Origin of the sequence: Mycobacterium sp. (assembly GCF_040509115.1) — a bacterium.
In the GTDB taxonomy this organism is placed as follows: Bacteria; Actinomycetota; Actinomycetes; order Mycobacteriales; family Mycobacteriaceae; genus Mycobacterium.
The window spans coordinates 1-45,330 of record NZ_JBEVLO010000010.1 but is presented as its reverse complement, the minus strand read 5'-3'; the positions used below and the strand labels follow the sequence as shown (position 1 = coordinate 45,330).

42 protein-coding genes are annotated in these 45,330 nt (G+C 63.9%); 20 read left to right on the top strand and 22 right to left on the bottom strand.

All coding sequences use genetic code 11. The features are described from left to right. Nucleotides 1-14: 14 nt before the first annotated feature. Together ABW137_RS01110 and ABW137_RS01105 are read left to right on the top strand one after the other, a co-directional pair. Nucleotides 15-158: an amidohydrolase family protein gene (locus tag ABW137_RS01110; RefSeq protein ID WP_526396007.1), complete on the top strand. Its 144-nt coding sequence runs from the start codon at nucleotides 15-17 to the stop codon at nucleotides 156-158. Nucleotides 159-333: 175 nt separating this feature from the next. Further along, nucleotides 334-1,080: an SDR family NAD(P)-dependent oxidoreductase gene (locus tag ABW137_RS01105; protein WP_526395997.1), complete on the top strand. Its 747-nt coding sequence runs from the start codon at nucleotides 334-336 to the stop codon at nucleotides 1,078-1,080. Nucleotides 1,081-1,372: 292 nt separating this feature from the next. Here ABW137_RS01105 and ABW137_RS01100 read toward each other — a convergent pair whose 3' ends face one another. Beyond that, nucleotides 1,373-2,236: an EamA family transporter gene (locus ABW137_RS01100; RefSeq protein WP_526395995.1), complete on the bottom strand. Its 864-nt coding sequence runs from the start codon at nucleotides 2,234-2,236 to the stop codon at nucleotides 1,373-1,375. 160 nt (nucleotides 2,237-2,396) lie between these two features. Here ABW137_RS01100 and ABW137_RS01095 point away from each other — a divergent pair, with 160 nt between their 5' ends. Continuing rightward, on the top strand, nucleotides 2,397-2,930 hold the full coding sequence (locus ABW137_RS01095) for a MarR family winged helix-turn-helix transcriptional regulator (RefSeq protein ID WP_526395993.1): 534 nt from the start codon (nucleotides 2,397-2,399) through the stop codon (nucleotides 2,928-2,930). A 156-nt stretch (nucleotides 2,931-3,086) separates the two neighbouring features. Here the strand turns inward: ABW137_RS01095 and ABW137_RS01090 are convergent, their stop codons facing one another. From ABW137_RS01090 to ABW137_RS01065, 6 genes are all read right to left on the bottom strand, one after another. Further along, the gene (locus tag ABW137_RS01090) at nucleotides 3,087-3,917 is read right to left on the bottom strand and encodes an enoyl-CoA hydratase/isomerase family protein (protein ID WP_526396005.1); all 831 of its coding nucleotides are present in this window, start codon (nucleotides 3,915-3,917) and stop codon (nucleotides 3,087-3,089) included. A gap of 44 nt (nucleotides 3,918-3,961) precedes the next feature. Further along, complete coding sequence (locus ABW137_RS01085) at nucleotides 3,962-5,140, bottom strand: thiolase family protein (RefSeq protein WP_526395991.1); 1,179 nt, start codon at nucleotides 5,138-5,140, stop codon at nucleotides 3,962-3,964. Nucleotides 5,141-5,162: 22 nt separating this feature from the next. Then, on the bottom strand, nucleotides 5,163-5,954 hold the full coding sequence (locus ABW137_RS01080) for an SDR family NAD(P)-dependent oxidoreductase (RefSeq protein WP_526395989.1): 792 nt from the start codon (nucleotides 5,952-5,954) through the stop codon (nucleotides 5,163-5,165). 15 nt (nucleotides 5,955-5,969) lie between these two features. After that, complete coding sequence (locus ABW137_RS01075) at nucleotides 5,970-6,791, bottom strand: enoyl-CoA hydratase/isomerase family protein (protein ID WP_526395987.1); 822 nt, start codon at nucleotides 6,789-6,791, stop codon at nucleotides 5,970-5,972. Between the two features lie 47 nt (nucleotides 6,792-6,838). Then, nucleotides 6,839-8,119: a lipase family protein gene (locus ABW137_RS01070; protein ID WP_526396003.1), complete on the bottom strand. Its 1,281-nt coding sequence runs from the start codon at nucleotides 8,117-8,119 to the stop codon at nucleotides 6,839-6,841. Nucleotides 8,120-8,250: 131 nt separating this feature from the next. Beyond that, a complete protein-coding gene (locus ABW137_RS01065; RefSeq protein ID WP_526395985.1) occupies nucleotides 8,251-9,219 on the bottom strand; it encodes an NAD(P)H-dependent flavin oxidoreductase in 969 nt (322 codons plus the stop codon). 109 nt (nucleotides 9,220-9,328) lie between these two features. Between ABW137_RS01065 and ABW137_RS01060 the strand changes: the two genes are divergently transcribed. From ABW137_RS01060 to ABW137_RS01030, 7 genes are all read left to right on the top strand, one after another. Next, a complete protein-coding gene (locus tag ABW137_RS01060; protein WP_526395983.1) occupies nucleotides 9,329-10,897 on the top strand; it encodes an AMP-binding protein in 1,569 nt (522 codons plus the stop codon). 12 nt (nucleotides 10,898-10,909) lie between these two features. Beyond that, entirely contained in the window at nucleotides 10,910-11,077 is a 168-nt protein-coding gene (locus ABW137_RS01055; protein ID WP_526395981.1) for a hypothetical protein, read from the top strand. After that, on the top strand, nucleotides 11,074-12,228 hold the full coding sequence (locus ABW137_RS01050; RefSeq protein ID WP_526395979.1) for an acyl-CoA dehydrogenase: 1,155 nt from the start codon (nucleotides 11,074-11,076) through the stop codon (nucleotides 12,226-12,228). Before ABW137_RS01055 ends, ABW137_RS01050 begins: the two co-directional genes overlap by 4 nt. Before the next feature lie 87 nt (nucleotides 12,229-12,315). After that, nucleotides 12,316-13,908 carry an aldehyde dehydrogenase family protein gene (locus tag ABW137_RS01045; protein WP_526395977.1) on the top strand — a complete coding sequence of 531 codons (1,593 nt, stop codon included), beginning with the start codon at nucleotides 12,316-12,318 and terminating at the stop codon, nucleotides 13,906-13,908. A gap of 46 nt (nucleotides 13,909-13,954) precedes the next feature. Then, the gene (locus ABW137_RS01040; protein WP_526395975.1) at nucleotides 13,955-15,001 is read left to right on the top strand and encodes an LLM class flavin-dependent oxidoreductase; all 1,047 of its coding nucleotides are present in this window, start codon (nucleotides 13,955-13,957) and stop codon (nucleotides 14,999-15,001) included. 123 nt (nucleotides 15,002-15,124) lie between these two features. After that, nucleotides 15,125-15,772, top strand: coding sequence for a TetR/AcrR family transcriptional regulator (locus tag ABW137_RS01035; protein ID WP_526395973.1), 648 nt, complete (start codon nucleotides 15,125-15,127; stop codon nucleotides 15,770-15,772). A 279-nt stretch (nucleotides 15,773-16,051) separates the two neighbouring features. Further along, the gene (locus ABW137_RS01030) at nucleotides 16,052-17,686 is read left to right on the top strand and encodes a GMC family oxidoreductase (protein WP_526395972.1); all 1,635 of its coding nucleotides are present in this window, start codon (nucleotides 16,052-16,054) and stop codon (nucleotides 17,684-17,686) included. Nucleotides 17,687-17,708: 22 nt separating this feature from the next. On the opposite strand, the gene ABW137_RS01025 is transcribed toward ABW137_RS01030, so the two are convergent. The 3 genes from ABW137_RS01025 to ABW137_RS01015 are packed head-to-tail and all read right to left on the bottom strand — an operon-like array spanning nucleotide 17,709 to nucleotide 20,665. Next, nucleotides 17,709-17,888, bottom strand: a complete 180-nt coding sequence (locus tag ABW137_RS01025; RefSeq protein ID WP_526395970.1) for a hypothetical protein — start codon at nucleotides 17,886-17,888, stop codon at nucleotides 17,709-17,711. Then, nucleotides 17,885-18,646: an SDR family NAD(P)-dependent oxidoreductase gene (locus tag ABW137_RS01020; RefSeq protein WP_526395968.1), complete on the bottom strand. Its 762-nt coding sequence runs from the start codon at nucleotides 18,644-18,646 to the stop codon at nucleotides 17,885-17,887. The genes ABW137_RS01025 and ABW137_RS01020 overlap by 4 nt, the downstream gene beginning before the upstream one ends. Nucleotides 18,647-18,667: 21 nt before the next feature. Continuing rightward, nucleotides 18,668-20,665, bottom strand: a complete 1,998-nt coding sequence (locus ABW137_RS01015) for an alpha-ketoacid dehydrogenase subunit alpha/beta (protein WP_526395966.1) — start codon at nucleotides 20,663-20,665, stop codon at nucleotides 18,668-18,670. A gap of 284 nt (nucleotides 20,666-20,949) precedes the next feature. Between ABW137_RS01015 and ABW137_RS01010 the strand changes: the two genes are divergently transcribed. From ABW137_RS01010 to ABW137_RS00985, 6 genes are read left to right on the top strand one after another with little or no spacing between them, the layout of a single operon-like run. After that, nucleotides 20,950-22,134, top strand: a complete 1,185-nt coding sequence (locus tag ABW137_RS01010; RefSeq protein ID WP_526395964.1) for a thiolase family protein — start codon at nucleotides 20,950-20,952, stop codon at nucleotides 22,132-22,134. 44 nt (nucleotides 22,135-22,178) lie between these two features. Further along, nucleotides 22,179-22,583 (top strand): VOC family protein, encoded by a 405-nt coding sequence (locus ABW137_RS01005; protein ID WP_526395962.1) that lies wholly within the window; start codon nucleotides 22,179-22,181, stop codon nucleotides 22,581-22,583. A gap of 2 nt (nucleotides 22,584-22,585) precedes the next feature. Continuing rightward, the gene (locus ABW137_RS01000) at nucleotides 22,586-23,464 is read left to right on the top strand and encodes an NAD(P)-dependent oxidoreductase (RefSeq protein WP_526396001.1); all 879 of its coding nucleotides are present in this window, start codon (nucleotides 22,586-22,588) and stop codon (nucleotides 23,462-23,464) included. A gap of 34 nt (nucleotides 23,465-23,498) precedes the next feature. Continuing rightward, nucleotides 23,499-24,605, top strand: coding sequence for an NADH:flavin oxidoreductase/NADH oxidase (locus ABW137_RS00995; protein ID WP_526395960.1), 1,107 nt, complete (start codon nucleotides 23,499-23,501; stop codon nucleotides 24,603-24,605). Between the two features lie 15 nt (nucleotides 24,606-24,620). Continuing rightward, on the top strand, nucleotides 24,621-25,793 hold the full coding sequence (locus tag ABW137_RS00990) for an acyl-CoA dehydrogenase family protein (RefSeq protein ID WP_526395958.1): 1,173 nt from the start codon (nucleotides 24,621-24,623) through the stop codon (nucleotides 25,791-25,793). Between the two features lie 5 nt (nucleotides 25,794-25,798). After that, complete coding sequence (locus ABW137_RS00985; protein WP_526395956.1) at nucleotides 25,799-26,836, top strand: phosphotransferase family protein; 1,038 nt, start codon at nucleotides 25,799-25,801, stop codon at nucleotides 26,834-26,836. A gap of 78 nt (nucleotides 26,837-26,914) precedes the next feature. Here the strand turns inward: ABW137_RS00985 and ABW137_RS00980 are convergent, their stop codons facing one another. Then, on the bottom strand, nucleotides 26,915-28,222 hold the full coding sequence (locus ABW137_RS00980) for an MFS transporter (RefSeq protein WP_526395955.1): 1,308 nt from the start codon (nucleotides 28,220-28,222) through the stop codon (nucleotides 26,915-26,917). 60 nt (nucleotides 28,223-28,282) lie between these two features. Further along, on the bottom strand, nucleotides 28,283-29,707 hold the full coding sequence (locus ABW137_RS00975) for a phenylacetate--CoA ligase family protein (protein ID WP_526395953.1): 1,425 nt from the start codon (nucleotides 29,705-29,707) through the stop codon (nucleotides 28,283-28,285). Between the two features lie 246 nt (nucleotides 29,708-29,953). On the opposite strand from ABW137_RS00975, the gene ABW137_RS00970 reads away from it, so the two are divergent. Then, nucleotides 29,954-30,670 (top strand): TetR/AcrR family transcriptional regulator, encoded by a 717-nt coding sequence (locus ABW137_RS00970; protein WP_526395951.1) that lies wholly within the window; start codon nucleotides 29,954-29,956, stop codon nucleotides 30,668-30,670. A gap of 180 nt (nucleotides 30,671-30,850) precedes the next feature. On the opposite strand, the gene ABW137_RS00965 is transcribed toward ABW137_RS00970, so the two are convergent. Next, nucleotides 30,851-32,008, bottom strand: a complete 1,158-nt coding sequence (locus ABW137_RS00965; RefSeq protein WP_526395999.1) for an acyl-CoA dehydrogenase — start codon at nucleotides 32,006-32,008, stop codon at nucleotides 30,851-30,853. Nucleotides 32,009-32,156: 148 nt separating this feature from the next. On the opposite strand from ABW137_RS00965, the gene ABW137_RS00960 reads away from it, so the two are divergent. Beyond that, on the top strand, nucleotides 32,157-32,831 hold the full coding sequence (locus ABW137_RS00960) for a TetR/AcrR family transcriptional regulator (RefSeq protein ID WP_526395949.1): 675 nt from the start codon (nucleotides 32,157-32,159) through the stop codon (nucleotides 32,829-32,831). A 321-nt stretch (nucleotides 32,832-33,152) separates the two neighbouring features. Here ABW137_RS00960 and ABW137_RS00955 read toward each other — a convergent pair whose 3' ends face one another. From ABW137_RS00955 to ABW137_RS00920, 8 genes are all read right to left on the bottom strand, one after another. Further along, nucleotides 33,153-34,151 (bottom strand): hypothetical protein, encoded by a 999-nt coding sequence (locus ABW137_RS00955; protein ID WP_526395947.1) that lies wholly within the window; start codon nucleotides 34,149-34,151, stop codon nucleotides 33,153-33,155. A 4-nt stretch (nucleotides 34,152-34,155) separates the two neighbouring features. Further along, complete coding sequence (locus ABW137_RS00950; RefSeq protein ID WP_526395945.1) at nucleotides 34,156-35,571, bottom strand: glutamine synthetase family protein; 1,416 nt, start codon at nucleotides 35,569-35,571, stop codon at nucleotides 34,156-34,158. Nucleotides 35,572-35,819: 248 nt separating this feature from the next. Continuing rightward, on the bottom strand, nucleotides 35,820-37,268 hold the full coding sequence (locus tag ABW137_RS00945; RefSeq protein ID WP_526395943.1) for a flavin-containing monooxygenase: 1,449 nt from the start codon (nucleotides 37,266-37,268) through the stop codon (nucleotides 35,820-35,822). Nucleotides 37,269-37,362: 94 nt separating this feature from the next. Next, a complete protein-coding gene (locus ABW137_RS00940; protein ID WP_526395941.1) occupies nucleotides 37,363-38,103 on the bottom strand; it encodes an SDR family NAD(P)-dependent oxidoreductase in 741 nt (246 codons plus the stop codon). Beyond that, nucleotides 38,100-39,044 (bottom strand): alpha/beta hydrolase, encoded by a 945-nt coding sequence (locus tag ABW137_RS00935; protein ID WP_526395939.1) that lies wholly within the window; start codon nucleotides 39,042-39,044, stop codon nucleotides 38,100-38,102. The genes ABW137_RS00940 and ABW137_RS00935 overlap by 4 nt, the downstream gene beginning before the upstream one ends. Nucleotides 39,045-39,059: 15 nt before the next feature. After that, entirely contained in the window at nucleotides 39,060-39,830 is a 771-nt protein-coding gene (locus ABW137_RS00930) for an SDR family NAD(P)-dependent oxidoreductase (protein WP_526395937.1), read from the bottom strand. Beyond that, nucleotides 39,827-41,101: an oxamate carbamoyltransferase subunit AllG family protein gene (locus ABW137_RS00925; protein ID WP_526395935.1), complete on the bottom strand. Its 1,275-nt coding sequence runs from the start codon at nucleotides 41,099-41,101 to the stop codon at nucleotides 39,827-39,829. Before ABW137_RS00925 ends, ABW137_RS00930 begins: the two co-directional genes overlap by 4 nt. Then, nucleotides 41,095-41,817, bottom strand: coding sequence for an SDR family NAD(P)-dependent oxidoreductase (locus tag ABW137_RS00920; protein ID WP_526395933.1), 723 nt, complete (start codon nucleotides 41,815-41,817; stop codon nucleotides 41,095-41,097). The genes ABW137_RS00925 and ABW137_RS00920 overlap by 7 nt, the downstream gene beginning before the upstream one ends. A gap of 210 nt (nucleotides 41,818-42,027) precedes the next feature. Between ABW137_RS00920 and ABW137_RS00915 the strand changes: the two genes are divergently transcribed. After that, nucleotides 42,028-42,771 (top strand): FadR/GntR family transcriptional regulator, encoded by a 744-nt coding sequence (locus ABW137_RS00915; protein ID WP_526395931.1) that lies wholly within the window; start codon nucleotides 42,028-42,030, stop codon nucleotides 42,769-42,771. Nucleotides 42,772-42,799: 28 nt separating this feature from the next. Here the strand turns inward: ABW137_RS00915 and ABW137_RS00910 are convergent, their stop codons facing one another. Further along, nucleotides 42,800-44,365 carry an amino acid permease gene (locus ABW137_RS00910; RefSeq protein WP_526395929.1) on the bottom strand — a complete coding sequence of 522 codons (1,566 nt, stop codon included), beginning with the start codon at nucleotides 44,363-44,365 and terminating at the stop codon, nucleotides 42,800-42,802. A gap of 144 nt (nucleotides 44,366-44,509) precedes the next feature. Here ABW137_RS00910 and ABW137_RS00905 point away from each other — a divergent pair, with 144 nt between their 5' ends. Continuing rightward, nucleotides 44,510-45,292 (top strand): gamma-glutamyl-gamma-aminobutyrate hydrolase family protein, encoded by a 783-nt coding sequence (locus ABW137_RS00905; protein WP_526395927.1) that lies wholly within the window; start codon nucleotides 44,510-44,512, stop codon nucleotides 45,290-45,292. Nucleotides 45,293-45,330 lie beyond the last annotated feature (38 nt).

Sequence of the window (45,330 nt, the reverse complement as noted above, 5' to 3'; positions counted from 1 at the left end):
GCCTACACGACACCATCGGTGCGATCACACCAGGACGATCCGCGGACCTCATCATGCTCGACCACAACCTATTCGACATCGACACCAGCGCAATCCACCAAACAACGGTCCACCAAACCTACTTTCAAGGACAAAGGGTCCACGGACCAAAACTGTGACTACTTCTGGCCAGTGGGGAGGTGTGGTCGAGACCGAATTCTCGCGGGCTTCCGACGGTCATCCGCGCCGCCCCTCTTGGTGGGATGTCGGTCACATCCGTGGCGGATCCTTTTGCGACACGACCTGACCTCGGTGTATTAAGTAACATATCGGTTCGAAACTAAAGGAGGCTTCATGACGAACGCAGCACTGACCGGGCGGCACGCGCTAGTTACTGGTGGATCGCGGGGTATCGGTGCGGGGATCGTCCGACGGCTGACCGCGGACGGCGCCGCTGTCGCTTTCACCTATTCGGCGTCGAAGGCCGAGGCCGACGACCTCGTCGCCGAGGTAACCGCGAACGGCGCTAAGGCAGTAGCGATCCAGGCCGACGCGGGAGACCCAGCGCAGACTGCGGCCGCCGTCGACACGGCCGCGGCCGAACTCGGCGGCCTGAACGTCGTGGTGAACAATGCCGCCATCATTTACAAGATTCCTGTCGGCGAGTTCACTCAAGAGCAATACGACCGACTGGTGGCGATCAACATCAGTGGCCCGTTCTGGACGGTTCACAGCGCGCTCAAGCATTTGGGCCAGGGCGCGCGCATCATCAACATTGGCAGCATCAACGCCGACCGCGTCCCGGTTTCCGAATTGTCGGCATACGCGATGACGAAGGGGGCGTTGTCGTCCTTCAGCCGAGGGCTCGCACGCGATCTCGGCCCGCGCGGCATCACCGTGAACAACGTGCAACCGGGTCCGATCAGCACTGACATGAACCCCGACGGAGGGGATTTCGCCGAGGAGCTCAAGAAGGTCACCGCGCTCGGGCGGTACGGGCAGACGAGTGAAGTGGCCGCCTTGGTGAGCTTTCTGGCGGGCTCAGAATCTAGCTACATAACCGGGGCGAACCTGAACGTCGACGGCGGCCACAACGTCTGACGGTCGCAAGTACAGCCCTCAGCTGGGCCAATACTGATCACCGCGGTCCTGGCGTTCAGCGCGAGGCGTAGCTGCCGACCAGCTGAGATCACGCAGCACACCGGCACGGCCTCTACCAGGTCGAAGACCTGGCGCGCAAGAGCCGACGAACATCGCAACGGTGGAAGCTGTTCGCAATCAATACAACTCGTCGCCATCAGCGACTGGCAAGAGCTGCTCCCCCACAGCCTCGAAGAGGCGGCCAAATCGTCCCAATCGGTTGGCAACGCGGACGCAGAAATGAGCGATCTCACTAGGACCCGGCGGCGATCATAGCGACTCCGGTGATGGCTCCCAGGACACCGGCATTCTGCAATCGAGACAACTTTTCGTGGTCGATTATTCTTGCCAGTAGCACTGTTGCAGCCGGGTACAGCGATCCCAGGACCGCCACGACAGAAAGAGCGCCCGCGACACTGGCCTGTGCGAACAGCAGGTTGGCGCTGACGTCGAAGAATCCGATGACGACGACCAGGGCGGTCACCTTCATTGAAAAGCGCTGTGCGGGTTGGTGATGTTGGCGTCGTGAGCGCAGGGCTAGAACGGTCCCCACGACTAGCAAGGGTACGGACGTACACCGCATGACGACCATCGTCATCACTGTCGAGTACGCCGCCCCCCCAGCGATTGCATACTGCAGAAGCCCGAATCCCGCGGCGGCGCCAATCGCCAGCAGAATCGACAGAACGTGCCGCTGCGTGCGGACCGCGGCATCAGCGGGTCGCGCCGTCACGACCACTCCTCCGATCGCGACCACTATGCCCACCAGACACAGCGGCGAGGGCACAACGCCGCTGAACACGCCGATCACGACCGGGATGATGACGCCGAGCGCAGATATCGGCGCCACGATTCCCATGGTTCCGATCGCCAATGCCTGATAGAAGAGCAGAACGGCCGACGCACCGGCGAGGCCGGCGCCGATGGCCCACGGCACGTATCCGGTCGGCGCGACGAAGGATCCCGACATGCTCGCGACGATGGCCGCTACCAGTAACCCCGCCAGCTGTGAGATCAAGACCACCACCACCGTGGAGCGGCCGCGTGAGATCTTCCCGCCGAAGTAGTCGGCCACTCCCCACATCAGCGAGGAACTCAGCGCAAGCAGAATCGTCATCGCCAAGTACCCATTACGCGGGCCCTCGTGAGGGTTGAACCCGCAACACTGCGACCGACGTCTGATCGTGAAGGCGTCGACGAAACGTGCCCCGGGCTCACGAGCTGGGTCACGACGGCCAGACGGCGTGGTGCGGCACGGGTTCATTGTAATATGAGTCATGCATATTGATCAGGGTAGCCGTGATCGCAACGTGCTCGCAGCGTGGGCCATCGCACTCTCCGACGTCGTGCGTATCGCAGTCGAGAACGCCACCGGCATGGCCGGCAGCGGCCCCGCAGCCCTAGTCGCCATCGTTGCCGATCCGGGAATGAACATTGACGAGTTGCGTCGAGTCCTAGACCTCACCCACCCCGGGACCGTGCGGCTGGTGGATCGCCTCGTCGACAAAGCCTGGGTTCAGCGTCAGCACGGCACCGGTCGCGCAGTTCTTCTGGCGCCCACACCGTTGGGAATCAGAGCCGAGCGCCGGCTGGCCGCGGCAAGGGAGCGCGCAATCGCCGACCTGCTGACCACCATGCCCGAACGCGACGTGCGTATCGTGGCCAGTCTCGTCGAGCCTGTCCTAGGGACCACCATCAATGACGTCGATGCCATGCGCCGCCTCTGCAGACTCTGCGACCGCAACATCTGCACAGACTGTCCAGCCGAAGTCCCAACGCAGGCGGAGCCGCTGGGACCGGCGACCTCGTGAGACAAGCCGGGTACATCTATCGATAGAACGACACAGGATAAATGTAGGCAAGGGAACGTACTTCAAGAAAAGTCCGCTTCTAGGCACACCATGAATCGTCGAAGCATCCTGACCAATATGTAGACGGCAGAGTCGCCACCGCCCCGCCATCGACATTCAACGCACCTGTTCGACATTCTCGTCGTTTGTCACCGTACGTGTGCGCTGAGCCTGCGTTCTGGTGGGTTGTGGAACAGCGGTCGACGGGACGAGTCCTTCTTGACTGCTTCGAGGCAATCGGTTCGTGCCCGCAACCAGTCCAGCCACGGTTCCCTGCGCGGCGATGTGACGACTCGCGGCCTCATCGGGCGCCTGCACGGCGCGCTTGGCGAACCTCACCGCGACATTGGGTGCACCGGCGATCATTTGGGCATACGCAAGTGCTGCGGGGTCCACCTTGTCGTCGCGCTCGTGCCGCAGCGCCAGACCGAGGGCCACGGCGTCGCGGCCTGTTATCGACCGCGATGTGAGGATGAGATCCAAGGCACGTTCAGCGCCGATTAGTTCTCGAAGCCTGTCGCAACCACCAAGGTCGGGAACCACCCCTTTCTGCACCTCTGGCAGGCTCAAGATGGCGTCGTCGGCGACGATGCGTACGTCACAGGCAAGCGCGAGTTCGCAACCGGCACCGAGGGCGACGCCCCTGACTGCGGCGACGACGGGAACCGACACCCTAGTCGGCCACAGGAACGCGTCCTGCAGTTCCTCCACCATGCCGACAGCCGCTGACAGATCGGTTCGTCCGCAGTCAGCGATCCGTTGAAGGATTCCACCTTCTGTGAACTCGGCGAGGTCGATGCCGGAGCTGAACCAGCTGTGCCCGGTGATCACGATGCAATGCACTGTCGGGTCGTCAGCAAGGGTTGTTCCCACATCTGACAACTCGCGCCATAGCTTCGCCGACTGTGCATTTCTCCGATGTGGACTGTCCAACACGATTCGCCGCACGGAGCCGTGGCCTTCGACCCGGAATTTCGACGTCGTCAACAGACTCAAATCTTTCGCAGGATCGTCACCGAAGCGACGGCGGCGTCCGGCCCAAGGTATCCCCCGGCGTTCTCGGCCAGCCCGACTTTGGCATGGGCGACTTGTCGGGCTCCGCAGCGGCCACGAACTTGATCGGCCAGTTCCACGATCTGGGCGAGCCCGGTCGCGCCAATGGGGTGTCCTTTGCTGCCAAGCCCGCCGCTGGGGTTGATGGGTAGCCGACCCCCGAGGGTTGTCACTCCGTCGCGCAACAACTTTGGCGCGTCCCCGGCGGGGCACAACCGCAGTTCCTCGGTGACGATCAACTCAGCGGCCGAGGCGGCGTCGTGACACTCCACGACGTCGATGTCGGACGGCCCGAGGCCAGCCATCTCGTAAGCCAGCGACGCGACGCGCGGCACCAGTTCACCCGAAAGCCCCGGTGTGCCCGTCCCGATCACGGTCGCCGCAAGTGCGACCGGTTCCGCTCCCCACGTCGCCGCGCGCTTGGCCGTGGTGACGACGGCTACGGCGGCACCATCCGACATCGGTGCGCACATCGGTAAGGTCAGCGGTCCGCTAATCACCCTCGCCGCCAGCACTTCCTCAACGGTCATCTGACCGCCGTACTGTGCCTTCGGGTTCAGCGCACCATGGGCGTGGTTCTTGACGGCCACCTGTGCGAAATCGGCAGGGGTGGCGTCGGTGCTGGCGAGATAGGAACTGGCCATTCGCGCGTAGATATCCATGAAGACCGAACCGGTGCCGTCGACGAGTTCGGCTCTGATGTCGTCGAGGCGAGTCTGGTCCAGTGCGGAGGTCATCACCGCGAATGCCCGTGACTTATCGGTGTGGTTGAGCTTCTCCGCCCCCACCGCCAGCGCGACCTCGACCTGTCCAGAGGCGACGGCCAGCCAAGCCTGGTTGAGTGCCGTTGAGCCCGACGCACAGGCATTCTCCACGTTGATGAGGGGGATCCCCTCCAGACCCGATCCGCGTACCGCATGCTGGCCGCGGACAGACTCCTGCCCAGCCATGATGCCGGCACCGCTGTTCGAGTAGTAGACCATCTGCACATCGGCGGCGTTGCAACCGGCGTCCTTTAGCGCTTCGCCTGCCGCTTCGGCGACCAACGAGGCGTACGAGCGTTCGATCATCTTCCCGAACCGGGTCATCCCAACTCCGGCGACAACAGCATTCCTCATGATTGGTTTCCTTATCGGGTTGTCAGAGTGCGACCGAGTAGCCGCCGTTGACCGGGTAGGTCTGTCCGGTTATCCAGGAAGCGGACTCTGAGGCCAAGAAGGCGATCAGGTTGGCGGCGTCGTCGGGCTCCCCAAGTCGACGGATGGGGTAACCGGCAAGCAGGCGCTTGAGAGTTGTGGGATCACCGGTGAGGTCTGCGACGGCACCGGTGTTCATGGTGCCTAGAGCCACACAATTCACGGTGATGCTGTACCGGCCCACCGCTTTGGCCAGCCCGCGGGACAGTCCCGCCGCGCCGGCCTTAGCACCGCCGTATACGGCGAGGCTGGCCTCACCCACTCTGCCGGCGTCGGAGATGACGCTGACGATCCGGCCCCAGTTCTGGTCGATCATGTGCGGCAGCACCGCTCGGCAGGCATTGAGCACACCGAAAAGGTTCGTACCCAGCCACTGTGTCCACTCCGACGGGTCGGTCTCCCAAAACGGCTTCTGATCCAGAGGATTAACCGTCACCGGGCCGGCGTTGCCGGCGTTGTTCACCAAGACGTCCACAACACCCAAACGCTGCCGCACCTGGTCGACCATCGCCGTCACGTCGCCGAAGTCGGTGACATCACACTGAATTGGGTACGCATTGCCGCCTTGGGCTTTGATCTCGTCGGCGACATCCTCTGCCCGGGAACGATGGAAGTCGTTGACCACAGTTGTGGCACCGCGCTGCGCTGAGCGCACCGCGATGGCACGACCAACACCTTGCCCTGCACCCGTTACGAGAACGGTTCTTCCTGTGAGATCGGCGAATCCCGAATCCACTGTCACTATCGTGTCCTAACGTCCAGAGAACTGCGGTGAGCGCTTGGCGGCGAATGCTGCCAAGCCTTCTGCCATATCGGCACTGAGAGAATGTTCGCGAGCCGCGTCGAGCTCCATTCGAAGACCGTCGGCGAGGGAAGCGTCGAGGCTGTCGAAGACCAAGCGCTTCATCGTTTGGAGTCCAAGCGCGCTCTTGGCGACCAACTGTGAGACAAGCTCTTCCACCACGCTATTGAGTTCATCGTCCTCGACCACCCTGGCGATGAGGTCGGTGTGCAGGAGGTCCTCCGCGGGCACCGTGGCGCCGCTGTACATCAGGAACCGTGCGGTTGCTGGCCCCACCCGCCGCGGCAGCCGCACGCTGCCGCCACCTCCAGGCACCAACCCGTAATTGGCGTGTGCATCCCCGAAGCGTGCGGAGCGGGCGGCGATGATGAAGTCGCACGCCAGCGCGAGTTCCAGACCACCCGCCAAGGCAAGCCCGTTGACCGCGGCGACGACCGGTTGTGCAAGCCGCTCCATGCGGTTGAGCAGGTCCCCCATGGCCTCAAGCAACTGGTGTTGCAGCTCGGCCGTCTTCGCCGCCGGAAGATCGGCGAGCATGCGAAGGTACTTCAGATCCGCGCCGGCGCAGAATGTCGATCCCTGAGCGGTCAAGACGACCACCCTGATGCCGGTGTCAATTTCGGCGATGTCGAGGGCGGCACTGAGCCCGTCGATCATCTCGGGGGCAAGACCGTTGAGGCGCTGAGAACGGTTCAGCGTCAACCACAGTGCGCCACCTCGTCGTTCGACGAGGACGGGTGAGTCTAGGGTGGCGCCGTTGCCTTCGGTCATTCTTAGGTCTCCTTGTCGGTTGCGTGAATACTGAGCGGACAGTGACGCTAGATCGCCGCGATTTCGGTGCAGTTGGGCGTCGTGGGTTCGTCATTGAAACGGTCGGCGAGCCACGCAATGCTGCGCTCACCGTCGACGAATGCCGGCAGGAGTGCGTTCACGGCCAGTTTGTTGAACAAGGGCGGCTGCTCATTGGTCCATAACGTGACATCGGCGCCCATCGCGCACCACCTTTTGGCCGTATCGACGACAGACAGATAGGGCCCGAAAGGATCCCACCGGTTGTGGGATAGGTACACCGGCCCCGTCGGCTCGACGCCCCCGATGCTCTGCAACGCCAGGATGCCCTTGAAGGGCTCCTGCTCGACCATCTGCGTGAGATCACCTTTGAACCAGGGTTGGAGGTGGCGGAACGCGTAGTCGATACCGGTTTGCACCATGCATTGGCGCCCGGTGTTCGCCAGCATCTCCGCTCCCCGCGGAGTCAAGGCGTCCCAAATTGGTTGTTCTGTGGCGGGGTAAGCCTGCTGCACGCCCCGAAGTACCCATCCGAGCGATCCCGCGAGGATGCTGCCGTCGAGGCTGGGCAGAACCGCGGCCAGGTCTACCGGAGCAGCGTTGGCGTACGTTCCGACGATGTTGAGGTTGGGAGCGTAGGTTGCAGCCAGTTCGGCGGCAGCCAGGGCCGCATGACCGCCTGCCATCCAGCCCCAAAAGGCGACTGGTCCTCGTGGATCGAGCGACGTTCCGGGAAGGTTCATCGCTGCTCTGGCAGCATCGAGCAGCGCGGTGCCGCCGGCGACCCGATTCAAGAACTGCGGTGCCACCGGCCCGTGAACGCCCATCCCCACACCGTCGGTGATCACGATCGCGTAGCCGCGAGCGAGCAGCGTGGCGATGAACCCCTCTTCGTGGTTGAACATCAAGTCGAACCCCGTATCCAGCGACGCATGGATTCCCTGGTTGAACAGCCGTGACGGCGCACACTGCTCACCCATGCCGTAGGCGCTTACTGCATATGCCAGTAACGGCCGGGAGCCGCCGCCTGGCCAGGGGTTGTCCGGCTCGATGTAGGTTCCGGTCACGGCGACGCGGTTTCCCGTCGCGTCGGTGCTGTGGTACATGATGCGGGTTCCCGAGCCGACGAAGGAGCCCAGTTGTCCGGAGGGCTCCAACACCAACCGCGAGGGTTCGGTGCGGATCAGATCGCCGCTACGCCCCTCGGGCAACGGGTCCGGCGGGGTGTAGAACGCCAGGTACTGGGACTCCTCACCACGAGCAGTCGGCATTACGAAGGACGCCGTTGCGGTGATCGCGATGAGCATCATCCACCCGAGAGCGCGTGCGCAGCTCAGCGAGACACGAGTCGACCGAGACATCTTGGGCCGCTCACTCGCCGTCGCATCGGCAACGGTGGCGCCGCTCAGGTCGATTCGTACGAGTCCCTTCATCGCATACTTCATGTCGCGGTCAACTCGCTGCGAACGAAGAACTCGGCTTCGATCGCGGCGATGATCGCCGCGGCGGGCTCTACGGTCTTGACTCCGGATACGGAGTGGCCTGCGCTGACCACATCGGCCCAGCGTTGAGGACCAGGTGCCGCGCGGCCCGCTCCATAGACGGCGTCGGCGATTTCAGGCGTTACTTCCTCGTCGAGGTTCTCCGGATCCAGTCCGGCCGCCTCCACCGAGGACCGTAGGAAGTTGGTGGGCAAGCCGGTGAACGCCTTCGTGAGCAGTACCCCGTCCGCGTTGCTGGCGACGAGGTGTTCGCGGTACGTGGCCGTTGCCAGGCTTTCTTCGGCTGCGATGAACTTGGTGCCCATGTATCCCAGGTCCGCACCCAGCTCGATCGCGGCGCGCAACGCCGTGCCGTCTGGCAATCCACCGGAGAGGATCACCGGTCCGTCGTAGAACTCCCGCACCGCGCGTACGAAGGAAAAGGGGTTGAGCCACCCTGTTTTTCCGCCCGCCCCCGCGCTGAGGAGGATGAGACCGTCGGCTCCTGCCTGGATTGCTTTACGCGCATGGCGCACACTCGCAACATCGGCGAACACCATTGTGCCGACTGCGTGCAAGGTGTCCAGGACCGGCACTGGGGAGCCGACGGTGATGGCGATCTCGACCGGGTTGTTCACCAGGCACGCCACGTAATTGGCGCAGTTCGGATCGCTCGTGACGATGTTGGCGCAGTGGGGAGCGGGCCGGTTCGCCGCATCACGGGCCGCGGCGGACATCTGTTCCAGCCAACTGTCCAATTCCGTTGGGGTTCGGGCGTTTGCGGCGGGAAATGCTGCGGCGGCCCCCGCGCCGCAGGCGGCGATCACCAGCTTCGGGCAGGACACCCGAAACATGGGTGCGACCATCACCGGAACGCGTAGACGTTCGACCATTTCGGCGGGAAGGCGGTTCGAACGCCATGAGTCCATAGTTCGTTCCTCGTCGTGAGTTGAGCACTATTCCTATGGACAGCACCTTGCACAATACTAACTAATAAGTCAAGATAGGAGAGTGACGCGCGCCACCGAAGGAGTTGCAGTGTCGAACCACGTCTGGGCAGGGCCCACGTACCCGCAAGTGCTCGCCGAAGCGCTGACCCGCTACCCCGGCCGCGAGGCGTTCGTCGACGGGGACCGCCGGATCACCTACGCCGAGACCGCCAGTCTGATCAGCCGGATGCAGCAACTGCTGTACACCGAGGACGTCAAGGACGGCGCGATCATCATGACGCTGAGTCCCAATGTGCCGGAGGTGTTTTGCGTCCACGCAGCGGCAGCCTTCAACAACGCCAGTTTCAGTGGCCTTCATCCGATGGGCTCCGTCGACGACCACGCGAAACTGTGCGAGGACACCGCAGCAACCGTGCTGGTAGCTCACCCCTCTTACGCGGATGCCGCGGCCGCCATCGCGGAGCGCGCCGCCTCGATCACCACGGTGCTGACCCTGGGTCCGGCCGACATCGGACGAGACCTGCTCGCCGAGATCACCACGGTCACCCCCCGGCCGCTGCGAGCACCCTCTGCACCGTCGTCGGCCACGGTATGGCTGCCCTACACCGGCGGGACCACCGGCCAGCCCAAGGGAGTCCAGCATTCCCACCGGTCGCTGGTTCAAGGCTCGCTGTGCATCGCTGCGTCGTGGGGATTGCCGCAGACACCAAGGTATCTGGCATGCGCACCCATCACCCATGCGTCGCAACTACCGATACTGCCCACACTGGCTCGCGGCGGAACGGTGATCCTCAACCGTGGCTTCGACGCCGACCGATGGCTCGACACCGTTGCGCGGGAACATGTCAACTACGCGTTCAGCGTCCCCACCATGTTGTACGGACTGCTCGACGTGATGCGGGGTCGTCGAGATCAGATCGGCTCGCTGGAGACGATCACGTACGGCTCGTCGCCGATGTCCCCCACCCGCATCGAAGAAGCCCTTGACACGTTTGGCCGTATCCTCGTACAAGGTTTTGGGCAGACCGAATCACTGGGATTGGCAACCGTATTGGACAAAGCGGATCACGACCCCGTGCGATTTCCTCACCGGCTCCGTTCATGCGGCCGCGCCGCCGCCGGCGCCCAGGTCGACATCCTCGACGACAGCGGGGAGCCGGTAGCGGCCAGTAGCGTAGGCGAATTGTGCATCCGTGGCGGGTTCGTGATGGACGGCTACTGGAAACGCCCTGCGGAGACCGCCGAAGCCCTGCGCGGCGACTGGCTGCACACCGGCGACCTGGCCTCCCGCGACGAGGACGGCTACATCCGCATTGTCGACCGTAAGCGCGACATGATCATCTCCGGAGCCTTCAACATCTTCCCTCGCGAGATCGAAGAAGTGCTGGCGGTGGAACCTACGGTGTCCGCGGCCGCCGTCATCGGTGTGCCGGATGCCAAATGGGGTGAGGCGGTCACGGCGTTCGTCGTGCCCCGGCCCGGCCACACCATCGACACAGAGGCTCTGCAGACGCTGGTTCGGCAGCGAAAGGGCCGCCACCAGGTACCGAAACAAGTCTTCGTGATGGACAGCTTGCCCCTTACCGCTGTCGGAAAGATCGACAAGAAGCAGCTGCGCTCCCAGTTCTGGAACGACACAGACCGTGCCGTCAACTGATCAGGCCCCATCATGACGCCGACAGCAGTCATTGGTCGACGCGCGCAGGGCGGCCCGCTGGTCAGCGTCGCCCGGCTGTTCAGCGCACCGATGGTGGCCGCCACCGCCGCCGACCTCAATGTCGTGACCGCTCACGAACCCGACCGGTCTCCCTTCAATCCAGACAGAGGCACCCGATGACCACAGCGTTCGACTTCGACGGACCCGCTTCCGACCATCGCGAACTACGCGCGTCCCTCAGCGATCTCGCGAACAGAAGAATCGCACCGTTCGCCGCCGATGTCGACGACAACGAACGCTTCCCCTCAGAGGCGGAGGAGGCGCTCGCCGCGTCGGGGTTCAGCGCCGTGCATGTGCCCGAAGAGTACGGTGGCCAAGGCGCCGACGCGGTGAGCGCGTGCATCGTGATCGAAGAGGTCGCGCGGGTGTGCGCGTCGTCCTCCCTCATCCCCGCGGTGAACAAACTCGGCACGATGGGATTGATCCTGCGCGGTTCCGATGAACTGAAAAGGCAAGTCTTGCCCTCCCTGGCCGCTGGAGATGCCATGGCGTCCTACGCGCTCAGCGAGCGCGAGGCAGGCAGTGATCCGGCGGCCATGCGCACCCGCGCCGTCGCGGATGGCGATGGCTGGGTTATCAACGGCACCAAGTGCTGGATCACCAACGGCGGCAGATCAACCTGGTACACCGTGATGGCGGTGACCGACCCCGACAGCGGCGCCAACGGCATCTCATCCTTCATCGTGCACAAGGACGACGAGGGCTTCACCGTAGGCCCGAAGGAACGCAAACTCGGCATCAAGGGCTCCCCCACTGCCGAACTCTATTTCGAGAACTGCCGAATCCCCGGCAACCGCATCATCGGGGAGCCTGGGACCGGATTCAAGACCGCGATGACCACCCTCGACCACACGCGTCCCGCGATCGGCGCCCAAGCCGTCGGCATCGCAAGGGGTGCCCTTGATGCATCGATCGCCTACACCAAGGACCGTCGGCAATTCGGGCACGCCATCAGTGATTTTCAGGGCATCCGGTTCATGCTCGCCGAGATGGCAATGAAGGTCGAAGCGGCCCGCCTGATGGTGTACTCGGCGGCCGCACGGGTCGAACGGGGCGAGCCCGGAGCAGGCTTCTTCACCGCGGCGGCCAAGTGCTTCGCCTCAGACATCGCGATGGAAGTGACCACCAACGCAGTTCAGCTCTTCGGCGGCGCGGGGTACACCAAGGACTTTCCCGTCGAACGCTTCATGCGCGACGCCAAGATCACCCAGATCTATGAAGGCACCAACCAGATTCAGCGAATGGTGATGGCACGCGCACTGCTGCGGTAGTCGTTCCGCGTCACGGATCCGCGCGACGGCTCCTCCTCCTCCACCTCTAGAACCAACCGTCTATCCACTACCGCCTAGGAGGCAACGATGGCTCTCGGTGTCAGTAATCAAGCACGGTCTTCAGCCGAGGAACGCGCCACATTCATGGTTCACGCTCCGAGCGACGGCCGACTGCTCGACGTAGTGGACGAAAGCGACGTCGCCACTGTGGAATCAGCCGTCACCACGCTGCGCCACACACAACGGGAATGGGAACAGATCGGTCCTGACGCGCGGGTCCGCTATCTGGAGAGAATGCGCGATTGGATCCTGGACAACGAGAGTCACCTGCTGGACATCATTCAGGCCGAGGCCGGCAAGGTACGCCAAGACGCCGCCCTGGAAACCGGCGGCGTCGCCGAAATCATCTCCTACTACACCCGGCGAGCAACCGGGTTTCTGCGGAGTCGCCATCCCAGACCTGCCGGTCTCCTCACCCTGACCAGGGCGTTGAGCGTGCACCACCGGCCCTACCCCGTCGTCGGGGTGATTTCGCCATGGAACTTTCCCCTGCTGATTCCCATGGGAGACTCAGCGCCCGCCCTATTGGCAGGCGCTGCAGTCGTGTTGAAGCCCTCGGAACTCACCCCACTCACCGCGGTGGAGTTGGGCCGAGGCTGGCAAGAGATCGGCGCACCTGACGTGTTCCGCGTGCTCACAGGATCGGGTATCACCGGCGCAGCCGTCGTCGACAACGTCGATTACGTGCAATTCACCGGATCCGCAGCGACTGGGCGCAAGATCGGCGAACGCGCCGGGGCCCGGCTGATCCCCTGCTCTCTCGAACTCGGCGGCAAGGACGCCATGATCGTTCTCGACGATGCTGATCTCCAGCGCGCTGTCGCCGGTGCGCTGTGGGGCGGCTTCTTCAACACCGGGCAGGGATGCGTATCTGTCGAGCGCATCTACGCCCAGGACGGGATATACGACAAGTTCGTCAGTGCCCTGGTCGAACAGACCAACAGGCTCCGAATGGGTGCGGACAGCGTCGCCGGCGACCAAGAGGTGGGCGCGATGGTCACGGGGGCTCAGGTCGAGATCGTCGATGCCCACATCGACGACGCACTCACCAAGGGGGCGCGCATCCTGACCGGAGGCCTCAGCAGGCCAGGTGCTGGGAACTGGTGCCCACCGACGGTCATCGTTGACGTTGACCACTCAATGGCATGCATGCGGGACGAAACCTTCGGCCCCACACTGCCCGTCATGCGGGTCCGCGACGCCGAGGAGGCAATTGCGTTGGCCAACGATAGTCCCTACGGCTTGTCGGCGTCGATCTGGACACGACGCCGCAGCTACGGCGAGCAGCTCGCGAAACGCCTCGAGGTCGGGGCGGTCAACATCAATGACGTCGCCGCCAACATTCTCAATCCGGTGATACCGATGTCGGGGTGGCGCCAGTCCGGGCTGGGCTCTCGCTTCGGTGGCGCCCACGGCATGTTGCGATTCTGCCGAGTGCAGGCGATCAGTTCCGCCCGGCTCACCCCGGCTCGCGAGCCTTTCTGGTACCCATACTCGTTGTCCCACAGCCGGACTCTGGCGAAAGCGCTACGCCTCATCACCGGACGTGGCCGTCGGCGGTTCGCGCCGGTGTCGGTCACCAGCGAGGCGGCCACGCAGCCCGCATCACGACCCGGATGACCCCTCGGTTACCCCGGACTATTCACCACACGAGAGAGGAATGCCGGTGAAAATCGGAGTCATGCTGGCGTACTACCCCTGGTTCACGACGCAGGAACAACTAGAGCTGACGGAACTTGCTGATCGGATCGGTCTGGACACCGCGTGGATCGCCGAGGGCTACGGACAGGACGCCACCGCGATGCTGGGTCTGCTCGCCGGTCGCACCGAGCGGATAGCGCTTGGTGCCGCCATCATGTCGATCCCGGCGCGGCAACCGACGGCGACCGGCACGGCCGCCGCTACCCTCGACCAGATTTCGCATGGCCGGTTCATCCTCGGACTCGGTTTGTCCGGACCACAGGTATCCGAGGGCTGGTACGGCGTACCGTTCAACGCGCCGCTGGAGCGCACCGCGGAATACGTCGAAGTCGTGCGAAAAAGCCTGAGCCGTCGTCCCGTCGAGCATCACGGCAAGCACTTCTCGATTCCATTGCTCACCGGTGGGACCGGTCAGGGCAAACCGATCAAGATGATGGGCGGTGCGGTACAGGACCGCATTCCGATCTATCTGGGCGTCACCGGCCCCAAGACAGTCGAGCAGGCCGGTGCGATCGCCGACGGCTGGTTACCGTCGTTCTTCAATCCGGAGGACACCAGCGGGCTGATCGCGTCCTTATACAAGGGAATCGAGAAAGCCGGACGAAACCGCGACGACGTGAAGATCACACCTGTCATGCCGTGCGCGGTGCACAACGACATCGCTGTCGCCCGAGACCAGGTGCGTCCCATGCTGGCGATGTACCTCGGGGGGATGGGCTCGCGTGAGAAGAACTTTTACGTCGACCTCGCCGAGCGTTACGGACACGGAGAGACGGCGAGAACCTGCCAGACCAGGTTTCTCGGTGGTGATATCGCCGGCGCACGCGCGTGTTTGACCGACGCCGCCATCGATTGTCTCTCCATCGTGGCGACCCCGCAGTCGTTGGATGCCAGACTGCAGACATTCGAGCAGGCCGGCGTTCACGAACTCGCGGTGGTGCCGTTCGGCGACAGGCCCGCACTGCTGAACATCCTCGCAGCGGCGTTTGGCAGGTCGGTGCACATGTCCTGACGGCGGTGCGGCTCACCACCAGGGGCAATAGTTTCCTCATCGACTAGTATTGATTCGCAACGCTCCCCCGAAGCACGAGGTGAACCATCGATGGCACGCAGCAGAGCGACCGACAACGCGGCCTTGCTCGCGGCTGCCGCCGACGTTTTCGAATCGCGGGGTTATCGCAACGCGACGATCGACGATATCGCCGCCTCGGCGGGGATATCGCGTCCGACGGTGTACAAGTACACGTCAAGCAAGCGATCCTTACTCGACGCTCTGGTCGATCGAGTCGCAGACGACCTCGAGAATCGGCTCAGCACAGTGAAAGACAGCGACGGGCCACCGACCGAGCGCCTGCGTCGGATCGTCGCCATGCACGTGGAAAGCGCCATCGCGATGCGGCACTTCTACTCCATCGTATTCAGTGAGCAAGCCGAGCTTTCCGAACACGGCCGAGAGAGGTTCGTCCAGTTCTCCCGTGGCGTGGCCGCCAACTTCAGCGATCTCCTCACGGAGTGCATGGCCGAGCACGAGTCGGAACTGCACGACCCCAACATTCACATCCTGACCAACCTCATACTGTCGATGCTGACGACCATTTACCGATGGTATGACCCCGAAGGCTCGGTGACTCCGACGGAGTTGGTCGATCACATCCTCATACTGCTCACTGGTGTTATCCCGGTGGAACGCCGAGCACGCCCTCGAAGGCGCGGACAGGCCACCTCCACAGCACCCGTCCCCAATCTCCACTCCCGATCAACACGCCTTCCGCGCACGAAGTAGAGAGCCTTCGACACACCCGCTCCCATTGACCCACGCGTGTCCATGAGAGGGTCGCGCTGGTGATGACCGCCCGCTCCAGCGGTCACGAATTCGCCTGCGCTGCAATTTGTCTCAACCACGATTGTCGTTCTCCTGCGGATCGATTCGCCCCTTGCGACGTGATGTGACACACGCTACAGTCCATTGAATACTAACCGACTAGGTAATAAACGGCTGTGGCGAACGACGCGCCACCAGCCCTTCCCGACCCCTGACTGCGCATCTCGTGGAGGAGTGCTCGTGAACAGGTATGACCACATCGTCATCGGAGGCGGCAACACCGGCTGCGTAGTCGCCGCGCGCCTCAGCGAGGATCCGGCGCGCACAGTACTACTCCTCGAAGCGGGCGGCACGGATCGCCGGCTGGAAGTGCTGATTCCCGCGGCGGGAATTCAGCAGATCGGCAGGGAGATCGACTGGGACTACCAAACAGAGCCCGAGCCGACGTTGGGAGGCCGTCGGCTACGCTCGCCAAGAGGCAAGGTGCTCGGCGGATGCAGCTCCATCAACGTTCTCGCCTACGTTCGCGGCAACCGCGTCGACTACGACGAGTGGGCCCAAGAGGGCGCCGAGGGATGGTCGTATGACGAAGTGCTGCCGTACTTCCGGCGCTCGGAAGACAACCGGGACTTCTGCGATCACTACCACGGACGCGGCGGACCGTTGACCGTAGGACGGCTGAAGCACACCGACCCGATTGCCACCGCTCTCGTCGAGGGCGCTGTTTCGATTGGGCTACCGCGCAACAGTGATTTCAACGGTGCCCAGCAAGACGGTGTCGGGGATGTTCAGCTCACGCATCGCAACGGTGTCCGGGTCAACGCGGCGCGCGCGTTCTTGCGGCCTGCGATGAAGCGCAAGAACCTCACCGTCGTGCTGCGAGCACAGGTCACGCGAATAGTGCTCGAGGGCACTCGCGCGGTTGCCGTGGAGTACTTGCTGGACGGGCGCCGACACCGGGCACAGTCCGACAACGACATCGTCATCTCTGCGGGATCATTTGGGACACCGGCACTTCTGCAGTACTCAGGCATCGGTCCTGCCGACCACTTGCGCTCGGTCGGCGTCACGCCGCTCGTGAACTTACCGGCGGTAGGCGCCCATCTCATGGAACACCCCCTAGCCTCAGTGCCCTTCGAGCTGGCGGGCGGCGCGATCGGAATGATGGACGCCCAGAATCCCCGCTACCTCGCCGAATGGCTACTACGGCGGACGGGCAAGCTAAGTTCAAACATCGTCGAATGCGGTGGCCACTGGCGCAGCGATTCGTCCGCGCCGGCCCCGAACATCCAATTCATGTTCGCACCTGCCCATCTGACCGATCACGGCCAGGAGAAGTGGCCCTCACCGACCTACACCATTGCCGTGTCATACCTGCGTCCCACTAGCACCGGCACTGTTCTCATCGGCGACAGCAATCCGCTGAGCAAGCCCAAGGTGCGGTACAACCTGCTCAGCGACGGCCGCGAGGTTGACGACATGGTCGAGGCGATTCTGCTCTCGCAGGAAATCGCCGCTTCCGAACCCATGAGAGCCCTCACCGGTAGACCTGCCGGAGCATTGTCCTCCAGCAGGGACCGGCAGTACTTGGCGAAAACACTGCGTCAGCATTGTCAGCACACCTACCACCCCGCGTGCACCGCGCGCATCGGTTCACCCGTCGAGGGTGCCGTGGACAACCAACTACGCGTGCACGGAGTCTCGAACCTACGGATCGCAGACGTATCCGTGATGCCGCGGATCACCCGCGGCAACACCCAGGCCCCGGCTTACATGATTGGGGAGAAGGCGGCCGACCTAGTGCTGGGACGCCGCCAACTCGCAGCCAGGCCGAGCCGGCCTGCGGTCCGGATCACGAACCTCGCGGCTCAATGACGCCGGTGTGAAGGGCCTTGACCTAGCTGACATCGCTCAGGTCACCGTTGCTCTCCAGAACAGCGATGAATTGAGCCAGTGGCGACAACGGCTGCGGATCGTCGTACTCGTAGCGAAGGCCGGACATCACTATTGCGTCGCCGTTCATCAGGTCAGAGATCTCGTTGGGCAGCGATTCGTTCGTTACACCGGCAATGCTCAATTCGTGGTGAGACCGCCGTCGACGGTGATGGTTTGTCCGGTCACATACCCACCCGCTGCCGACGCCAGCCAGACCGCAGTGGCGGCAAGTTCGCCGGGATCGCCCGTGCGGCGCAACAATACGCGCCGCATCTGCGAGTCGAGGTACCCGGGTTTGTACTCGGCAGTCATCTCCGATTCGAAAAATCCCGGCGCCAACGCATTGACACGAATCCCCCTGCGCGCCCCCCACTGTTGAGCAAGATCGCGGGTCAGCCCGATGACCGCCGCCTTGGACGCCGCGTAGGCCGCCTGCGGCAGGCCGGCGGTCGTGAGACCGAGGATGCTGGCGATGTTGATGATGCTGCTGCCCGGCGTCATCATCCGACCGCATGCCTGCGCCATCCAATAGGAACCATGAAGGTTGACATCGACCACGCGGCGGAATTCGTCGGGGGTCTCGCGCAGGGCGGGCACGGCGGCGCCGACGCCGGCGTTGTTGATCAGGACATCCACCCGGCCGAACTCCGCCACCGTCGCGTCGACCAACGCCTGACAGGCCGCGGGGTCGGCGACATCAGTCTGCACCGGCAAGGCCCTACGTCCGGCGCCCTCGATCAGTTCAGCTGTCTTGTACAGCTTTTCGATTCGCCTTGCTCCCAGCGCGACCTCAGCACCGGCCTCCGCGAACGCTTGGGCGAACGCGACGCCGAGCCCGGAGGAAGCGCCGGTGACGATGACGACCTTGCCGTCGAGTCGGAACAGGTCGAGGACGGGCATGACGGTCTCCTCGGGTGGCGGTCAATAGGCCAGCAACTTCCGGACCGCGGAGGCTATCCTCGCGTCGTCCGGCAGCCACAGGGCTTCAAGGTTGGGGGCGTACGGAGCCGGCATTGGGAGCGCACCAATCCGGCGGATGGGGGCGTCCAGCAGCGTGAACCCTTCGTCCGCCACCCGCGCGGCGAGTTCTGCACCGATACCGAAGTCCGAGACGGCCTCGTGCACGACGAGCAGGCGCGAGGTCTTGGCTACGGACTTCAGCACCGTCTCGTGGTCGAGGGGCGATATCGTCCGGAGGTCGATGACCTCACACGACACGCCTTCGGTTTCGAGTTCACTTGCGACCGAGAGGCATTGATGCACCATCCGCGACATGCTCACCAGAGTGATATCCGTACCGGCTCTGACCACCGCGGCTTCACCGATCGGGAGCATGTGCCCACGGCCGGGCGTGGCTCCCTTGGTCTCGTAGAGCAACCGGTTCTCGATGAAGATCACCGGATCGGCGTCAGCGATGGCTGCGCGCAGCAGACCGTAGGCGTCGGCGGGGGTTGACGGCATGACGACCTTCAGCCCGGGAATGTGGGCGAAAAGTGCTTCCAAACTCTGGGAATGCTGACTGCCTGACGAGCGCCCGGCGCCGAACTGGGTGCGCACGGTCAGCGGGACGCCGGCTTGACCGCCGGTCATGAACCGCATCTTCGCGGCCTGGTTCAGCAGCTGATCGAAACAGACCCCCATGAAATCCAGGTACATGAGTTCGACGATGGGTTTCATGCCACTCATCGCCGCGCCGACCCCCAGCCCCATGAGAGCAGTCTCCGAGATCGGTGTATCGATGATGCGGTCGGGAAATTGTTCGTACAGTCCTCGGGTGATCCCGAAGACGTTGCCGCCTGCGCCCACGTCGATGCCGGCGATGAATGCTTCCGGATGGTCCTCGAGCTCGTGCTGCAGGGCGAGCGCGATGGCCCGGCTCATCCGGATCTGCCCTTCGGCCGGTGGGCTGGCGTCCGGGGCGGGGGGCGGGGGTGTCTCGCTGTAAACAAACTGTCGCAGCGACTCTGCGCTGGGTGCGTTCGAGGCGCGGGCGAACTCGACTGCCTCGGCGACCTCGGTTTCGACCTCGCGTTGCACCGACTCGATTTCTCCGGCTGACCACCCCGAGGAAAGCAGGCGAGCTTTGAACAGCGTGATCGGGTCGCGGTCCCGCCACGTTTCGAGTTCGTCGGCCGAGCGGTAACGCTGCGGGTCGCCCTCGTAGTGTCCATGGATGCGGTAGGTCTCCGCTTCCATCAGCACCGGCCCCTTGCCGGCCCGAGCCAAGGATGCGGCCTGTTCTGCCACGGCGTGAACTTTTTCGACGTCGTTGCCGTCGGCGTAGAGGTATGGAACTCCGTAACCGGCTGCGCGCTGCGCCAAGGTCACGGTCGGCAGGTTTTCCGCGGTGGAGAACTCCGCGAAATGGTTGTTCTCGCAGAGGAATACGACGGGAAGCTGCAGGGTGGCCGCGAGATTGATCGACTCGTGAAAGGCGCCCTGTGCTGCGGCCCCGTCACCGAAGAAGGCAACCACGACGTTACCGGTGCCCCGGAGCTTGATCGCGGTGGCCGCCCCAACGGCGATGGGCAGCCCGGCGCCGACGATCCCGTTGGCTCCAAATACGCCCCGACCCAGGTCGGCAATGTGCATCGACCCGCCGCGGCCTCGGCACGTACCGGTTTCTCGGGCCATCAACTCGGCGAACATGGCCTTCATGTCCGCACCCTTGGCGAGGACGTGACCGTGTCCGCGATGATTGGACGTGATCACGTCGTCGGCGCGCAGCCCCCAGCAGGCGCCCACCGCCACGGCCTCCTGCCCCACCGAGACGTGGACGAACCCAGGGATCTCGGTGTCCCGGTAGAGCTTGCTCGCCATGGTCTCGAAGTGGCGGATCCGCAGCAGCGCACGATACAAGTCCAGACGCTGAGTCGTGCCGGCGTCGGCGGCGACGCCGGACACCGATGTGACGCTCACCGGTTGCCGACCCAGCGCGTCACCAACAGTTCAACCTCAGGTAATTCTACCAATCGATTGTTAGAACGTGGCATCATTGAAACGTAGGTCTCGCGAGCGCAAAGGTCAACCTCGGACTTGCCGGGACCGCTGAAACACACTGCTGCCGGGGAATACTCGAATCAACTCGGGGAGTCGCCCCGCATCGACAGGTCGAGTCCACCGCTCGCTTCCATAGTTTAAAAGCTGCTTGCTTTTCTACCAATCGTTTGGTCAAATACGATCAGACAAAGGAGAGGAAGTCCATGACTGAAGTAGTTTTCGCGGAGGCCATCCGCACCCCGCTGGGCAGGCGGAACGGCGGTCTCGCCGGAGTTCATCCCGTCGACTTGCTGGGGTCCTGCTTGACGGCGCTGATCGAGAGGTCGGGCGTCGATCCCGGCCTGATCGACGACCACACCGCCGGTTGCGTTGGTCAGGTTGGCGAACAGGCCTGGAACATCGGCCGCAATGCGTGGCTCGCAGCGGGCCTTCCCCAGCATGTGCCCAGCACCACCGTGGACCGTCAGTGTGGCAGTTCCCAGCAGGCGATTCACTTCGCTGCGCAGGGAATCGCCTGCGGCGCCTATCAAGCCGTCATCGCATCCGGTGTCGAGAACATGAGTCGCATCCCCATCGGTCGGTCGGGAGACGCCGGACCGGGGCACCCCTTCTCCGACGCGCTGCTGCAGCGTTACGACCTGATTGGCCAGGGGCTGAGTGCTGAATTGATCGCCGCCCGCTGGGACATCACCCGCGAGGACTGTGATTCCTTCGCCGCGCGGTCGCATACGCTCGCCGGTGCCGCGCGCGACGCCGGCCGGTTCGACCAGGAGATCGCGCCGGTCGAGACCGCGGCTGGCCTCGTCAAGCAGGACGAAGGCATCCGCGAACCAAACATGGAGAAGCTGGCCTCGCTGAGGCCGGCCTTCTGGAGCGAGGAGTCGGCCTCCAGATTCCCGGAAGCGAACTGGGTGGTCACCGCGGCCGGCGCCTCACAGATCACCGACGGGGCGGCCGCAGTGCTGCTCACCAGCCGGGAATTCGCCGAAAAGCACGGATTGCGGATCCGCGCCAGGTACGTCACGGGCACCGCTGTCGGTGACGACCCGAAACTCATGTTGACGGCGCCCATTCCCGCGACCCAGAAGGTCCTCGATCTCGCTGGTCTGGATCTGACAGACATCGATGTGGTCGAGATCAACGAGGCGTTCTCCCCCATCGTCCTGGCGTGGAAGAACGAACTGAAGGTGCCCGACGAGTGGTTCGAGGCCTCGGTCAACCCGAACGGAGGCGCTATCGCGCTGGGCCATCCGGTCGGCTGCTCAGGCGCCCGACTGATGACCACTCTGCTCCACGAGCTGGAACGCCGCGGCGGACGCTACGGCCTTCAAACCATGTGCCAGGCCGGAGGACTCGCCAACGCCACCATCGTCGAGTCCGTGGCCTGATGCACGTGAACGCCGAATACCCAGAAGCGCAGAAAGGTTCACAGATGATAACCGGAGTCTACGGATTCAACATCGCCGTGAAGGATCTCGAAGCCGCGACCGCACGCTACGAGACACTTCTCGGTACCGCAGGAAAGCCGCTGGCGCCCAACGACTTCGCCTTCCCGGGGCTGATCGGGACACGCTTCGACTTCGACGGCCTGGCCATCATCCTCATCACGTCGACGGAACCAGACACTTCGGTGGCAAAGTTCCTGGACAACAAGGGCGAGGGACTCTTCCTGGTGTCTCTGAAAACCTCGGACATGGCTGCCGCTATGACCGGACTCAAGGAACAGGGCATCACTCCCCTCCTCGACCCAGCACGCGACACCAAATACGGTGCAGTCACGTTCCTGCACCCCAAGAGTGCCAACGGCGTTCAGCTGGAGATCCTCGAGACATCGTGACGATGCCAGCGGACGACACTCCCCTCGGCACCCTCGGCTTCGTCGGTCTCGGGGACTTGGGCGCCCCGATGGCGGCGAACTACGCACGACATGGGCTCGCACTCCTCGCCCATGACCTTCGCCCGCACCTGGAAGCGGAGGTCATGGGGTGGGGCGGGCGATGGGCAGACAACCCCGCCACCGTGGTGCAACAGTCCGATGTCCTCTGCCTGTGTCTACTCGACGATGCGCAAATACGCGCCTTCGTGCAACGAGAGAGCCTGTTCGAGCAGATGCGTCCCGGGTCGACGCTCGTGGTGCACAGCACCGTCACCCCCCTTCTCATGCAGGAGCTGGCTGCAGAAGCCGCCGGACACGGCGTCGAGGTTGTCGATGCACCCGTGTCCGGCTCGCATGCCGCCCGGCTGGAAGGCCGGTTGACCGTCATGGTCGCGGCGAGTGCCGCCACATTCGACAGACTGCGCCCACTATGGGAGGCGACGAGCCTCCACGCCTTCCGCGTTGCTGACACCCCCGGCAGCGCTCAGGTGCTCAAACTCTGCAACAACATGATGGGTGAAACAAACTATCTGGTGGCGCTCGAAGCGCTGCGGATCGCCGAGGCCTTCGCCATTCCCGAGCCGGTCTTCCTCGACGTCGTCAAAGCCAGCAGCGGCAACTCATGGATGACCGAAAACTGGTGCACCGCAGACCATCACATGCGAACACACCCCCACGGCGGTGAGGCCGCGCGGTTCAGCATTCTGCTCAAGGATCTGCAGACCGCCGTCGGCATCGGCGGGCAGGTCGGTGCGCCACCGTTGATCGCCGCCGTCGCCGGGGTGGCCGGGGAGCACCTCCTCAAACGAAGACTCGACCACATCACAGCGGCGACCCCATAGGTCGGGAACGCCCACGACACCATGAGAGGTCCCCATGTCACAGCTCTTCACCCCCCTCACGCTGCGCGGGGCCACGTCGCGCAACCGGATCTGGCTGCCGCCGATGTGCCAGTACGCGGTGACCGAACGTGATGGCGTCCCGACGGATTGGCACCTGGTGCAGCTCGGGGCGCGAGCCGTGGGCGGCTTCGGACTGGTGATGGCAGAGGCGACGGCTGTCACCCCGCAGGGCCGGATCAGCCCGGAGGACCCCGGACTGTGGAACGACCAGCAGGCCAAGGCGTGGGCCCGGATCGTCGAGTTCGTTCACGACCAGGGGGCACTTGCCGGGGTGCAGCTGGCGCACGCCGGCCGTAAGGCCGGATCCTCCACCGGCGCACCCTGGTTCGATGCCGGGACCCCGGAACCTACCGCCGCGTGGGAGACCATCGCACCGTCGGCATTGTCGTGGAACGGGTTTCCGGCTCCCCGGACGATGGACATCCCGGACATCGCGGCGGTGATCACGGCCTTCGCCGCCGCGGCCCAGCGTGCCGCCGCGGCCGGATTCGACGTCATCGAACTGCACGGCGCGCATGGATACCTGTTGCACGAATTCCTCTCACCGCTGACCAACATCCGCGACGACGCCTACGGAGGCTCGTTCGCCAACCGCGCCCGGTTTCTGATCGAGGTGGTGGACGCCGTCCGGGATGCAGTGTCGGACGGCACGGCCCTGGTCGTGCGACTGTCGGCAACCGACTGGATCGACGGTGGTTGGGAACTCGACGAATGCATTGCACTGGCCGTCCGACTGCGCGACCATGGCGTCGATCTCATCGACGCTAGTTCCGGCGGACTCGATGAGCGTCAGATCATTCCCGTCGCTCCCGGATACCAAGTGGACTTCGCGACGCAAATCCGGGCCGGAGCCGGCATCCCGACCGGCGCCGTCGGCCTCATCACCGAACCCGCGCAGGCCGAAGAGGTGATCGCCTCGGGTAGGGCCGATGTCGTCTCCATCGGCCGGGCGGCACTGCGGGAGCCCGCGTGGCCGCTTCGCGCCGCCTTCGAACTCGGACTGCCGCGATCCGAGGCCCCCTATCACCTGGCGCATCTCAGAGGCGCCTGGCGCCCGACCGGAACCCTGCTGGAACGCTGAGAGATCTCAGATCACATGACTCAACACGACCTGACGACACGAACCCGCGCATTCATCCGAGCTCACGTCCTTGACGTCGACGACGAATACGACGGCGACATCGAGGCCGCCGGCGCGGAGGCGCTCCGCATCCGACTTCAAGACAAGGCGCGCGCGGCGGGGGTTTTCGCCCCGCACGCACCCGTGGACTGCGGTGGTCTGGGCCTGGGAATGGTCGCGCGTGCGGCGGTCTTTGAGGAGGCGGGATACTCCTTGTTTGGGCCACTCGCCACGGGTATTGCGGCACCCGACGAAGGCAATGTTCATCTCCTCGACGCGGTGGCCACCGACTCGCAGCGAACGCGGTATCTGCAGCCACTGGCCCGGGGCGAGGTTCGCTCGGCCTTCGCGATGACCGAACCCGCCCCCGGCGCAGGCAGTGATCCGGCGGCACTGCAGACCCGCGCGGCGAAGGTCGACGGTGGGTGGATTATCAACGGCCACAAATGGTTCATCACCGGGGCTGACGGAGCCGCCTTCTTCATCACCATGGCCCGGACCAGCGGACAGCCCGGCGAGCGAGGCGGCGCAACCATGTTCCTGATGCCCGCACAGACTGAAGGCGCCGAGGTGCTGCGCCATGTCGGTACCGTCGACAGGTCGATGATTGGCGGGCACTGCGAACTTGGCTTCACCGATGCATTCGTGCCCGACGCCGACGTCCTCGGTGAGGTCGACCGGGGTTTTGACTACGCACAGGTGCGGTTGGGCCCGGCTCGCATGACCCATGTCATGCGCTGGACCGGCGCCGCACGGCGGGCGCACGACGTGGCGGTCCGCTACGTGGTGAGCCGTCAGGCGTTCGGTGCACGGCTTGCCGACCATGGCATGGTGCAGCAGATGATCGCCGACAACGAGATCGATCTGGCGGCGACACGGGCGCTGCTGGGCGTGGCATGCCAACAGCTCGACAATGGGGAAGCCGCGACGGCCGACACGTCGATCGCCAAGACCTTCGCCGCAGAAGCCCTGCACCGTGTGGTCGACCGGGCCACTCAAATGTGCGGCGGCATGGGTGTTTCCACTGAACTGCCCGTCGCACGGGTCGCCAGGGAGATCCGGCCGTTCCGCATCTACGACGGCCCCTCCGAAGTGCACCGTTGGGCGCTGGCCAAGCGCGCTATCCGGGCCATCACCGAAGGCGACTGACTTCGGTGCATGACCTGACCGCAGAAGAACTCAACTCGGTGGCCGTCCACCTGCGCGACGCCGGTGAGCCACCAGCCGGGCCGCTCACCGCGACACTCTTCACCGGTGGTCGCTCCAATCTCACTTACCGCGTCGACGACGGTGTTTCGAGCTGGGTTCTGCGGACTCCCCCTCGCCGAGGACGCACCGAGTCCGCACACAACGTCCGACGCGAGTACACCGTCATGCGTGCTCTCGTCGACACCGACGTGCCGGTCCCGTACCCGGTTGCGCTTTGCGAGGACGAGCCCGTCCTCGGTGTGCCGTTCCTCGTGACACGTCTGGTACCGGGGCATTGCCTGCAGACTCGCGTCGATCTCGGAGGGGTGGACGCGGCGCGGCTCTCGGCGATCACCACCGCGCTCGTCGATGCCCTTGCGACTCTGCACGCCGTCGACCACACCAAGATAGGACTCGCTGATTTCGGGCGTCCCACCGGATACGCGCAGCGCCAGATCAGGCGCTGGACGCAACAATGGAGCCAAGTCGGATTTTCCGCGCTCCATCCGCTGGCCGAGGAGTTGTCAAGAAGCTTGCGCGACTATGGTTTTACACAGGACCGTGCCGCGGTCGTGCACGGGGACTACCGCATCGACAACACCCTCATCGATCTCCATGGCAGCTCCGCGTCGCCCCGGATCCAGGCGATCATCGACTGGGAGCTGTCGACCATCGGTGAACCCACTGCCGACGTGGCGACGATGTGTGTCTACCGGCACCGGGCGCTGGACCTCATTCTCGGATTTTCCAGCGCCTGGACCAGCCCTCGGATCCCCGACGCCGATTCCCTGGCCGGGGTGTATGAACGCGCCAGCGGTAGATCCTTGCGACACTGGGACGCTCACGTGGCGCTCGCCTACTTCAAGCTGGCCGTCATCGCCGCCGGCATCGACCACCGTCACCGGGTCGGCGGCGGCCATGACACCGGATTCGACAAGGCCGCCGAAGCGGTGCCCGTCCTTCTTCAGGAGGGGTTGGACCGCATCACCGCAGCACGCCGCTGACACTGCCCAACAAAGACCAGTCCCGTGCATGCTGTGGCAAGCATGAACGGGACTGTTCGTCAGGCCGACGATGCGCAGTCAGCTCCCCACCATTTCGATGTCGTCGCGGTACGTCTCCCGCGCTGCGGCCACCGCGACCAGGGTCAGAACCGCTGCCACAGCCAGATACGCGGACAAGGCCCAGGACCCACCGGCCCAGGTGAAGAGTGCCGCTGCAATGAACGGAACGGGGCCCGCGTTGACCATCGAGCCGATGTGATACCCGATGGCAGATCCGCTGTAGCGCATGCGAGTTTCAAACAGTTCGGGCAAAAAGATCGCCATCGGTGCGCCTGTCATCCCATAGATCAACGACACCGCGATCACCATGGCGAGTGTGATCGCCAACGCGTTACCGGTGTTGAGCAGCCAGAAGAACGGGAAAGCGAACACCAGCATCAACACCGTGCCGGTCAGGATGATGGGCCGACGACCGTAGCGGTCCGACAGTCGGGCGAAGACCGGGATGGTGAAGATGAGCAGTCCCAGCGAGAACGCGACAGCCGACAGCACCGTGGTGCGCGACGCCCCGGTCTGTTCAACGGTGTAGCTCAAGGCGAACACCACCGCCATGTAGAAGCCGGCACAACTGGCCGACATCGCGAAAACCGCGATCAGCACGCGCTTCTTGGCGTGCCGGAAGACGTCGAGGCTCGGGTAGCGGGCAATCTTGTGTTGCTCTTGGACTGCTTTGAACGCTGGCGACTCGGGCAGTTGAAGACGGATGTAGAGGCCCACGAGAACCAGCAATCCACTGGCAAGGAACGGAACCCGCCAACCCCAGCTCATCACGACGTCTTCGGGGAGCAGCATCACCAGTGCGAACGACCCGGTGGACAGCAACCAGCCCAGCGGCACGCCCCGCTGCGGCCAGCAGGCGTAATAAGCGCGTTTGTCAGCGGGGGCGTGCTCCATCGCCATCAGAACGGCGCCGCTCCACTCGCCGCTCACCGCTAGCCCCTGCAGAAGTCTGGAGAACACCAACAGGATTGGCGCCCAGATCCCGATCTGTGCGTACGTGGGCAGCAGCCCGACCATGGTGGTGCTGACGCCCATGAGGATGAGGGTCAGAGCCAGCATTCGCTTGCGGCCGATGCGATCTCCGAAGTGGCCGAAGATCATGGCGCCGAGCGGCCGGATGAGAAAGGCCACTCCGAAGGTTGCGAACGCCGCGAGGATGCCGACGCTGGGGTCCAGGTCGGGGAAGAAGATGTCGTTGAAGACCAGGGCTGCGGCGGTGCTGAAGACACCGAAGTCGAAGAATTCGATGGCCGTTCCGATGAAACTGGCGACAGCGACCTTGCGGGCCGAGACAGGCGGGGCCTCGGTTTCTGATTGAGTGGCCATGAACGGCGCCTTTCATGCGGTCGTATTGATCTGTCGTGCTCGGGGTGATTGGTGGTGCTGCTACTTGCTGCGCAGGTCGAGGAGACGGCGGACCTTTCCCTCTCCTCCGAGCCTGGTGAACTCGGTCAACGTGCCTGCGTCGACGATCTCGACGCCGACGCGGACGTTCAGGACGGTCTTCAAGGCCCTTTCGAGATCGTTTCGCAGTGTGTCGGTGTCGATGCCAGGTCCGCGGCGCTCGACCCGGACGGTCATCTCCGTCTTTTTGCTGACGCCCGCACCGTCGCTGGTCAGAACGCACAGGAACTGTCCGTTGGTGCGCGAATCGGCGCGCACCGGGTCCTGGCATGCCATCGGAAAGACGCTCTGGCCGCGGAGTTTCACCATCTCGTCGCTGCGGCCCTGCATGCCGGACAGCCGGGTGGTCCGTAACCCGCATTCGCAGCGCGCGCGTGGCAGGATCGCAAGGGCGTCCTGCGTGTTGAACCGGATCAGCGGGGGCACGCCCCGGTGCAGCGACGTCGCGACGAGGTCGCCCACCTGGCCGGGGGGTAACTCACGTGTCGGGTCGTCGATGTCGACGGTCTCGAGGTAGGCGGTGTCCTCACTGACGTGGCGCCCGTCCTGCATCCTGCACTCGAACGCAATCAGTCCGATCTCGTGAGTGCCGTAGGTGTCATAGACCGGAGCACCCCACGCCTCCTCGAGCGCCCTCCGCAGTTCGCCGGCGCCGTCGTTGCCGAGAAGTGCCTGAATGTACTTGGTGGGCAAAGAATGCAGATCGAAGTTCATCGAATCGGCCACTTCGACGAGCCGGCCGAGGTATTCGCCGTGTCCCATCCACCCGTTCGTGCCGTATGCCGCCGCCAGTTCGAGCTGCCGCTCCGATGGCGTCACCACCCCGGATCCGGTGGTCACCGGCACACCTCCCAGCCAGTGATGGACGCCGATGTAGTAGCACCATGCCGCGTTGGCCAGGGAGGTGGTGAACGGAATCTGGATCACGTCACCCGGCCGCGCCCCCATCGCCCACAGGCCCCGGGCGGCTTGGATGCCCTGGACCTCCCAGGCGAGGCTGTCGAATGCGGTGGTTCTGGGCAGACCGGTGGTTCCCCCACTCGTCTGCAGCTTCAGCGGCAGGTAGTCGGCCATCGAGTTGCGGTCGAACGGGTGGTGCTCACCGAACGGCGGCCTGGCGTCGATCGCGGCCTTGAGGTCGTCGCTAGTGAAGGTGGGGATGTAGCGCAGGTCGTCCAGCGACCGCACCGAGTTCTCATCCAAACCCGCTGCCCACCAACGCTTTCGGTAGAACGGCACCTTCCAGGCATCGCGGACCCGCGCGAGCACCCGCCTCTCCTGCAGTTCCCGCCACTGTTCATCGGTCCTCACCGCTGCGGCCCGCTCGAACAGCGGCGGTGGCGGATAGTCCGCCATCAACGCGTTCCAGTCGAGTGCTTTCCAGTAGTAGGGAACCTCGTCACCCACAGACCGCTCCTTACTTCTACCAAACGATTGGTAGAAGTTACTGTAGCGCACGTCACGCAGCGGGACAAGAGCGGGAAGTACCACAATCAGCGTTCACGGGAATTGTTCTGGACCCAGGCCGCCGTGCAACAGGCGTGTGCCAGGCGAACCGCAGTGCGGGCCGGCGATGACATGGTTTGCGCGCGGCAGGGCGCAACGCCTCATCACAGGTGGGGCCAACTTGCTATTCTGCCAATCGATTGTTTGGTGAACCACGAGGTGCCACATCGGCAGGCTTATCGGGCACCGGAAGGAGGCACCGTAATGGCTACCAGGCGTCCCACGGCGTCGCAGAAATCGAACAAAGCGAACGTTCGGCGCGCCGAGATAGTCAGCGCGGCAACCCAACTGTTCATCGAGAAAGGCTATGCAGCGACCAGCGTGCAGGACATCGCCGAAGCGGTGGGCTTGCTGAAAGGAAGCCTCTTCTACTACATCTCCGGCAAAGAAGATCTTCTGTACGCGGTACTCGAGGGCATGCTGGCCACCAGCCAAGCGGACATCGAGAAACTGAGCGCCCTGGAGATCGCGCCACTGGACAAGGTGCGCCGCATCGCCGAGGCCCACGTCCGCTACGTCTTGGCCAATCGCGACCAGGCCACGGTGTTCTTCCGGGATTTTCGTTCACTGTCCGATGAGCGCGGCAGAGAGATTGCGGCCGAACGCGAGAACTACGCCCGCCGTTTCACCGATGTGCTACGCGAAGCTCAGGATGACGGCGCGGCGTGTCCCGACATAGACATCCGGCTGGCGTCGGGTTCGCTTCTCGGCATGTTGAACATGGTCCACGAGTGGTACCCCCACGCCGACGAACGGCACGTGAACCGATTGGCGGAAGAGATCGGCGATCTCGTCGTCGCCTCGCTGCGATGCGATCCGTCGACACACCAACCCGGCCACCGCGGGCGCGACGGGCGGGCCTGAACACTGGCCGCCTTATTCCGACGTCGACGTACCGGTGTCGATCTGCCGACCCCGCAAAGTGCGCACGCCCGTTCACCAGTCGCCCGCCAACTCGACGCACGCTTCTGTCGCCAGGGTCGACAACGGCACTTCGAGACTCCGTACAGCAGCCGCGGCAATTAGTGAGGCCGAGGCGCCGGCTCAGCGCAGTAGTGCGCGGCTCATCACGACGCGCTGGATCTGGTTGGTGCCTTCGTAGATCTGGGTGATCTTGGCATCACGCATCATCCGCTCGACGGGGAAGTCGACGGTGTAGCCGGCGCCGCCGAAGAGCTGAACGGCATCAGTGGTGACCTCCATGGCGATATCGGAGGCAAAGCACTTCGACGCCGCCGAGATGAACCCCAGATTGCCTTCACCACGCTCCGCCCGGGCGGCCGCGCTGTACACCATCAGCCGGGCGGCTTCGACCTTCATCGCCATGTCGGCCAGCATGAACTGCACACCTTGAAAGTCACTGATTGCCGAGCCGAATTGCTTGCGGCCCTTGGTGTACTCGATCGCCGCATCCAACGCACCCTGCGCGATACCGACAGCCTGCGCACCGATGGTGGGGCGAGTGTGATCCAACGTCGCCAACGCAGTCTTGAACCCAGTACCCGGCTCACCGATGATCCGGTCCCCCGGGATCCGGCAGTTCTCGAAATACAACTCCGTGGTGGGGGAACCCTTGATCCCGAGCTTGCGCTCCTTGGGCCCGACCGTGAAACCCTCGTCATCGACATGGACGATGAACGCCGAGATCCCGTTGGCACCCTTGTCCGGGTCGGTCACCGCCATCACCGTGTACCAGGACGACTTACCACCGTTGGTGATCCACGCCTTCGTGCCGTTCAGAATCCAGTCGTCACCATCGGCTTTGGCCCGGGTCCGCATCCCGGCTGCGTCACTGCCCGCCTCACGTTCCGAAAGCGCATACGAGGCCATCGCCCCGTCCGCCAACGACGGCAGGACCTGCTTCTTGAGCTCCTCGGAGCCGCGCAGGATCAGACCCATGGTGCCCAGCTTGTTCACCGCCGGGATCAACGATGCCGACGCATCAACCCGAGCGACCTCCTCGATCACGATGCACGCGGCCACCGAATCCGCACCCTGGCCGCCGTACTCCTCAGGCACGTGGACGGCGTTGAAACCCGACGCGTTGAGGGCGCGCAACGCTTCTTCCGGGAAACGTGCATTGGCGTCGACGTCCGCCGCGTGCGGAGCGATTTCCTTCGCCGCCAGCGCGCGCGTCGCCGCGCGCAACTCTACATGCTCCTCCGGCAGCGCAAACAGATCGAAATCCTTGTTCACCAGCATAATTCCTGACCCCTTACAACTTGTCCGTTCCCGCCGGCACGAGTACGCGGGTGGCCCTCGGCGGCACGACGAGATCTTCCAGACATTCCCGACTCCTGGTACTGAATACCATATAATCGGTACTCCGTACATAACGGAGACTAAACCAATGCCTGCTTCAGAGACAACCCGAGAGCGCCTGATGAGCGCGGCGTTCGCCTTGTTCGAAGAGCGGGGTTATGAAGCGGCGAGCGTTGAGGACATCGCTGCCAGGGCAGGCGTGGGCCGTACCACCGCGTTTCGCCAGTTCGGTTCCAAAGAGGCATTGATCTTTCCTGATCACCGAGCCCTGTTGCGGAGAGCCGATGCCAGACTGTCCGCCGCCTCCGCAGAGGCCATTCCGGCGGAGGTAATCTCTGTTGCGACCTCTGTCTTCGATCACTATCTCGCCGAGGGCGACAGAGCGCGTGCACGGTACCGGCTCACGACCTCGGTGCCAGTCCTACGCGACTTCGAGACCACCACCGTATCGAGGTACGTTCGCCTATTCTCCGCACATCTCGACCGAGCGATGCCAGACGATTGGAACGGCTCTCTTCGGGCCGAAATGTTCGCCAACGCAGTTGTCACCGCACACAACCACGTTCTTCGTCGATGGCTCCGTGGTGACACGGACGATCCGAAACCCGATTTGATGGAAGCTCTAGCCCTCCCCTGGACAATCCTGCACGGGACTCCCAAGGTGCAGACCGCAGTAATCGTGATGACTACCGACGAACCAATCGAATCGCTCGGTCCGCGACTGCGCACTGTCATCGCTGACGCAGCGCCGAAACGGCCGTAGCTGGCGTAACCCCGCTAGACCACTCGGCCGATACAGCGGCCACGTGCGCTCTGGTCGGCCGCCGTCGCGGAAGCTGCTGCGGTACTGACACACTCCCGCAGGAGCTCCATCGCATACGCTACCCCAGACCAGATAGCGTCGACCCCATCAACGTTCATTGCCAAGGGGCCCACCACAACTGGCGAGGCGGATCACTAAACCTTGAGTGGGTCCGGCCCGACCAGACCACCGCCCGTCGACATCCTCGATAGGCTCCTGCACCACGCCACCGGCACGTCAACATGGTCATTGATGTTTCGCTGGTGCGTGCACCCGAACCATCTAGCCGTCGGTATGACGCGTCGGCGGGTCGAAACCGACGCTGGTGTAGGCCTCATCAGGGACTCGGCTGGGATCTTTGTAGATCGACCATGTGCAGACCGCTGGCGACTGGCCCTGCGTCGGAGGTTTCACAACTCTGAGTGGGAAACCGAGCCGGGCAATAGGGGCACGTTGTTGCAGTTGACAACAGTGTGCGCAATACAGGCACACCCCTGGGGTATTCCATGCCCAGTCATGTCGTTCCGTCGTCACGCGAGGCGACACATCAGTTGGCTCCACCTCGTAGGTCCGCCCACCCGATCCGCATGGAGCGAACGTCATCACCCATCGATCGGCGTCTTCCGTGACGGAGAACGACCCATCGCGCCGTGGCCCAGTGAGATGGCCGCGCGTAGCTTCCGCGATGTCGAGGAACAGGCGCTCCAGCGACTGGGCCCACGTCCGTGTTGCGGGGTCGTACACCGTGGCGGCTCGGTCGTACAGCCTGGCCAGCAAAATATCCCACAGCTCTCCAACGAAACCCTCACCGAGTTGCGTGGCGGCCAGTCCAAGCAGCGCGACGATGCTGTCGCACGCGCGATCATGGTGGTGTTGCCAGGTCCGGCGCGCTTCGGCGAGCAGATTCCGCGCGGCGTCGGCGTCATTGTCCTGGCATGCCTGGGTGAAGGTCTTGATCAAGTGCTGATAGGTGGCCCACCCAGTGTCGAGGTCGTGGTCTCCTATCCTCGCCGTTGTCTCAGCAAGCGATTGCTCGAGAACGTCGGCGCTGATTCCATTGTCAACCAGGACATTCGGAATCTGACGGAGCCACGTCGCGTAGAGCTCGTACGCCTCCGACGCCTCTTGCACTGTCATCGCCGCGTAGTCCTCGGCGCTCGCAAAGTCGGCGGAATCCACCGCCCTCCTTGCCAGGGCATAGCTGGACTGTCCTTGAGCCAGCCAAGAGTCAGTCCGGACGAGGTGGTCCAGCAGGCTGTTGTAGGCCAATACCGTCGACATGATGTCAGGTGCGTTCGAAGTAGCGGCGTTGTTCCCAATCCGTCACCGATTGCGTCAGGAATGCAGTCAGTTCCCCGCGGCCAACGGTGAGCAGGTGATCGTGAACCTCGCGACCGAATGCGTGCTTGGCGGGTTCACTGTTCCCGAAGAGACCCAAGGCCTCGGGTAGGGAGGTGGGCAGCTGGGGCAGGTCGTGGCGGGTATAACCGTTGCCGTCGACGAGTTCGGGGAATGGCTGTTCGTTCTCAATACCGTTGACGCCGGCCGCGACCGCAGCAGCAATGGCCACGTAGGGATTGACATCCGCTCCCGGTATGCGGTTCTCGACCCGGCGGGTCGGCCCATCCCCGATCACCCGGAACGACATGGTGCGGTTGTCGTTCCCGCAGGCAACCGTGGTCGGTGCGAACGAGTTGGGTTGAAAGCGGCGATAGGAGTTGAGGTTCGGCGCGTAGAGGAGGCACATCTCGCGGGCATGTCCCACCAACCCGGACACGAAACCGTCGAACAGCGCATCGTCACCCAACGGGGTCGCACCGTCCAGCGACCAGAGGCTGGTGTGGATGTGACAGGAACTGCCCACATCGCCGCCGTCCCACTTCGCCATGAAGGTGGCCGACTTCCCCATCCGCGTCGCGATGGTCTTGACGCCGAACTTGTAGATGAAGTGCCGGTCAGCCATCTCGAGGGCGCTCGTATGCGTCAGATTGATCTCCTGCTGGCCGATACCGTACTCGCAGGACAGCGCCTCGATCTCGACGCCGGCCTGCTCCATCTGCTCGACGACCGCGTTGATGAACGGCTCATTGCCGATAGCGGCGAGGGGATCGTAGGCCGCCTTGAACCGCGAGGCTGGGGTGAGCTTCTGATACCCGGCGTCCCATCCGGTTTCGTAGCTCTGGTCGAACAAATAGAACTCCAGTTCGGAGGCACATTGCACCGTGGCGCCGTGCGCGGCGAGCCGAGCCAGCTGGCGCTTGAGGATTTGCCGGGGAGCGAGCTCCAGGACTGATCCGTCGGGCAGAATTGGATCGCAGATGACGAAAGCGGTATCGGGAATCCAGGGCAGGACGCGCAGTGTATTGAGGTCGGGCTTGAGGAAGCAGTCCGGACCGCCGTTACTGAGACCACCGACATGCTCAAGATCGGGGTTGAGGTCCTGCTCGATGTCCAGCTGCCACACCATCAGCGGGATGCGGAACGCGGTCGGGTCGTCGACGTGGTCGAGAAACCGGCGGGCCGGGAAGTGCTCCCCGAGTGGCCGGCCGATGTTGTCCGCGGCCACCATCAAGACCTTGGTGATCCTCCCGGCGTCGACCGCTTCCCTCAGCGCGGACACTGACCACACGCCGCGCGGAAGACGCGCACCGTTGGAGCGGGCCGGGCTGCTGGCGGTCGAGGATTCGAATCGGACTGTCATGGCTTCTCCTGAATCGTCGAGTAGTCACTCGGCGGATGTCGGACGAGTGCTTACTTAAGGTCTAGTTTATAGCTGTTTTGTGATGTGGGTCAAGGTTTGGGCCCATTGGAAGAACGTCACCGCGGCGAGACGCGTGACCGAACCGACTGCGCTGCTTGACATATTCGATCGCGGTCGCCAAAGCGCCCCGCGCGATCCCGACACGCGTCGTTCAAACTGATGGTGCTTTCGCGATTCTGGTTGGAGTGTTAGCTGAGCTTTGTTGCCAGCCGCCGGAGCAACCGCATGGCCAGCAGGTACAGGGTGGGGCTGGTCGGCCACTGGGAGATCACTTTGCCCGTTCGGTGCGAACCAGCACGGAAGTAACTCTCGGTGGTGGCCCACACCGTCTTGCCCAGCAGGTCCTGGATCCAGTCGTTGTAGATGTAGAACGCGGAGCGTCGAACATCGATGCGCCGCTTACCTTGACGCGCCGCGCTGGCGATGAGACGGGCTGAGAAATCAGCCTGTGCTTCGTAAAACGCAACCAGAGGAACGATGTTGGTGTTCGGGCCGAACATCACGAAGAAGTTCGGGAACCCCGGCACCATCGTGCCGAGGAACGCTTCGGCCCCTTCGGACCATCGGTCGTGGAGGTCCACCCCGTTCTCGCCAGCCACCCGGTAGGTGCTCAGATACTGGTGGGCCTGAAAACCCGTTGCGAGCACGATCAAGTCGAGCGGGTGCTCCTCACCGTTGGCGTCGACCGCTCCGCGTGCCGAGAGTCCCTTCACTGCATGGGGTATCAGCCTGACCTTCGAACTCTTCAGCGCCCGGTAGTAGGTGTCACTGATGACGGTCCGTCGCCCTTCCATTGGGAATTCGGGCGTCAGCAACTCGAGCAGATCCGGCCGGTCGGCCATCTCCTGATGCAGGAAGGCCAGTGCCGCCTGCCGCCGCTTGCCGTTCAGGACGCGATCCTGCCGCGCATGGCGGGCCTGGAGCTGGCGCAGATCGTAGTCGAGGTAGAGCTTCCACCGCCGATACATGTACACCGGCGAGAGGTTGTTCAGCCGGCGTTCCAGTGGGCTGAAGTCTCGAGCCTCCTTGGGCAGCATCCAGTTCGGCTCGATCTGGAAGACGGTGACCGAGGAAGCCACCTTCTCGGCTTCCGTCACGATCTGTACGGCCGAGGAACCCGTGCCTAGAACTCCGACGTTCTTGCCCGCCATGTCCAGCCCTTCGCGCCATTCTGACGTGTGGCACACCGGCCCCGCGAAGTCGTGCTGATCCCGGACGAACGGTGGCTTGGCCGGGGTGTTCAGGAAACCGACGGCGCTGATGACCGCGGTGAACCGGCCATGGTCTTCCTGCGAAACGGTCCGGACTGTGTAGTCCTTCCGTTCATCTGACCAGCTGACCTGTTCCACCGGCTCGTTGAACTTCATGTGCGACAAAAGGTTCCACTTTGTTGCCACATAGTGGAGATAGGTCAGCAACTCCTGCCATCCGGCGTGGGTGCGCGTCCAGTCGTACCGCTCGAAGGAAAACGAGTAAATGTGCGATTCCAGATCCACTTCGGCACCGGGGTAGGTGTTGTGTCTCCAGGTGCCACCCAAGCCCGGGGAACGTTCGAAGATGACGAAGTCCTCTATGCCCTGTTTCTTGAGTGCTACTGCCGCGGCGATACCGCTGAATCCGGCACCGATGATTGCCACCCTTGGCTGGTACGCCACATCTGTTTTCATTGTGATCACTCGCCTTGTCGTTGAAATGTGAGGAGCTGCAGTCTGATTTCCAGTCACAGAATCGCTACTTGAGCTGCGCCATCCAGCCACCGTCGACGACGATCTCCGCGGCGGTGATGAACGATGCTTGCTCTGAGAGCAGGAAGCTCGCGGCATTGGCGACGTCTTCCGGTGTTCCGAGGCGCCCCAGCGGTGTGCGGCGTTCCATGTCGCTGCGGCGCTCCGGTGACCGGTCGTAGATCGGCGCGATCATCGACGTCAGGATGGCCCCGGGGCACAGGGCGTTGCAACGGATCGCTTCGCTCGCCAATCGCAATGCGACGGCGCGACTGAGCGACACCACGGCGGCCTTGCTGACTTGATAGGCGTCCAGCGGCGAATCCATCCCGCGGAGGCCGGCGACGCTGGCGACGTTGACGATGCTCTTGCCGGCGCCCTTGCGCAGGTGAGGCACCGCGGCGACGATTAGCTTGCGCACTCCGTGCACGTTGACTCCCAGGGTGCGTTCCCACACCGCCTCGTCATTGGTGTCCACGATGGAGCCGTCGTGATCCATCATCGCCAACCCTGCGGCGTTGACCAGGTAGTCCAGTCCATCCCCGCCGACCGCGGCGAACAGGTCGTCGAACCGCACCTCCTGGGCCAACAGATCGAGCGGAACGTAGTCGGCAATGGCCGCAAGGTTGGGTGCCGGTTCAGCACCGACGTCTGTGGCTACCACCCGGATACCCTCGTCACACAGCCGGCCGGCTATCGCGCCGCCGATTCCACCGTTGGCCCCAGTGACCACCGCAGTGAAGCTCACGAGCGCCGCTCCAGTGCTGCGGCCAATCGGCGACCGGCGTAGGTCATCGCGTCGGTGGCGAGCGGAAAGATCTCGTCGAGTCCAAAGAAGCCGTGGACCATTCCCGGATACTCGCGACTTTCGACATCGACGCCTGCGGACTCCAGCGCCCGAGCCAACAACACCCCCTGCGGCTTGATGGGGTCGCACTCGGCGAGAATGACGGTGGCAGAGGGCAGGCCGTCATGGTCGGCATTGAGGATGGAGGCCCGCGGGTCCGCTGCGTCCTCCGGCTTCTCGAAGTAGTTGCGCTGGTGCCATACCAGCTCGTCACGCTCGAGCATCACACCCTCGTAGGCGTCGTCGAAGCCGATCGTCAAATCACAGGTCGCGCTGGGATAGACCAACAGCTGGTGCCGTAACGGTGGGTGTGTGCCGGCATCGCGTGCGGCTACGGCCACTGCCCCGGCGAGGTTGCCGCCGGCGCTGTCCCCTGCGACCGCGACCCGTAGGAGGTCGATCCCCAGCTCCCCCAGCTCTCGGGAGCCACCCCGGGCCCAGCCGAGGGCGTCGATCGCATCGTTCACGGCCGTGGGAAATCGGTGCTCCGGCCCGCGGCGATAGTCCACCGACAAGACGGCCGACCTTGATGACGTGGACAGCAACCGCGTCGTCACGTCATGCGAGTCGATGCTGCCGAGCAGCCAGCCACCGCCGTGGTAGTACACGGTCAGCGGCAAATCACCGGAAACATCGGGCAGATAGACACGGCCGCGGATGTTCTCACCGTTCCGCGTGGGTATCGACACCTCGAGGACCTTGGCAACCTCGGGCTTCGCCAGGGCGGCGAACGTGTCCTCGAAATTGGCCCTGGCGGTCTCGACGGGCAGCAGATGGGCGTTGGGCCGACCCGACGCCCGAAAGTCGTCGAGCATCTTCTGTGCGGTGGGGTTGATGGGCATCAGACGTCCCTTTCGTCAGGTGGTGGCGAGTCCGCCGTCGACACGGATGTCGGCGCCGGTGATGTAACTTGCTTGGTCACTAAGCAGAAACGCAGCCGCATTGGCGATCTCGTGTGATTGGGCCCACCGCTTGACTACGGTGCGGGCGGCCAATTGCGGCGGCAGCGCAGCGCTGTCCCCATGCTGGGCCGCCATCGGAGTGGCGACGAAACCTGGGGCGATGCTATTGACCCGCGTGTGGCCTCCCAGTGCTCTGGCTGCGCTGCTGGTCAGCATCGCCAGGGCCGCTTTGGAGGCGGCGTAGTGCGGATTGGGATCGGGGTTGGTCAACGCGATGACACGGGAGGCCTCCATCGAGGTGATGTTCACGATGGCAGCGGGATCGCCGGCGCCGAGAAGGTCTGCGCAACTGTCGATCACGTTGTAGGCCCCGACCAGATTGACCTCCAGAATCGAGCGCCACTCCCCCGCGCTGACACCGCGGAACCCGGTGTGGGCGGCAATGCCGGCACAGTTGACGACGTAGTTGAGGCGCCCATCGGGAAACGTCTGCTGCAGTGCGGCTTCCAGTGCGGAGCGATCCCTGACGTCTACGGCATGTCCGACCAGTAGATCGGTGGTCTCGCACCGGTTCGCCGGAACATCGAGGTCGAGGGCCAGGGTCCGGATTCCGGCTGTCGCCAGCAGATGTGCGGTGGCTGCGCCGATACCTGAGGCCGCCCCGGTCACCACCGCATTCGCACCGGCGAATGTGAGCGCGAACGAGCGCGCACCCGAGCTGGTCATGATGCGCCGTAGGCAGCGGTGTGCGCGTCGAGAGCCGCCTGGAAGCACTCGCGCGGTGCACGGATGATCCCGGCACCGATCTGCCCTCCGTCGCGGCCGGCCAGCCCCACATCCATCACCGGCAACACATCGGTGGACAGGACCTTACGGGCGTCGATTCCCGTCGGGGTCCCTTCGAAGGCGAACAAGGGGATGCGATAAGAACTGTTGGTACCGTGGGTGATCCGATACATTTCCCGGTTGCGTTCGATCATCACCTCTGGCGAACCACCCTGGTAGTCCTGCAACGACAGTGCGCAGGCCTGGGCGAATCCACCCAGACCCACCGTCTCGGTGATCGGTGACTCGCCTCCCATCCAGGTGATCTCGTCGTCGGTGTGACCCTGAAAGAGCTTGCCCTCGTGCAAGGGCGGGGGTCCTTCGAACCAGGTGTTGCCGAGACCGGCGAGTTTGATGGCGAAACCTCGGCAACTGAACGCCATTGCCGAGACCAGCGTGGATCCGGGTACGACCATGGCATCGGCAGAGGCCTTCGCTGCCGCCATGGACAACCGGAGGAAGAAGTAGTCGTTCTCAGCCAGGTGCAGCATGGTCTCGCGCACACCCGCGACGCCGTCGGCAACCATGTCGAGGACCGCAGGCAGGATCTCCCGGTTGAACAGCACCGAGGCCGCGGCGTTGCGGCTGTGCACCTCATCCCCCATCCGGAGCGCGCGGGCGATCACCGGCTTGAGCGAAATGCCGTTGCGGCGCCGGATCGCCTCGCCCACCACGGGGGCGAGAACCGTGTTGACGTGCAGAAGCCGTTCGTGCACGCCGGGGTCGTAACAGCCGTAGTTGAGCCGCCGCGGCTCCTTGCCCTCGTAGAAGTTGCAGAATCCCGTGTTGCCGTGTGCGCGGTTCTCCACGACGAACACCGGCATGGACGCGGTGTAGATCCCCGCAAGCGAGCCCACTGCCGCATAGTCGTGGCAGCTGCCGATCTCGATGCGCCCGTGAGAGAACCCGGTGATCGCATCCTCGCGACTTGTCGCCAATCCCTCGAAAAGGGCTCCGCCGATGAGGGCCTCCCGCTGGCCGCCGGTGTAGGCCTCCCACGGCATCGGGGCTCCCGATGTCAGCACCAGATTGGGGTGATATCCCGGCAGCACCTCTCCGGCTGGTGCGACATCGACAACCCAGGGATCCGCGGCGTCGAGCCGCCGAAAGGATTCGTCGTTGGCTGCCCCGATGTCGATCGTGTCCCTCGAGACCTCGGTTGCACTCACCATGCGACCGTGCCCCCGTCAACCAGGAGGGTTTGTGCGGTGATGTAGGACGCCCGTGTCGACAGCAGGAACTCCACCGCCTCCGCGACCTCTTCGGGTTCACCGATCCGCTTCAGCATGGCGTGCCCGGCGCTGGCCTCCTCACCTCCCGAGACGCGGGCCATCGAAGGGCTCATCGGCGCCCGGATGACGCCGGGAGCGACGTTGTTGACGCGGATCCCGCGCGGGGCCAGCTCCTCTGCGAGATACCGTGTATAGGTGGCGATCCCGGCCTTGGTGGCACCATATACCGAAGCGCCGCGAAACCTGCCGAAGTGCCCGGTGAGGGAGCCAACGTTGACAATGGCGGCGCCGTCGGCCAGTCGTGGCGCGACGGCATCGGTTACCCGCGCCATTCCGGCGATGTTGACCTGAAACATCAGCTCCAGCTTGGCTTCGTCGAGCTCCCCCAAGAAGGAATCGCGCAGCACTCCAGCACAATTGACCAACCCTGCGAGCTGCTCCCCGTCCTCTGCGATCTCGTCGACCGTCCGACGGACCCCTTCGGCATCGGTGACGTCCAACGACGCCGAGCCGACTGCGCCATCGCCGGTATCCACGCCGCTAAGTGCGTCGGGCAGGTCAGCCGCAATCGGGTGATATCCACTGCGGGCCAACCGATGACAGATGGCGCTTCCGATGACACCAGCGCCGCCTGTCACGATGACTTTGCCGTTCACTGACAACTCCTTTCAGGATCTCCGGCGCCGTGCGCCTGGATCAAGTGTGGACCACAAAACCACTAAAGGACAAGTCTTTAGCCCATATTGCTGAGCCGCATCTGACATGGCCGCGCCAAGGCGGGCACTTGGTCCAATGAATGATTCAAATGCCGTTTCCTGCGTCACGATCGGTTAAGGTCGAGGTCAAGACGGAAAGGACGGCCGCAAATGATCGATTCGGCACACCTCGAACTCAGTCGTGTGCGGCAGATCCCCGCCCACGAACTGGTGGTCGAGCAGATTCGCCGCGCCCTGGAGCTCGGTCGTTTCAAGGTAGGCGACAAGTTGCCGCCGGAGCGGGAGCTCTCCGAGATGCTGGACGTGTCGCGCACCGTGGTGCGTGCGGCTATGACTATTCTGGATCGAGACGGCCTGGTCTCGGTGCGGCGCGGCCGCAACGGTGGCGTCACGGTGGTCTCCCCGACGCGCGATGAGGCCGCCACACGGAGGACGTTGCGCGATAACCGGGTTTCGTTGGGCGCGGCGTTCGACTACCGCGTGATCGTGGAGTCGGCCGCGGCGCGGTTGGCGGCGGAGCGCAGGCGTGTCGCCGACGTCAGCCAGCTACGGAAGCTCCTGTCGGCGATGGACGCCCACATCGCCCGAGCCCAGGAGCACGAGCCCTCACCGAATCTGGTCACTGAGTGGCAGTCGTTGGACTCGAATTTCCACCTGAAGATCGCCGAGGCCTGCCGCAATGATTACCTCTATGACGCCGTGGCCAACGCACGCCGGGCGATGTGGCTCCCCGTGGGTGCGATCTTCCATCACATCGAGCCGAATGCCAACGACTACCACGACGCCATCGTCGACGCCATAGATGACCGCGACGCCGAGCGGGCGGCGGTGCAGATGACCGAGCACATCAACACCACCCGCCACACCCTGGAATCGTGGTTGCGTCAGCGCTAGCCTGTCGCCCGCGCACCAGCCCTCCGACTCAGTCTCGGATCAACGTGCGCCCTACGCCGTTGCCGTCCCCCTCCGGCACCGCCGCATCGGCATCACCGTCATCGAAAACCGTCCGACCGATACGGCCATACACCTCGGGTTTGGCGTATCGCAGGTAGGCCGCAATGCCCATGGACCCGACGAGCAGTGTCACGACGATCCACGGTATGGCCTTGAACAAAAGTGACTGCGATGCGGCGCCGGCCGCCACCGCCATGTTGGAAGTCATCAGATAGATCACGAACGCCATGCCTAAGCCACCGACGATGGGGCACAACAATGTTCGGAGAACTCCCGCAGTCTCCGGATGGCGGCGTTGGACGTGGAAGTAGGTGATCACCGAGATCGAGCACATCACCTGCACCACGAGTAGGCACAGCGTCGCGAGGATTGCGACCAGTGTGAACAGGATTAGGTATGGGTCTGCCGCAGTGACTATCGCAGCCACCAGGATCACGACGGTAAATGCCGACTGAGCCAGCGATGCGATCCACGGTGAGCCGTGGCGCGGATGCGCCTCGCCCAGTCGGTGCCACAGCAGGCGGTCGCGGCCGAAGGCGAACAGATACCGACTGGCGGCGTTGTGAATGGCCAGCGCGCACGCGAACGTACCACCGAGCACCAGCAGCTCGAAGGCCGTGACTGCCCACGGCCCGACGTACTCGCGGGCGGGTGTGTACAGCAGCTCGAAGGGACTGGCGCTGGAGGCGAGGTCTACCGATCCCCGTGGTCCGTTGGCGCTAACCACGGCGAACGCGATGAAGGTGTAGAACAACCCGATCCCGATCACGGCGATGAGCGTGGCCCGTGGCACGACCCGCTTGGGGTTCGTCGACTCTTCGCCGTAGATTGCGGTGGCCTCGAAACCGACCCAGGACCAGAACGCCATCAGCAGACCGAGTCCGACGGCACCGTCGGCCACCCCATTGGTGTTCAGCGCCGCCGTGGGAAGCAACGATCCCCATTCGACGCCGTGCCCACGAACCAACCCGGCCACCGCAGTGATGGTGAGGATGGCGATCTCTGCCACGAGCGCAACCCCAAGCACCTTGGCGGCCAAAGAGACGTCTCGGTGCGACAGCAGCGCAATCGCGGCCACCGCGATTAACCCGTAGACCCACCATGGGGCATCGAACCCCAGGTATGTCGACGCGGCCTGTTGGGCGAACGTCGAGAACAGGCCGACGACACCGGCTTCCATGATCATGTACACGAACATCGACATGACACCGGCCGCCAGGCCGGGGATCCTCGACCACCCGCGCGACACGAAGGTGTAGAACGCCCCAGCTGCCGTGATGTGGCGGGCAAGCGCGACGAACCCGACACTGAAGATGGTGAGCACCATTGTGGCGATGATGAAGCCGGCAGGTGCTCCGGCGCCATTCCCGAAACCGACGGCGACCGGAAGATTGGCGGTCATGGCGGAGATGGGCGCCGAGAAGGCCACCACCATGAACACCACCCCGAGCACTCCGACGGCCCCACGTTTGAGGGTGGGCGAACCGTCGCCCGTATCGAACGCCGCTCCCGACCCTGTCCTATCACCGTTCACGTGAATCCTCTTCCTCACTGGGCAGACGGCCCGACTTTTGGACTAAAGAGAGGATTAGTAGACCATATCTGCAACTTGGTACCTAGGGTTTTCGGCGTTAAACCACTATTGACTAGTTATTAGCCCTTTACGTACGCTGAGCCGATGCCCGCAACGCACCACCTGATGGAGGGACCTGGCGTGACGAGTACCCGGCGGCCTGTAGTTGCCGTCACGATGGACTTTGACGTCTTCAATCACTACCACCACTGGCGCGAAATGCTCACCGGAGTGCTCGTCGCTGGCGCTGCGCCACTGACCATCGACTGCCGTTACCCGAGAACAGATCTCGAGAAGCTAGTCGGCATGTCGGACGGCTTGCTGCTACTAGGTGGGGCAGACGTCAACCCCGAACTATACGGGGGTGATAGCGCCGACCCGCTGGTGCAAGCGGCGCCTCGCGCACTGGACGATAACGAGATCACTGCATTGCACATCGCTCTGCGGCGCGGCATCCCGGTGCTGGCGGTGTGTCGTGGAGCGCAACTAACCAACGTGGCGCTTGGTGGCACCCTGTTCGCCGACCTGGAACGCGACCGGCCGGGGACGGGAATTCATCGTCTGCCGCAGGAGAGCCTCGACGGGGCGGCACACGAGGTCGACGTCGCGTCCGACACGCTGCTGGCTTCGTGGCTCGGAAGCGCTGGCCCCATGGCGGTGAACAGCTACCACCATCAGGGCTTCGACACGTTGGCCCCGGGTGTCCGGCCCTCAGCCACGGCCGACGACGGGCTGATCGAGGCGTTCGAAATTGCCGCTGCGCAGCTAGTCGCCGTGCAGTGGCATCCGGAAATTCTGTGGCCTCAGGACTTCCACTCCGCCAATCTGATGCGCGGTTTCGTCGCGTGCTGCGCCGACCGATCGTCCCTGCAGGGCGCACCGTGCTGAACCATCGATGAAAGGACACCCATGACCGGCCTCGACTT

Excerpts from the sequence above, each read along its gene's own strand:
- ABW137_RS01105 (WP_526395997.1), top strand. The coding sequence starts at position 334 with ATGACGAACGCAGCACTGACCGGGCGGCACGCGCTAGTTACTGGTGGA.
- ABW137_RS01100 (WP_526395995.1), bottom strand. The coding sequence starts at position 2,236 with ATGACGATTCTGCTTGCGCTGAGTTCCTCGCTGATGTGGGGAGTGGCC.
- ABW137_RS01095 (WP_526395993.1), top strand. The coding sequence starts at position 2,397 with ATGCATATTGATCAGGGTAGCCGTGATCGCAACGTGCTCGCAGCGTGG.
- ABW137_RS01085 (WP_526395991.1), bottom strand. The coding sequence starts at position 5,140 with ATGAGGAATGCTGTTGTCGCCGGAGTTGGGATGACCCGGTTCGGGAAG.
- ABW137_RS01075 (WP_526395987.1), bottom strand. The coding sequence starts at position 6,791 with ATGACCGAAGGCAACGGCGCCACCCTAGACTCACCCGTCCTCGTCGAA.
- ABW137_RS01070 (WP_526396003.1), bottom strand. The coding sequence starts at position 8,119 with ATGATGCTCATCGCGATCACCGCAACGGCGTCCTTCGTAATGCCGACT.
- ABW137_RS01065 (WP_526395985.1), bottom strand. The coding sequence starts at position 9,219 with ATGGACTCATGGCGTTCGAACCGCCTTCCCGCCGAAATGGTCGAACGT.
- ABW137_RS01055 (WP_526395981.1), top strand. The coding sequence starts at position 10,910 with ATGACGCCGACAGCAGTCATTGGTCGACGCGCGCAGGGCGGCCCGCTG.
- ABW137_RS01050 (WP_526395979.1), top strand. The coding sequence starts at position 11,074 with ATGACCACAGCGTTCGACTTCGACGGACCCGCTTCCGACCATCGCGAA.
- ABW137_RS01045 (WP_526395977.1), top strand. The coding sequence starts at position 12,316 with ATGGCTCTCGGTGTCAGTAATCAAGCACGGTCTTCAGCCGAGGAACGC.
- ABW137_RS01020 (WP_526395968.1), bottom strand. The coding sequence starts at position 18,646 with ATGCCCGTCCTCGACCTGTTCCGACTCGACGGCAAGGTCGTCATCGTC.
- ABW137_RS01010 (WP_526395964.1), top strand. The coding sequence starts at position 20,950 with ATGACTGAAGTAGTTTTCGCGGAGGCCATCCGCACCCCGCTGGGCAGG.
- ABW137_RS01005 (WP_526395962.1), top strand. The coding sequence starts at position 22,179 with ATGATAACCGGAGTCTACGGATTCAACATCGCCGTGAAGGATCTCGAA.
- ABW137_RS01000 (WP_526396001.1), top strand. The coding sequence starts at position 22,586 with ATGCCAGCGGACGACACTCCCCTCGGCACCCTCGGCTTCGTCGGTCTC.
- ABW137_RS00995 (WP_526395960.1), top strand. The coding sequence starts at position 23,499 with ATGTCACAGCTCTTCACCCCCCTCACGCTGCGCGGGGCCACGTCGCGC.
- ABW137_RS00990 (WP_526395958.1), top strand. The coding sequence starts at position 24,621 with ATGACTCAACACGACCTGACGACACGAACCCGCGCATTCATCCGAGCT.
- ABW137_RS00980 (WP_526395955.1), bottom strand. The coding sequence starts at position 28,222 with ATGGCCACTCAATCAGAAACCGAGGCCCCGCCTGTCTCGGCCCGCAAG.
- ABW137_RS00965 (WP_526395999.1), bottom strand. The coding sequence starts at position 32,008 with ATGCTGGTGAACAAGGATTTCGATCTGTTTGCGCTGCCGGAGGAGCAT.
- ABW137_RS00960 (WP_526395949.1), top strand. The coding sequence starts at position 32,157 with ATGCCTGCTTCAGAGACAACCCGAGAGCGCCTGATGAGCGCGGCGTTC.
- ABW137_RS00955 (WP_526395947.1), bottom strand. The coding sequence starts at position 34,151 with ATGTCGACGGTATTGGCCTACAACAGCCTGCTGGACCACCTCGTCCGG.
- ABW137_RS00950 (WP_526395945.1), bottom strand. The coding sequence starts at position 35,571 with ATGACAGTCCGATTCGAATCCTCGACCGCCAGCAGCCCGGCCCGCTCC.
- ABW137_RS00935 (WP_526395939.1), bottom strand. The coding sequence starts at position 39,044 with ATGCCCATCAACCCCACCGCACAGAAGATGCTCGACGACTTTCGGGCG.
- ABW137_RS00930 (WP_526395937.1), bottom strand. The coding sequence starts at position 39,830 with ATGACCAGCTCGGGTGCGCGCTCGTTCGCGCTCACATTCGCCGGTGCG.
- ABW137_RS00925 (WP_526395935.1), bottom strand. The coding sequence starts at position 41,101 with ATGGTGAGTGCAACCGAGGTCTCGAGGGACACGATCGACATCGGGGCA.
- ABW137_RS00915 (WP_526395931.1), top strand. The coding sequence starts at position 42,028 with ATGATCGATTCGGCACACCTCGAACTCAGTCGTGTGCGGCAGATCCCC.
- ABW137_RS00905 (WP_526395927.1), top strand. The coding sequence starts at position 44,510 with ATGCCCGCAACGCACCACCTGATGGAGGGACCTGGCGTGACGAGTACC.